General features: G+C 69.8%; 49 protein-coding genes (1 of these 49 cut by a window edge). 22 read left to right on the top strand and 27 right to left on the bottom strand.

Features of this window, described 5'->3' with window-relative positions; translation table 11 throughout:
* Positions 1-184: 184 nt before the first annotated feature.
* The 3 genes from KIK09_RS51915 to sucC all read right to left on the bottom strand — a co-directional run bounded on the left by KIK09_RS51915 (position 185) and on the right by sucC (position 4,480).
* Complete coding sequence (locus KIK09_RS51915; protein ID WP_214327012.1) at positions 185-1,807, bottom strand: cell division protein PerM; 1,623 nt, start codon at positions 1,805-1,807, stop codon at positions 185-187.
* A gap of 613 nt (positions 1,808-2,420) precedes the next feature.
* Positions 2,421-3,296, bottom strand: a complete 876-nt coding sequence (gene sucD, locus KIK09_RS51910) for a succinate--CoA ligase subunit alpha (protein WP_214327011.1) — start codon at positions 3,294-3,296, stop codon at positions 2,421-2,423.
* A gap of 5 nt (positions 3,297-3,301) precedes the next feature.
* Positions 3,302-4,480 carry an ADP-forming succinate--CoA ligase subunit beta gene (sucC, locus tag KIK09_RS51905; protein ID WP_214327010.1) on the bottom strand — a complete coding sequence of 393 codons (1,179 nt, stop codon included), beginning with the start codon at positions 4,478-4,480 and terminating at the stop codon, positions 3,302-3,304.
* 199 nt (positions 4,481-4,679) lie between these two features.
* Between sucC and KIK09_RS51900 the strand changes: the two genes are divergently transcribed.
* Both KIK09_RS51900 and KIK09_RS51895 read left to right on the top strand, forming a co-directional pair.
* On the top strand, positions 4,680-5,588 hold the full coding sequence (locus KIK09_RS51900) for a hypothetical protein (protein ID WP_214327009.1): 909 nt from the start codon (positions 4,680-4,682) through the stop codon (positions 5,586-5,588).
* A 151-nt stretch (positions 5,589-5,739) separates the two neighbouring features.
* A complete protein-coding gene (locus KIK09_RS51895; protein WP_214327008.1) occupies positions 5,740-6,615 on the top strand; it encodes a hypothetical protein in 876 nt (291 codons plus the stop codon).
* Here KIK09_RS51895 and KIK09_RS51890 read toward each other — a convergent pair.
* From KIK09_RS51890 to KIK09_RS51880, 3 genes are read right to left on the bottom strand one after another with little or no spacing between them, the layout of a single operon-like run.
* Positions 6,612-6,962, bottom strand: coding sequence for a VOC family protein (locus KIK09_RS51890; protein ID WP_214327007.1), 351 nt, complete (start codon positions 6,960-6,962; stop codon positions 6,612-6,614). The two genes, KIK09_RS51895 and KIK09_RS51890, sit on opposite strands and share 4 nt — an antisense overlap.
* Positions 6,959-7,210 carry a zinc ribbon domain-containing protein gene (locus tag KIK09_RS51885; RefSeq protein WP_214327006.1) on the bottom strand — a complete coding sequence of 84 codons (252 nt, stop codon included), beginning with the start codon at positions 7,208-7,210 and terminating at the stop codon, positions 6,959-6,961. The genes KIK09_RS51890 and KIK09_RS51885 overlap by 4 nt, the downstream gene beginning before the upstream one ends.
* Positions 7,211-7,212: 2 nt before the next feature.
* On the bottom strand, positions 7,213-7,644 hold the full coding sequence (locus KIK09_RS51880; protein ID WP_214327005.1) for a MarR family winged helix-turn-helix transcriptional regulator: 432 nt from the start codon (positions 7,642-7,644) through the stop codon (positions 7,213-7,215).
* 319 nt (positions 7,645-7,963) lie between these two features.
* Here KIK09_RS51880 and KIK09_RS59775 point away from each other — a divergent pair, with 319 nt between their 5' ends.
* The gene (locus KIK09_RS59775; RefSeq protein ID WP_275956583.1) at positions 7,964-8,086 is read left to right on the top strand and encodes a hypothetical protein; all 123 of its coding nucleotides are present in this window, start codon (positions 7,964-7,966) and stop codon (positions 8,084-8,086) included.
* On the opposite strand, the gene galE is transcribed toward KIK09_RS59775, so the two are convergent.
* A complete protein-coding gene (galE, locus tag KIK09_RS51875; RefSeq protein ID WP_214327004.1) occupies positions 8,079-9,059 on the bottom strand; it encodes a UDP-glucose 4-epimerase GalE in 981 nt (326 codons plus the stop codon). The genes KIK09_RS59775 and galE overlap by 8 nt on opposite strands.
* Before the next feature lie 83 nt (positions 9,060-9,142).
* On the opposite strand from galE, the gene KIK09_RS51870 reads away from it, so the two are divergent.
* From KIK09_RS51870 to KIK09_RS51855, 4 genes are all read left to right on the top strand, one after another.
* Positions 9,143-9,601, top strand: a complete 459-nt coding sequence (locus KIK09_RS51870; RefSeq protein ID WP_214327003.1) for a nuclear transport factor 2 family protein — start codon at positions 9,143-9,145, stop codon at positions 9,599-9,601.
* 92 nt (positions 9,602-9,693) lie between these two features.
* Positions 9,694-10,659: a L,D-transpeptidase gene (locus KIK09_RS51865; protein ID WP_214327002.1), complete on the top strand. Its 966-nt coding sequence runs from the start codon at positions 9,694-9,696 to the stop codon at positions 10,657-10,659.
* A gap of 664 nt (positions 10,660-11,323) precedes the next feature.
* Positions 11,324-11,539: a type II toxin-antitoxin system VapB family antitoxin gene (locus KIK09_RS51860; protein WP_214327001.1), complete on the top strand. Its 216-nt coding sequence runs from the start codon at positions 11,324-11,326 to the stop codon at positions 11,537-11,539.
* Entirely contained in the window at positions 11,521-11,949 is a 429-nt protein-coding gene (locus KIK09_RS51855; RefSeq protein ID WP_214327000.1) for a PIN domain nuclease, read from the top strand. The genes KIK09_RS51860 and KIK09_RS51855 overlap by 19 nt, the downstream gene beginning before the upstream one ends.
* 289 nt (positions 11,950-12,238) lie before the next feature.
* Here the strand turns inward: KIK09_RS51855 and KIK09_RS51850 are convergent, their stop codons facing one another.
* On the bottom strand, positions 12,239-12,958 hold the full coding sequence (locus KIK09_RS51850) for a PIG-L deacetylase family protein (protein WP_214326999.1): 720 nt from the start codon (positions 12,956-12,958) through the stop codon (positions 12,239-12,241).
* A 218-nt stretch (positions 12,959-13,176) separates the two neighbouring features.
* Between KIK09_RS51850 and pcrA the strand changes: the two genes are divergently transcribed.
* Positions 13,177-15,426, top strand: a complete 2,250-nt coding sequence (gene pcrA, locus KIK09_RS51845; RefSeq protein ID WP_504740308.1) for a DNA helicase PcrA — start codon at positions 13,177-13,179, stop codon at positions 15,424-15,426.
* Between the two features lie 328 nt (positions 15,427-15,754).
* On the opposite strand, the gene KIK09_RS51840 is transcribed toward pcrA, so the two are convergent.
* Genes KIK09_RS51840 through KIK09_RS51830 form a run of 3 tightly spaced genes read right to left on the bottom strand, consistent with a single transcriptional unit; the run spans position 15,755 to position 18,222 of the window.
* Positions 15,755-16,435 carry a CPBP family intramembrane glutamic endopeptidase gene (locus KIK09_RS51840; protein ID WP_308164804.1) on the bottom strand — a complete coding sequence of 227 codons (681 nt, stop codon included), beginning with the start codon at positions 16,433-16,435 and terminating at the stop codon, positions 15,755-15,757.
* 9 nt (positions 16,436-16,444) lie between these two features.
* The gene (locus KIK09_RS51835; RefSeq protein WP_214326998.1) at positions 16,445-16,702 is read right to left on the bottom strand and encodes a WhiB family transcriptional regulator; all 258 of its coding nucleotides are present in this window, start codon (positions 16,700-16,702) and stop codon (positions 16,445-16,447) included.
* 56 nt (positions 16,703-16,758) lie between these two features.
* Positions 16,759-18,222: a glutamate-cysteine ligase family protein gene (locus tag KIK09_RS51830; RefSeq protein WP_214326997.1), complete on the bottom strand. Its 1,464-nt coding sequence runs from the start codon at positions 18,220-18,222 to the stop codon at positions 16,759-16,761.
* A gap of 114 nt (positions 18,223-18,336) precedes the next feature.
* Here KIK09_RS51830 and KIK09_RS51825 point away from each other — a divergent pair, with 114 nt between their 5' ends.
* Positions 18,337-20,346, top strand: a complete 2,010-nt coding sequence (locus tag KIK09_RS51825; RefSeq protein ID WP_214326996.1) for an alpha/beta hydrolase-fold protein — start codon at positions 18,337-18,339, stop codon at positions 20,344-20,346.
* On the opposite strand, the gene KIK09_RS51820 is transcribed toward KIK09_RS51825, so the two are convergent.
* Both KIK09_RS51820 and KIK09_RS51815 read right to left on the bottom strand, forming a co-directional pair.
* Positions 20,347-20,979, bottom strand: coding sequence for a response regulator (locus tag KIK09_RS51820; protein WP_214326995.1), 633 nt, complete (start codon positions 20,977-20,979; stop codon positions 20,347-20,349).
* Complete coding sequence (locus tag KIK09_RS51815; RefSeq protein WP_214326994.1) at positions 20,976-22,190, bottom strand: PspC domain-containing protein; 1,215 nt, start codon at positions 22,188-22,190, stop codon at positions 20,976-20,978. The genes KIK09_RS51820 and KIK09_RS51815 overlap by 4 nt, the downstream gene beginning before the upstream one ends.
* A gap of 112 nt (positions 22,191-22,302) precedes the next feature.
* Between KIK09_RS51815 and KIK09_RS51810 the strand changes: the two genes are divergently transcribed.
* The 8 genes from KIK09_RS51810 (at position 22,303) to KIK09_RS51775 (ending at position 32,577) form a co-directional block, all read left to right on the top strand.
* Positions 22,303-24,048 carry a PspC domain-containing protein gene (locus KIK09_RS51810; RefSeq protein ID WP_214326993.1) on the top strand — a complete coding sequence of 582 codons (1,746 nt, stop codon included), beginning with the start codon at positions 22,303-22,305 and terminating at the stop codon, positions 24,046-24,048.
* Positions 24,038-24,241, top strand: coding sequence for a hypothetical protein (locus KIK09_RS51805; RefSeq protein ID WP_214326992.1), 204 nt, complete (start codon positions 24,038-24,040; stop codon positions 24,239-24,241). The genes KIK09_RS51810 and KIK09_RS51805 overlap by 11 nt, the downstream gene beginning before the upstream one ends.
* Before the next feature lie 70 nt (positions 24,242-24,311).
* Positions 24,312-24,794, top strand: coding sequence for a (2Fe-2S)-binding protein (locus tag KIK09_RS51800; protein WP_214326991.1), 483 nt, complete (start codon positions 24,312-24,314; stop codon positions 24,792-24,794).
* Positions 24,791-27,121: a xanthine dehydrogenase family protein molybdopterin-binding subunit gene (locus tag KIK09_RS51795; RefSeq protein ID WP_214326990.1), complete on the top strand. Its 2,331-nt coding sequence runs from the start codon at positions 24,791-24,793 to the stop codon at positions 27,119-27,121. Before KIK09_RS51800 ends, KIK09_RS51795 begins: the two co-directional genes overlap by 4 nt.
* Positions 27,118-27,972: an FAD binding domain-containing protein gene (locus KIK09_RS51790; RefSeq protein WP_214326989.1), complete on the top strand. Its 855-nt coding sequence runs from the start codon at positions 27,118-27,120 to the stop codon at positions 27,970-27,972. Before KIK09_RS51795 ends, KIK09_RS51790 begins: the two co-directional genes overlap by 4 nt.
* Positions 27,973-28,051: 79 nt before the next feature.
* Positions 28,052-28,750, top strand: coding sequence for an SRPBCC family protein (locus tag KIK09_RS51785; protein WP_214326988.1), 699 nt, complete (start codon positions 28,052-28,054; stop codon positions 28,748-28,750).
* A 93-nt stretch (positions 28,751-28,843) separates the two neighbouring features.
* A complete protein-coding gene (locus KIK09_RS51780) occupies positions 28,844-31,516 on the top strand; it encodes a bifunctional glycosyltransferase/CDP-glycerol:glycerophosphate glycerophosphotransferase (protein ID WP_214326987.1) in 2,673 nt (890 codons plus the stop codon).
* The gene (locus tag KIK09_RS51775) at positions 31,513-32,577 is read left to right on the top strand and encodes a glycosyltransferase (RefSeq protein ID WP_214326986.1); all 1,065 of its coding nucleotides are present in this window, start codon (positions 31,513-31,515) and stop codon (positions 32,575-32,577) included. The genes KIK09_RS51780 and KIK09_RS51775 overlap by 4 nt, the downstream gene beginning before the upstream one ends.
* A 33-nt stretch (positions 32,578-32,610) precedes the next feature.
* Here KIK09_RS51775 and KIK09_RS51770 read toward each other — a convergent pair whose 3' ends face one another.
* The 7 genes from KIK09_RS51770 to KIK09_RS51740 all read right to left on the bottom strand — a co-directional run bounded on the left by KIK09_RS51770 (position 32,611) and on the right by KIK09_RS51740 (position 41,220).
* Positions 32,611-33,654, bottom strand: coding sequence for a sulfotransferase family protein (locus KIK09_RS51770; protein ID WP_214326985.1), 1,044 nt, complete (start codon positions 33,652-33,654; stop codon positions 32,611-32,613).
* A 13-nt stretch (positions 33,655-33,667) separates the two neighbouring features.
* Positions 33,668-34,435 (bottom strand): CDP-alcohol phosphatidyltransferase family protein, encoded by a 768-nt coding sequence (locus tag KIK09_RS51765; protein ID WP_308164803.1) that lies wholly within the window; start codon positions 34,433-34,435, stop codon positions 33,668-33,670.
* Positions 34,436-34,460: 25 nt separating this feature from the next.
* The gene (locus KIK09_RS51760) at positions 34,461-35,504 is read right to left on the bottom strand and encodes a sulfotransferase family protein (RefSeq protein WP_214326983.1); all 1,044 of its coding nucleotides are present in this window, start codon (positions 35,502-35,504) and stop codon (positions 34,461-34,463) included.
* A gap of 118 nt (positions 35,505-35,622) precedes the next feature.
* Positions 35,623-36,765: a phosphonoacetaldehyde reductase gene (locus tag KIK09_RS51755; protein ID WP_214326982.1), complete on the bottom strand. Its 1,143-nt coding sequence runs from the start codon at positions 36,763-36,765 to the stop codon at positions 35,623-35,625.
* Positions 36,762-37,883, bottom strand: coding sequence for a phosphonopyruvate decarboxylase (gene aepY / locus KIK09_RS51750; protein WP_214326981.1), 1,122 nt, complete (start codon positions 37,881-37,883; stop codon positions 36,762-36,764). Before aepY ends, KIK09_RS51755 begins: the two co-directional genes overlap by 4 nt.
* 2 nt (positions 37,884-37,885) lie before the next feature.
* Complete coding sequence (aepX, locus tag KIK09_RS51745) at positions 37,886-39,160, bottom strand: phosphoenolpyruvate mutase (RefSeq protein ID WP_214326980.1); 1,275 nt, start codon at positions 39,158-39,160, stop codon at positions 37,886-37,888.
* A gap of 50 nt (positions 39,161-39,210) precedes the next feature.
* Positions 39,211-41,220, bottom strand: coding sequence for a tetratricopeptide repeat protein (locus KIK09_RS51740; RefSeq protein WP_214326979.1), 2,010 nt, complete (start codon positions 41,218-41,220; stop codon positions 39,211-39,213).
* A 340-nt stretch (positions 41,221-41,560) separates the two neighbouring features.
* On the opposite strand from KIK09_RS51740, the gene KIK09_RS51735 reads away from it, so the two are divergent.
* Positions 41,561-43,504, top strand: coding sequence for a tetratricopeptide repeat protein (locus KIK09_RS51735; protein ID WP_214326978.1), 1,944 nt, complete (start codon positions 41,561-41,563; stop codon positions 43,502-43,504).
* Positions 43,505-43,552: 48 nt separating this feature from the next.
* Here KIK09_RS51735 and KIK09_RS51730 read toward each other — a convergent pair whose 3' ends face one another.
* Complete coding sequence (locus KIK09_RS51730) at positions 43,553-46,960, bottom strand: CDP-glycerol glycerophosphotransferase family protein (protein WP_214326977.1); 3,408 nt, start codon at positions 46,958-46,960, stop codon at positions 43,553-43,555.
* Positions 46,961-47,016: 56 nt separating this feature from the next.
* Between KIK09_RS51730 and KIK09_RS51725 the strand changes: the two genes are divergently transcribed.
* Positions 47,017-47,673, top strand: a complete 657-nt coding sequence (locus KIK09_RS51725) for a polysaccharide deacetylase family protein (protein WP_214326976.1) — start codon at positions 47,017-47,019, stop codon at positions 47,671-47,673.
* Between the two features lie 99 nt (positions 47,674-47,772).
* Positions 47,773-49,161, top strand: a complete 1,389-nt coding sequence (locus KIK09_RS51720; protein ID WP_214326975.1) for a hypothetical protein — start codon at positions 47,773-47,775, stop codon at positions 49,159-49,161.
* On the opposite strand, the gene KIK09_RS51715 is transcribed toward KIK09_RS51720, so the two are convergent.
* Positions 49,143-49,568: a winged helix-turn-helix transcriptional regulator gene (locus KIK09_RS51715; RefSeq protein WP_250575177.1), complete on the bottom strand. Its 426-nt coding sequence runs from the start codon at positions 49,566-49,568 to the stop codon at positions 49,143-49,145. The genes KIK09_RS51720 and KIK09_RS51715 overlap by 19 nt on opposite strands.
* Positions 49,569-49,647: 79 nt before the next feature.
* On the opposite strand from KIK09_RS51715, the gene KIK09_RS51710 reads away from it, so the two are divergent.
* On the top strand, positions 49,648-51,027 hold the full coding sequence (locus KIK09_RS51710) for an MFS transporter (protein WP_214326974.1): 1,380 nt from the start codon (positions 49,648-49,650) through the stop codon (positions 51,025-51,027).
* A gap of 49 nt (positions 51,028-51,076) precedes the next feature.
* Here KIK09_RS51710 and guaA read toward each other — a convergent pair whose 3' ends face one another.
* The 5 genes from guaA to KIK09_RS51685 all read right to left on the bottom strand — a co-directional run bounded on the left by guaA (position 51,077) and on the right by KIK09_RS51685 (position 57,384).
* A complete protein-coding gene (gene guaA, locus KIK09_RS51705; protein ID WP_372455815.1) occupies positions 51,077-52,624 on the bottom strand; it encodes a glutamine-hydrolyzing GMP synthase in 1,548 nt (515 codons plus the stop codon).
* A 52-nt stretch (positions 52,625-52,676) separates the two neighbouring features.
* The gene (locus KIK09_RS51700) at positions 52,677-53,504 is read right to left on the bottom strand and encodes an SDR family NAD(P)-dependent oxidoreductase (RefSeq protein ID WP_214326972.1); all 828 of its coding nucleotides are present in this window, start codon (positions 53,502-53,504) and stop codon (positions 52,677-52,679) included.
* Positions 53,505-53,550: 46 nt separating this feature from the next.
* Positions 53,551-55,044: a DUF885 family protein gene (locus tag KIK09_RS51695; RefSeq protein ID WP_214326971.1), complete on the bottom strand. Its 1,494-nt coding sequence runs from the start codon at positions 55,042-55,044 to the stop codon at positions 53,551-53,553.
* 10 nt (positions 55,045-55,054) lie between these two features.
* Positions 55,055-56,290, bottom strand: a complete 1,236-nt coding sequence (locus tag KIK09_RS51690; RefSeq protein WP_214326970.1) for an MFS transporter — start codon at positions 56,288-56,290, stop codon at positions 55,055-55,057.
* Between the two features lie 98 nt (positions 56,291-56,388).
* Entirely contained in the window at positions 56,389-57,384 is a 996-nt protein-coding gene (locus KIK09_RS51685) for a LacI family DNA-binding transcriptional regulator (protein ID WP_214326969.1), read from the bottom strand.
* A gap of 43 nt (positions 57,385-57,427) precedes the next feature.
* Between KIK09_RS51685 and KIK09_RS51680 the strand changes: the two genes are divergently transcribed.
* On the top strand, positions 57,428-57,671 hold the 5' portion of the coding sequence (locus KIK09_RS51680; RefSeq protein ID WP_214326968.1) for an alpha/beta fold hydrolase. The gene runs 455 nt beyond the window's last position; the window shows 244 of its 699 coding nt (coding positions 1-244); the start codon lies at positions 57,428-57,430; the stop codon falls past the right edge of the window.

The following is a 57,671-nucleotide window of genomic DNA, read 5'->3' as shown; positions in this document are numbered from 1 at the left end:
CTCGACTCGCCGGGAGCGCCGGGCGCGGGTCCTCGGCCGCAGTACGGCGGGCGGCCGGTGGCGGTGGCTTGCCGTACAAGAGGAGCGTTGTACCAGAAGCCCGCGGTACAAGGAGCCCGCCGTACAAGAAGCCCGCGGTACGAGAAGAGCGCCCTGCAAGAAGAGCGCGGGCGAGAGGCGAGGGCTAGTCGCGGTCGCGGTCCCAGGCGTACGGGTCGACGTAGATGACGTGGCCGCCGCGGTCGTCGGATTCGTCGACGATGTCCTTGCGTGGTTCGCGGGGCTCCGGCCGGGTTTCCGGGTCGGTGTCGAGGGAGGCGGCCGAGGCGTGCTCGTCCTGCCAGTCGTCGCGGATGACCGGGATGGGCTGGGTGTCGGCTTCGGTGGCGTCCATCCAGTGGCCGGGCAGCGGCTTGGCGTCCGATTCGGCCAGGCCCACCTTGCTGGCGGCACGCGCGATGGCCGCCCCGGCGGCGCGGACCGGAGCGGCGGCCTTGTCGAGCGGGGCGCGGGCGCGGCGGTTGAGGAGCAGCAGGTTGGTGACCCCGGCGGAGATGCCGGCGGCGACGCCCACCTCGAGCGCCACCGACACGGCCACCTCCCAGGGCGACGGGCCGATGGCGGCCAGGCGTCCGGCGCCGATCGGGCCGCCGGACAGCGCGGCGAGCACCCCGCTCGCCAGGCCGGTGGTCACCCCGGTGACCAGGCCCCACAGGGGCGCGGCCTCGTAGGACGGCGACGGCGAGATCCGCGCCACCATGACGCCCGCCACGGCCCCGGCCAGGAACGGCAGCGCGATGACGGCCATCACCCAGCCGGGCACGGAGCCGCTGTCGGGCAGCGCCCCCAGCATCGGCAGGCTCGGTACGGTGCCGAGCTGCACCCCGGTGGGCGCGACCAACGTCCCCGAGCCGACGGCGAACCCGGGTCCCGCGATGTACGCCGATCCCCACACGACCGCGTTGAGCAGGTAGAGCACCTGGATCAGCAGAAGCAGCAGCCCGCCCACGAACCCGGGCGACAGCACGCTGGTCAGGTCCCTGACCTGGCCGAAGTTCACCACGAGCGCCGCGAGCACCAGCAGCAGCCCCGTGGCGAGCAGGATCGCGGTCGCCACCGCGGTGCCGACGGTCACGGCGCGCACCCGCTCGGGCAGCAGGCGCAGCATCGCCCCCCACGGCCCGATCGTGCGCGCGGTCGCCAGCGCGCCGGCCAGGAACGCCAGCACGAAATGGCTCAGCAGCGCCTCGCCGATGAACGGCTGGGTGATCTCGTTGCGCGCCACGAGCGCGATCAGCCCGGCCAGCAGCGCGTACGGCGCCGCCAGCGACACCCCCGCCTGCACCACGAGCACCAACTGGGCGCGCCGCCTGGCGCTGGCCTTCTCGCGCGGGCTGTTCTTGGGCAGCCTGGCGGGCAGCCGCAACCGCAGGTCGGCGTCGCGCGCCATCCACCGGCCCGCGCGGTAGAGCAGGACGGCCGGCAGCACGGTCAGCCCGAGCGGCAGCAGCCCGACGCGCCCGCCGGGGATCGCGAAGCCCGCGTGGTGGGCGGCCAGCCACACCTGCGCCGCCGTCCTGAACACCCCGGGAAGCCCGGAGCCGAGCGTGCCCTTGGGCGCGGCGATCCACCCGACCAGGGTGAGCGTGGTCAGCGCGGCCAGCCCGACGCCCAGCGTCGCCGCCGCGGCGAGCATGCCGGACACCGGGAGCGGACGCCTGGACTCGTCGTCGTCTCCTGTGACCCCGGGGATCTTGCTGAGGACCGACTTGGGGGCCGTCCGCAGCTGGTCGAGAAGCGCCGTCACAGGTTTGATTTTCTCAACTTTTCCTTCTCTTGAAGCCTTGCCGCGCCGCACGGGGCCATATCTCCATGAAATCGGCTGCTTTTCTGTTGTACGGCAAGCCCCCGAACCCGTCTGCTGTACGGCAAGCCCCCGCATCCGTCCGTTGTACGGCAAGCCCCCGCAACCGTCCGTTGTACGGCAAGCCCTACAACCGTCTGTTGTACGGCAAGCCCCCGAACCCGGCCGCCCGCCGCACTCCGGCTGAGGACCCGCGTCCGGCGCTTCCGGCGAGTCGATGACGCTTGCTCGCCGTCACGGCGCTCCGTGATGCGGGCACCACGGTCCCCCCTGCTCGCCGTACAGGCGCCGGACAACCGCCGTACCTCTCCTCGCCGACCCCGGCGCGGGAAACCGCCGTGGGTTGCCCCCTGCACCAGGAAGGCGCCGTGGGTTCGAAACCGTCCAGGCGGGTTCCGTGCGTCGTAGCGGCGGCCGGCCACGCATCGCCGGAGGAGCGTCCCCCTGGACAGAGCCCGGCCGAAGTGCGGCGGGTGGCGGTGGGGCGGCCTGCCGTACGGGCCAGGCAATGGGAAAGCCCCGCGCGGCGAGCTTGCGCGGGGCTTTGCCGGGAGATTCAGCGGGACTGCATGATCTCGCGCATGAGGCGGGCGGTCTCGGAGGGGGTCTTGCCGACGCGGACGCCGACCTTCTCCAGGGCCTCCTTCTTGGCCTGGGCGGTGCCGGCCGAGCCGGAGACGATGGCGCCGGCGTGGCCCATCGTCTTGCCCTCGGGGGCGGTGAAGCCCGCGACGTAGGCGACGACCGGCTTGGTGACGTGCTGCTCGATGTAGGCGGCGGCACGCTCCTCGGCGTCGCCGCCGATCTCGCCGATCATGACGATCGCGTCGGTGCCCGGGTCCTCCTGGAAGGCCTGCAGGGCGTCGATGTGCGTGGTGCCGATGACCGGGTCGCCGCCGATGCCGACCGCGGTGGAGAAGCCGAAGTCGCGCAGCTCGTACATGAGCTGGTAGGTCAGCGTGCCGGACTTGGACACCAGGCCGATGCGACCGGCGGTGGTGATGTCGGCGGGGATGATGCCGGCGTTGGAGGCGCCGGGCGAGGCGATGCCCGGGCAGTTCGGGCCGATGATGCGGGTCTTGTTGCCCTTGGCGACGGCGTAGGCCCAGAACTCGGTCGAGTCGTGGACCGGAATGCCCTCGGTGATGACGACGCAGAGCGGGATCTCGGCGTCGACGGCCTCCTTGACCGCGTCCTTGGTGAAGGCCGGGGGCACGAAGACGACCGACACGTCGGCGCCGGTCTGCTCCATGGCCTCCTTGACCGTGCCGAACACGGGCAGGTCGAGGTGGGTGGTGCCGGCCTTGCGGGCGTTGACGCCGCCCACGACCCGGGCGCCGGAGGCGAGCATGCGCTTGGCGTGCTTGGTGCCCTCGCTACCGGTCATGCCCTGGACGATGATCTTGCTGTTTTCCGTGAGCCAGATAGCCATGTCGTTCACACCCCAGCCGCGAGCTCGGCGGCGCGCTTGGCCGCTTCGTCCATCGTGTCTACCAGCTCAACGCGCGGGAGCTTGGCGTCCTGCAGGATCTGCCGCCCGAGGAGCGCGTTGTTGCCGTCGAGGCGGACCACCAGCGGGTGGGTCACCGCCTCGCCGCGGCCCTGCAGCAGTTCGAAGGCGGAGACGATGCCGTTGGCGACCGCGTCGCAGGAGGTGATGCCGCCGAAGACGTTCACGAAGATCGACTTCACCGACGGGTCGGAGAGGATGATCTCCAGGCCGGCGGCCATGACCTCGGCGCTGGCGCCGCCGCCGATGTCCAGGAAGTTGGCGGGGGACGGCTTGCCGGGGAAGGCCTCGCCGGCGTAGGCGACCACGTCGAGGGTCGACATGACCAGGCCGGCGCCGTTGCCGATGATGCCGACGTTGCCGTCGAGCTTGACGTAGTTGAGGTCCTTCTCCTTGGCCTTGGCCTCGAGCGGGTCCTCGGCCGCCTTGTCCTCGAACTTGGCGTGGTCACTCTGACGGAACGTGGCGTTGTCGTCGAGGGTGACCTTGCCGTCGAGCGCCTTCACCTGGCCGTCGGCCGACAGGATCATCGGGTTGACCTCGACCAGCGTGGCGTCCTCGTCGACGAAGCAGTGCCAGAGCTTCTCGACGAGCTCGGCGGCGCCGTCGAGCGCCTTCTCCGGCAGGCCGCCGGCCTGCGCGATCTCGCGGGCCTTGGCGCGGTCGACACCCGTCAGCGCGGAGACGGGCACCTTCGCGACCTTCTCGGGGGCGCTGTGCGCGACCTCTTCGATGTCCATGCCGCCCGCGGCGGAGCAGATCGCGAGGAAGGTACGGTTCGCGCGGTCAAGCAGGAAGGAGAAGTAGTACTCCTCCGCGATCGCGCTGGCCTCCTCCACGAGCACCTTGTGGACCGTGTGGCCCTTGATGTCCATACCCAGGATCGCGGTGGCCTTCTGCACGGCGTCGGCGGCGTCGTCGGCCACCTTCACGCCTCCGGCCTTGCCGCGGCCACCGGTCTTCACCTGGGCCTTGACGACGACACGGCCGGTCAGCTGCTCGGCCGCCGCGCGCACTGCCTCCACGTTGTCGGCGACGATGCCACGTGGCACCGGGATGCCGTAGTCCGCGAAGAGCTCCTTCGCCTGATGTTCGAACAGGTCCACGAGGGTCCGTCCTTGTTGTGTTCGACTGATGTTCGACGGCCCGGGCCACTATCCCGTGCGTGCCGGGCGTTTCCGCCAGTGAAGCCTAGCCCCATGCACGACCTGCCCAGGTCACCGGGTCGCAGATGTGCCGTGATGTGACGGTGATCTCACTAGTGCACCATCTCACGAGACGTCATAAAGAAGGGCATTCACACAAATGAGGCGATGGATCGCCGCCGGTGTGGCGGCCTCCGCGATGGCGGCCGCCCTGGCCGCTCCCGCGATGGCCGAAGCCAAGCCGGCGAACCCGGTCGACGCACTGAAGAAACAGTTCGTCGCCGGGCACGGGGTGAAGATCAGCGAGAAGACGCGGACCTGGATCGGGCGCGAGGAGTACGTGGGGGCCGTCCGCGAAGGCCGCATCGGGTTCGACGCCAAGGGCGTCGCGGCCGTGGAGAACACCCGGACTCCGGTGATGACTCCCGCGCTGCGCAAGGACCTGGAGAAGGTCGGAAAGACCAACGAGGACACGGCCGACGCGGTCGACATGCTGACCGAGCGGCTCTACATGATCGGCTCGGGGAACAAGCTCTACGTCAACGGCGGCCTGTTCTCCACGCTGCTGCCGGACGACAAGACCTGGGTCAGCGTTTCGGGCGTGCCGCCGTACAGCGCGGTCGCCGGGGATCAGCTGATCGACGTCTTCGAGCCCGCCACGCTGAAGACGCTGCTGGCGACGGCCAAGCGCAAGGGTGACCAGTACCGCGGCACGATCACGTTCGCGGACCTGTACAAGGTCTCCCCGATGTTCCGCAACCAGACGCTCATGAAGCCCAAGGGCAAGCTGTCCAAGGTGGTCGTCTCCTGGCGCATCACACTGGACTCGAACAAGCTCGTCAAGCGGGTGGCCTCGTCGTGGACGATGCCCGTGACCAAGAAGCTGTCGATGTCCGTCAGCTCCGAGACGCGTTACACCGACTGGGGCACGGACGTCGCCATCACGGCGCCGGATCCGAGTGAGGTCGTGGACTTCAAGGCCCTGACCAAGAAGAACTATCGGCCCCCCACGGTGGATCACAACATCGTGATCGTCCCGCCGGACGACGAGGGCAAGGTCGACCAGTAATACACAAGGTGGGGTCCGTTTTATGTCCCACGGGCCCCACCTGCACAAAATATTCACACTTATTGTGATAAATGATTCTCGACCCGAGACGCTGTCGTGATCTTGGGTTGGCAAGATCCCCTCGCTCGCATACAAATCGAGGGAATACCACATGAAGAAAATCCTCGCCGGCCTGGCGTTAGCCACGGCCGCAACCGCCATCGCCGCCACCCCCGCGCAGGCGGCGACCAAGGACCCTGTTGCCGCGGTGAAGCAACAGTTCGTCCCTGGCAAGGGCGTCACGTTCGTCGACCGCGGCATGGTGGTCCAGGGCGAGCGGCGCGGAATTCTCGTCCGGCGCAACGGCAGCTACGGGTTCGGTAAGTCCGGTGTGAACGCGTCGGACATCACCAGCAAGTACAACCTGCCCGCCGACCTGTTCGGCGACGACGAGGAGGCCAAGGCTCTGGCCACGCCTGAGCACGTGGTCACGGTCGGGCGCAAGTCCTACGTCTCGGGCAGCTTCTGGGGCCTCATGGTTCCTGAGGACAAGTCGTGGCTCAAGCTCCCTGTCTCCCTGCCCGGTGGCGCCTTCGCCCCCTTCGGCCAGGTGCTGAACGTCACGGAGCCCACCACGCTCAAGACCCTGCTCAAGGGCGCGAAGGCGACCGGCGGCGGGTACTCGGGCTCGATCTCGTTCGCCGACCTCAGGAAGGTCTCGCCCTACGCGCGGTCCGCCTTCGAGCTGCAGAAGCAGAACGCCAAGCAGCTCAAGTCCGTGATCACCTGGAAGCTGGCGGTGGACGCCAAGGGCTTGCCGACCAGGCTCGTCTCCTCCTACCCCGCCACCGCCCTGTTCACGGGCGGTGGCTTCGGCAAGACGCAGTTCAGCGTCGACACCCGCTTCACCGGCTGGGGCGGCAAGGTCGTCATCCAGGCTCCGCCGGCCGACCAGGTCGCCACCAAGCCCAAGGACGCCAACGGCGACGACTCGAAGGCTCCTGAGGCGCCGCAGATCCTCGGCGACGTCGGCAAGATCTTCGGCTAGAACCGCCTGGCCAGGTCTGGGCGCTTGGTGTAGTCGGTCAGGCCGATGATGTTTCCCCATGGGTCGGAGAGTTCGACCGTCCAGCCCGTGAAGATCTCGAACGGCTCGCCGCCGAGTCCGGCGGCGGCCGTTCGAGCGTCGGGGACCTCCAGCCAGACGCGGGTCGTGCCGGGCCGGACGTCCTGGACGCGGAGGAGGAGGCCGGGCCTCTCGTCCCCGATCGCGTAGAGGGCGAGCTCGTCCGTCGAGAACTTCTCCGGGAGCCCGAGCAGCCCGCCGTAGAACTGTTTGGCCCGCACGAGATCCCCGACGCCGATCAGCACGTTGTCGATCCCGAGGATCCTCACAGCGCCAGCTTCGGATGGTCGCGCCAGGCGGGCATCCCACGCATGTAGGCCCGCGTCGCCTCCTCGGCCTCGGCGCGGGGCTGGCCTGTGCGCTGGGTCTGCCACTGGACCATGCGCTCGAAGCGCTCGTCGAAGTCCTGCAGCGAGCCGTCGGGCTTGCTGCACAGGCGGCACCAGGTGCTGTCGGGATGGCCGGGCGCGTGGTCCTCGGCCGTGTCCATGGGCATTCCGCAGCTCTCGCAGTTCACCGCTACTCCTCCCTGAGCAGGGCGCGCAGCCCGGTCACGAGCCCCTCGCGCTCCTGCGGCGTCATCCGCTGTACGGCCAGCGTCAGCAGATCCCCCTCCAGCACCCGGGGCGATGCCGCGGCGGCAGCCGTACTCCCCTCTTCGGTGACCCAGACGAACACGCGTCGCCGGTCACGCTCGTCCCTGATCCTGGCCACGAGGCCGCGCTCTTCGACGCGGTTGACCAGCTCGGTCGTGGCGGCCTTGGACAGTTGCAGGTGCTCGGCCAGCTCGCCGAGCGTCAGCGGGCCGGCGGCCCGTAGGTGACTGAGGACGGCGTACATGCGGGTGGTCAGCCCTGAGCCGCCGGGCACCGGGCGCTTGGTCGCCTTGAAGCGCCGGTAGACCGCCGGGTAGAGCCGCCCTACCGCCTCTGCTGCCTCAGCCGCGTCCATGATTCTCTTCGTATACGAACATTTCGCATACGAACAATACTGCGGGCCCAGCCACGCCGCAACCTCCTCGCCTCGCCCTCCAGGACATCGATGACCGCTCGCCGTAGCGCCCGACCACCCCGAAGGCTCGGCGAGCACGTCGCGCCCTCGACCAGCCCGACCACGGTCCTGCGACGGTCCCGTGTGTCGGACTCACGCACGATCAGACCCGCCCGGTCCTGCCGAGCAAAGGACCATGGCCACCGCCGACATGCCCGCCAGACGGCCGGGGTTCGCCCGTCCGGTACGCCAGAGGATCTCCGTGCAGCGATGGTCGGTCATGTTGACCCGCGGTGGAGGACTCGGTGCGCGCGACGAGGCGGCGACCGAGTCGGGGCTCGCGGCGGTGAAGGGCTCGCTCAACGCGCTGCCCGCGGTCAAGGACCGCCTCTTCGCTACGTGAGGCGCGAGTCCCTGATCGAGGCCCACTGGAGCGAGTGGCCGATGCCCTGCTCGACGGTGAAGCCCGCCTCCCAGCCCAGCAGGCGCTTGGCCCGGTCGCTGCGGGTGTAGGCGCCCGCCGCGTCGCCCGGCCTGCGCTGGGTCTCCACGACCTCGATCGGCCGGTCGGCGACCCGGTTGAAGGCGTCGACCAGCTCCCGCACGGTGGTCCCCTCGCCGGTGCCGAGGTTGATCACCGCGGTGCCGCCCAGGTCGTCGAAGCGTTCGAGCGCGGCCACGTGCGCCAGGGCCAGGTCCCAGACGTGGATGTAGTCGCGGATCCCCGACCCGTCGCGGGTGGGGTAGTCGGTGCCCGTGATCTGGAAGGGCGTGCCGTACTCGTGTGCCTCGATCATCTTGCCCAGCGCGTGGCTGGGCCGGCGCAGCTGGAGCCCGGTGCGCATCTGCGGGTCGGCGCCGACCGGGTTGAAGTAGCGCAGCGAAAGGATCTTGATCGGCTGGGTGGCCGAGATGTCCGCGAACATGCCCTCGCAGACCGCCTTGGTCCTGGCGTAGGGGCTCTGCGGGTCGAGCGGGGAGTCCTCGTCGACGGTGAAGTCGTCGCCGGTCTGGTAGATCGAGGCGGACGAGCTGAAGATCATCCGTCGGCAGCCGTTGCGGAGGAGGTGGTCGGTGAACTCCAGGCTCTTGGTGACGTTGGCCCGGTAGTAGCCGACCGGATCGGCCACGGAATCCGGGACCACGATCAGCGCGGCACAGTGCACGACCGCCCCGATATCCGGATTTTCCCGAAATATCGTGTCGATGAGGGTGCCGTCGGAGATGTCGCCCCGGTAGAAGCGCCTCCCCTCGGCGAACTCCTCACGCCCCGTCACCAGGCTGTCCAGGATCACGGGCTCGATGCCCGCGTCCATGCACGCCGACGCGACCGTGCTCCCGATGTAACCGGCCCCACCCGAGATCAGCACACGCATTCCGCCAGCCTATAAGCCTGATTTAACGATGGTTGCGCGATGACGCGTTGTTCCTGGTCCGCCCGAGCTGGAACCTCGTGGTCATGGACGTCAATCAGCATCTGCTCGACCGCGTGGAGATCGTCGACGCGCTCTACCGTTTCGGCCTCGGTCAGGACCTGCGCGACAGGGATCTGTTCGCCTCGGCCTTCGCCGAGGACGCCGAACTGGACTTCGGCCCCGCCTCCGCCAAGTGGGGCGCGCCGAGCCCCGTCATGGTCGGCCGCGACACGATCGTGGACACGATCCTCACCTTGTTCGAAGGCCGCGTCGACACGACGCACCAGGTCACGAACCCGCGCGTGCGCATCGACGGCGACACCGCCACGCTCACCGCGCTCGTCGAGGCCCAGCACCTGCTCAGCGCCGACCACGGCACGTTCGCGCTGCTGAAGAACTTCTACGACGTGGACCTGCTCAGGGACGGCGACCGCTGGGTCATGCGGCGCGTGCGCATCGACAACGCCTGGTACACCGGCGATCCCAAGGCGATCTTCGGTTAGTTGCGAGATCGTTACTCGGCGGCTTCGACGGTTGGCGCGTTCCCGTTGTCTGTATTAGGGAAGCGTGACCTCATAAGCCCCAGGAGTACCCCTTGATCCCCCTCCCCCGGACGCTGGCCGGGGTGGCCCTGGCCATGGCCACCCTCGCCGCCTGCTCGACCGCGGCGCCCACGGCCCCCGTGCGGATCGCCCAGGCGGCCGCGGTCCACCGCGTCGCCGCCGACCCCACGCCGACGCCCACGCCCACGGCCTCCGCGACCGGCAAGCCGAAGCTCGACATCGCCGACATCACTCCCATGGGCGCGGACGAGGAGAAGGTCGGGATCGGCTTCCCGATCATCGTCACGTTCGACCGCGACGTGAAGGACAGGGACGCCGCCGTCGCCGCGCTCGAGGTCGTGCCGGAGAAGGCGGTCGAGGGCGCCTGGCGCTGGATCACCCCGCGCAAGGTCGTCTACCGCACCAAGACGTACTGGCGCCCGCACCAGAAGGTGCAGTTCACCGCGCACCTCAGCCAGATCCCCGGCAACGCCGCCGCCAAGGACCAGAGCCGCACGTTCGCCGTCGGCACGGCCAACATCATCAACGTCAACACCCACACCCACCTGGCCAAGGCCTACCGCGACGGCAAGCTCGCCAAGACCATCCCGATCAGCGCGGGCCGCGGCGGCATGATCAAGAACGGCGTGGACGTCTACCTCACCACCACAGGCGTCCACCTGGCCATGGGCAAGAAGCGGGTCGAGACCATGACCTCGGCCTGGATGGGCGTCACGGACCCCAAGGACCCCCGGTACTACAAGGAGGAGATCCCCTGGGCGGTCCGCATCTCCGACAGCGGCGAGTACTTCCACCAGAGCGCCGGCTACTACCAGTACCTCGGCCACTCCAACCAGAGCCACGGCTGCGTCCGCGCCACCCCCGCCGGGGCCAAGTGGTACTACGGCATCGCACAGCGCGGTGACGTCGTCAAGATCACCGGCACGAAGCGCAAGCTCGACTGGCGCAACGGCTGGGGCTTCTGGCAGCTCTCCTGGTCCCAGTGGAAGAACAGCTGACGCGACATTCCCCTGATGACCGGCCTTCTGCGGGTAGGGCCACGCGCTTTCCCTGACTACAGACCTCCTGTGCGTTCGGCTACGCGTTTTTCCTGACTACAGGCTTCCTGTGAGTACGGCGGGCCACCGCTACCCCCACCCGCCGTACTCCGGCCGGGCTCTGTCCAGGGAGACGCTCCTCCGGTGATGCATGGCTGGTCGCCGTTACGCCCCTTCGCAACCCGCCTCCCCCGGCCTGTGGTTCCCGCCGCACAAGGCGCCGCCCCCACCGCGCCACATCCCACCGCCCCGGCGCCTGAAACCCCTCGGAACCCGGAAGCGCGCCGAACCCCCCGAAAGCCGGAAGCGGGACAAACCCCACGGAACCTGGAAGCGGGACAAACCCCCAGGAACCGAGGAGCGCGCGGAACCGCCGGAAGCGCCGGGCGCGGGTCCTGAGCCGGAGTGCGGCGGCGGCCGGTGGGAGCGGCTCGCCGTACATGAGTACTTCTGATCGTGAAGATCCTTCAACCCGGAGTGACGATCCTCCACCTCGGCCGTGAACGCGCCGTGCGGGGGCTCTTGACGTCGTTCTACGGTCTCGCCTGCGTCTTCTCAAGGCGTATATCAAGATCACGAAAGTTGATATACTCTGGAGGTACGGAGGTGGTGTGCCATGCGTACAGTGATCGACATCGACAAGGAGCTCCTCGAGGCCGTGCAGCAGAAACTGGGCACGACGACGATGAAGGAAACGGTGCACACAGCCCTGCAGGCGATCCTCGACAGGGAGGACGAAAGGGCGGGCGCGATCGAGGCGTTCGAGTTCTGGCGGACGGAGGGCAGCCCGGATCTGCTGGATCCGGAGATCATGAATCGGGCGTGGCCGCGACCGGCGTGATGTACCTCCTCGACAAGAGCGCGCTGGCGCGCATCCGCACCAGCGACACCGTGGCCAGGGCACTCCACCCGCTCTTCGTCGCGCAGGTCATCGCCACCTGCCCGGTGATCGATCTCGAGGTGTGCTACAGCGCCCGCGACTTCCCTCACTACCAGCGCATCGTCCGTGCGCAGCGGCAGTGCATCCAACTGCCCGTGGACGACCAGGTGCTGGAGCGGGCGACCGCGGTGCAGTGCGAGCTCGTCAAAGGGAGCCAGCATCGGGGCGTCAGCCCGGCGGATCTGCTGATCGCGGCGTGTGCGGAAGTGCATGGAGCCACGGTGCTGCACTACGACCGGGACTTCGACGTCATCTCCGAGGTCACGGGGCAGCCGTCGCTGTGGGTCGTGCCACCGGGATCCGTGCCCTAGCCATACGAATCCGTGATGTACGGCGGGTCAGACCGACCGTGGTGCCCGCATACCGGGGCGTGTCCCGGGTGGCGGGTCCAGGGCTGTGGTGCCCGGGTAACGAGGCGTCGAAGGCGGCGGGCCAGGGGACCGTGGTGCCGGGAGAACGTAGCGGCGTGACGGCGGGTGAGTGGCATCGACTCGCCGGAAGCGCCGGGCGTGGGTTCTCGGCCGGAGTACGGCGGGCGGCTGGGAGCGGTGGCTCGCCGTACTGGATCAACGCCCGCCGTACTCGATCAAAGGGAGAGGGTCACGCGGTGGGGACGATCTGGAAGCCCTCGGCGTAGTGGCCCTCGGGGAAGCCGGCGCGTTCGGCCCAGGAGGCGAAGCGGGTCTTGACGAAGTCGGTGAACCCCTCCACGTGGGCGACCTGGCTGACGTGCGACTGCAGGGCCGCGAGCTTGCGGTCGATGACGTCGGTGATGTCGATCCAGTGGTTGGGGGTCATGCCGCCCGTGAGCCAGACCTCGCGCACGGTCCAGGCGTCCAGGCCCTCGTCCTTGACGAGTTCGGGGAAGGCGTAGGGGTTCCTGGCGTCGGGGTAGACGGCGTCCAGCGTGGCCCCGCCGACGGCGCGATGGTCGGGGTGGCTGGGGGCGACGAACTGGTAGTTGCGGTCGGGGTGGTGGGTGATGACCACGTCGGGGCGTACCTGGCGGATCACGCGGGCGATGTCGCGTCGCAGGTCGAGTGTGGACTCCACGCGGCCGTCGGGGTAGCCGAGGAAGCGGAGGTCCGTCACGCCCACGGCCTTGGCCGCCGCCGTCTGCTCGACGCGGCGCAACTCGGCCATGCCCGAGTTGTCCAGGGTGCGCTCGTTGCCGCCCGCGTCACCGTCCGTGACCACCAGGTAGGTGACCTCGACGCCCCTGTCGACGAACTGTGCCACTGATCCCGCGGCCCCGAAGTCCACGTCGTCAGGGTGGGCGGTCACAGTGAGCACCCTGTTGATCTCGTTGTCGGCGAGCATGCTTTTCTCCTCCAGTGCTTCTCCTCTGGGAGAACCGGCGCACAGAGCATCCCATTCCACCACATTTCCCGCCCGCGTGATCTTGTGCGTCGAGGGCCGCCGGACATGAGGCGCCAAGGGCCCTGGGACGTGGGGAAACGGCCCGCCGTACGGCAGGAAAGTACTCCGGGAGGGAAGACAGGGCCGCGATTGTCGGTGGGGCGGCTTAACCTAGGTGCGTGCCGACCCAAGTCTCGATCGACCACCCCTTGCTCGACGGCCTCAACCCGCAGCAGCGCGAGGCCGTGATCCATCACGGCAGCCCGCTGCTGATCGTGGCGGGGGCGGGTTCAGGGAAGACGCGGGTGCTCACCCATCGCATCGCCTACCTGCTGGCCGAGCGGAAGGTCCATCCGGGCGAGATCCTGGCGATCACCTTCACCAACAAGGCCGCCAAGGAGATGAAGGAGCGCATCGACCGCCTGGTCGGGGCGCGCTCGAAGGCGATGTGGGTGATGACGTTCCACAGCGCCTGCATGCGCATCCTGCGCAGGGAGGCCAAGCGGCTCGGCTTCCCCTCCAGCTTCTCGATCTACGACCAGGCCGACTCGCAGCGCCTGATGGCGATGGTCTGCAGGGAGATGGATCTCGATCCCAAGCGCTACCCGCCCAGGTCCTTCTCCGCCCAGGTCAGCAACTTCAAGAACGAGCTGGTCGACTACGAGACGGCGCTCGACAAGGCGGGCTCCCACCTGGAGAAGGTGCTCGCCGAGGCGTACAAGGCCTACCAGCTGAAGCTGACCGAGGCCGGCGCGATGGACTTCGACGACATCATCATGAACACGGTGGTGCTCTTCCAGCTCTTCCCCGAGGTGGCCGAGCACTACCGGATGCGCTTCCGCCACGTGCTCGTCGACGAGTACCAGGACACCAACCACGCGCAGTACATCCTGATCAGGGAGCTGGTCGGCCATCCTGACCTGCGCACCGTCGACGGCGAGCTGGTCCGCTCCGGGTCCGACATGTCCGAGCTGTGCGTCGTGGGTGACGCCGACCAGTCGATCTACGCCTTCCGCGGCGCGACGATCCGCAACATCCTGGAGTTCGAGCGCGACTACCCCGACGCCCGCACGATCCTGCTCGAGCAGAACTACCGCTCGACGCAGAACATCCTCAACGCCGCCAACGCCGTCATCTCCCGCAACGAGGGCCGCAAACCCAAGAACCTCTGGTCCGACCAGGGCGAGGGCCCCAAGATCGTGGGCTACGTGGCCGACAACGAGCACGACGAGGCGGTCTTCGTCGCCCAGGAGGTCGACAGGCTCAGCGACGAGGAGGACGTCAAGCCAGGCGACGTGGCCGTCTTCTACCGCACCAACGCCGCCTCCCGCGTCTTCGAGGAGATCTTCATCCGCACCGGCCTGCCGTACAAGGTGGTCGGGGGCGTGCGCTTCTACGAGCGCAAGGAGGTCAAGGACCTGCTTGCCTACCTGCGCGTGCTGGCCAACCCGGCCGACGTGGTGTCCATGCGGCGCATACTCAACGTGCCCAAGCGCGGCATCGGCGACCGCGCGGAGGCGATGGTCGAGGCGCTGTCCTCGCGCGAGGGCATCACCTTCTGGGACGCGCTGCGCAGGGCCGACGAGGCGTACGGCATGGCCACGCGCTCGCTGAACGCCGTGCGGGAGTTCGTGGCGCTGATCGAGGAGCTGATCGCCAAGGCGGAGGGCATGCCACCGTCCGCGCTGGCCGAGGAGATCCTGGTCGCCACCGGCTACCGGGCCGAGCTCGAGGCCTCGGAAGACCCGCAGGACGAGTCCAGGCTGGAAAACCTCAACGAGCTGATCTCGGTGGCCGCCGAGTTCGAGGAGGCCAACCCTGAGGGGACTCTGGTGGAGTTCCTCGAGCAGGTCTCGCTGGTGGCCGACGCCGACCAGATCCCCGACGCCGACGGCGGCCAGGGCGTGGTCACGCTGATGACGCTGCACACGGCCAAGGGGCTGGAGTTCCCCGTGGTCTTCCTGACGGCGATGGAGGACGGCGTCTTCCCGCACATCAGGTCGCTCGGCGAGCCGAAGGAGCTGGAGGAGGAGCGCCGCCTGGCCTACGTGGGCATCACCCGCGCGCAGAAGCGCCTGTACATCACGCGGGCGGCCGTACGCAGCTCGTGGGGGGCGCCCTCGTTCAACCCCGCCTCCCGCTTCGTGAGCGAGGTGCCGGCCAAGCTGATCGACTGGCGCACTGACCCGGAGAAGTCCGCCTGGTCGGCCGCCACCCGGCGCGAGCCGGCGCAGGCTCCGGCCCCCAAGAAGGGCGGCCGTACGGTGCCCACGCTGACCCCCGGCGACCGCGTCTCGCACGACGCCTTCGGCCTCGGGACGGTCGTCACGGTGGACGGCGTCGGCGACAAGACCAAGGTCAAGATCGACTTCGGCTCGGGCGGCGAGAAGACGCTCCTCCTCGCCTACGCGCCCCTGGAGAAGCTCTAAGCGACCCCCCCGTTCCCGCCGTACGCCCGCAGGGTTACGCCATGGCTGCCAAGGAGCCCACCCAGACAGGTCCCAAGCCCCCGGGTCTCGGCGTTTCCACGGTCGGGGTTTCGGGGGTTTCAGGCGCCGAGGCGGCGGGATGTGGGGCGATGGAGGTCGGCGCCCTGTGCGGCGGGGAGCCGCAGCCGGGGTGCCACGAGTACGTAGGGGCGTGACGGCGGGCACGCGACACCGACTCGCCAGAAGCGCCGGGCTGGGGCCGGCAACCGAAGTGCGGCGGGCGGCGGATGGGGCGGCTTGCCGTACAAGAAGTCCCTACAAGAACGGGTCAAGAGTCGGGGGCAAGGCGCGCAAACAGGTAGCCGAGGGAGTTGGTCGAGATGTGGAGGAGGGTGGGGGCGAGGAGGCCGGCTCGGCGGCGGAGTTCGCAGAACAGGACGCCCGCGACGGCCGTGGAGACGACGCTGCCCGCCACGACGCGGGCCGTGTCGAGGTGGCTGGGGGATTCGCCGGCCGTGAGGGCGCCGAGGGCGGGGTTGGCGCGGGCCATGTCGATGGCGGGCAGGATGTGCCAGAGCCCGAAGAGGGCCGACGAGACGGCGGTGGCGGTGGCCGTGCCACGGGTGCGGCGGAGCATGCCGTACAGCGCTCCGCGGAAGCCCACCTCCTCAAGCAGCACCGTGCCGACGGGGACCTGCAGCAGGGCCTCCTCCAGGGCGCGGGCGCGCGACAGGGAGAGCGCGCGCTCGTCGTGGAAGAGCGGGCGGGTGCGCGGGAGGGCGATGCCCGCGGTGTAGCCGGCGGCCACGGCGGCGGCCAGCGCTCCCCCGGCGACGGCGCCGCGCCGGCCGTGCTCGAAGCCCAGCTCCTGCCACGACACCCCGGTACGGCGTGCCATCGCCACCAGCGCTGCCGTCGCCACGGCGGAGGTCAGCGGCGCCAGCCGGGGCGCGACCCGATTGTTCATCACGTTGGCCGCGGCCAGCACGGCGAGCGAACGCAGGAGCACCCCTGCAGGCTATGCGGTGGCCTGGGTGCGCCACCCCGCGGGGAAGCGGGTGCGGCGGCGTTCCTCGGGGGTGAGGCCGCCCCAGATGCCTTCGGACTCCCCCGCCCGCAGGGCGTAGGAGCGGCATTGTTCGAGCACCTGGCAGGAGGCGCAGATCGCCTTGGCCCGCTCCTCCTGCGCCGGCGTGGGCGCGAGCGGAAAGAACAGTTCGGGATCGCTGGACCTGCAGGCGCCCTGCCGCAGCCAGCTGATCTCTCCCAGTGGCATGAACCACACGCTAGACGCGTAACGGCCCCCCGCGCATCATCCTCTCGGCTGACATGTCAGTTGTCCCAGGTATGTACGGGCTCGTTGGTGTGCATCCGCTCGATGTAGTCGAGCGTCATGGCGCGCAGCGCCTCGTGCCTGTCGCCGCCCTGCGCGTGCACGCGGTCCGTCTGCCAGGTCGCCCCGGTGCGCCCGGTGAGGCAGCGGCCCTCGATGACGCCGAGCAGGCGGTCGGCGACGGCGGTGTCGACACCCCACAGGCTGAGCCCTTCCGCGGCGAGGGGCAGCAGGCGGCGCAGCACGAGCTCGGCCGCGGGCACCTCGCCCACGCCCGGCCAGTAGAGGCGGGCGTCGAGCCCGTTCCTGGCGGCGTTGTTGAGGTTGTCCTCGGCGGCCGCGAACGACATCCGGCTCCAGATGGGTCGCTCGGCGTTGGGCAGGACGCGCATGAGCCCGTAGTAGAAGGCGGCGTTGGCCGCGATGTCGAGCACGGTCGGCCCGGCGGGCAGCACCCGGTTCTCCACGCGCAGGTGCGGCGTGCCGTTCACGACCGCGTAGACGGGCCGGTTCCAGCGGTAGACGGTGCCGTTGTGCAGGGTCAGCTCGGGCAGTTCTGGGATGCGGCCCTCGTTGAGCAGGGCCCGCGGGTCCTCGTCCTCGGTCAGCGGCAGCAGCGCGGGGAAGTAGCGGACATTCTCCTCGAAGAGGTCGAAGACGCTGGTGATCCAGCGTTCGCCGAACCACACGCGCGGGCGGACGCCCTGCTCCTTGAGCTCAAGCGGCCGCGTGTCGGTGGCCTGCTCGAAGAGCGAGATCCTGGTCTCGCGGTGCAGTTCCTTGCCGAACAGGTAGGGCGAGTTGGCCGCCAGCGCCACCTGCGGTCCGGCGATGGCCTGGGCGGCGTTCCAGTGCGCGGCGAACGCCTCGGGGCTGACCTGCAGGTGCAGCTGGACGCTCGTGCAGGCGGCCTCCGGGGTGATGCTGTCGGCGTGTGTGTCGAGGCGTTCGACGCCCTCGATGCACAGGTGCAGGTCCTCTCCCCTGGCGGCGAAGATCTGCTCGTTGAGCAGCCGGTAGCGCGGGTTGGCCGAGAGCGTGCCCTCGTGGACGTCGTCCTCGCGCAGTGTCGGCAGGATGCCGACGAGCATCAGGTGGCCGCCCTGGGACCGGGCGCGCGACTCGGCGTGATTGAGCCGGGCGCGCACGTCGTCCTCCAGCCGGAGGGCGCCGTCGCCGCGCAGGTCCTGCGGCTGGACGTTGATCTCGATGTTGAACTGGCCCAGCTCGGTCGCCCAGTCGGGCTCCTCGATCGCGGCGAGCACCTCGGCGTTGCGCATGGCGGCCTCGCCGCGCTCGTCGACGATGTTGAGCTCGATCTCCAGCCCGGCCAGCGGCGTGTCGAAGTCGAAGCGGGACTCGCGGAGCATCTGGGCGAAGACGTCCAGACATTGCCGCACCTTCTCGCGGTACTTGCGGCGATCGTCCCTGCTGAACACGACGGCTGGCACGTCCCTGCCCATACCTCGAAATGTCGCACGAGAAAGCGACCAAGGACAGCCCTTGACGCAGCCGTATACCTGATCCCAAAATCGGCGCGATGTCCGTATTACTGTAAACGTTTACAGGAGTGCCTCATGCGGTCGTGGACTGGCGTGCTCGCCATACTCTTCCTGCTGCTGTTCGCCCTGCCCGGCCAGGCGACGGTCACCAGGAAGGGCACCCTCACCACCGCGCAGGCCCCCTCGCAGGCGCTCGGCGAGCCGATCCGCTACAACCTCTACCTCCCGTACGGCTACGCCGACGGCGACGCCCGCTACCCGGTCCTCTACCTGCTCCACGGCCGTGGCGACTCGATGGAGGCGTGGACCAGGGTCAAGGACACGCTGGACGGGATGATCGCGACCAAGCAGATCCCGCCGCTGATCGCGGTCATGCCGGACGCCCCGTGGAGCGAGCGCGGCAACTGGTACGTGGACTCCGCCTACACGACGGGCCGCCCGGTCGAGACCGCCCTCACCCGCGACCTCGTCCAGCACGTGGACGCCACCTACCGCACCGCGCCGATCAGGAACGCCCGCCTGGTGGGCGGCTACTCGATGGGCGGCGCCGGGGCCCTGCGGTACGCGCTGGCGCACCAGGACCTGTTCTCCGCCGCGATCGTGCTCAGCCCCGCGGTCTACACGCCGCTGCCGCCCGCCGACTCCTCCACCCGCGACTACGGCGCCTTCGGCCAGGGCGACAGCAAGTTCTCCGACGAGGTCTACCAGCGGCTGAACTACCCGAACCTGCTCAAGCAGCTCAACCCCGACCTCCCTGTGAGCCTGTTCGTGGCCGTGGGCGACGACGAGTACGCCAACCCCGACCCCGCCGACGCCCACCACGATCTGGACTTCGAGTCCGCCACGCTCTACAACGCGGCCAGGCGCGTGCCCGGTGTCGCGGCCCAGCTGCGGATCCTGGAAGGCGGGCACGACTGGTCGGTGTGGAGCCCGGCGTTCGAGCAGGCCATGACCGCGCTCGGCCCGACGCTCAGCACGGTGCCGCCCACCGGGCTCGGCAGCACGAAGTACCCGGCCACCTGGGCCGGCGGGGTGACCGCCACGGGCGTGGCGGGGATTGCCGCGAACGGGTCCGTCAACGGCCAGCCGTACCACGGGAAGCTGGACGCGGTCGTGGTCGCCCAGAACTGGACCGCCCAGCTCGGCACCCCGTCGGACGAGCGGCTCTACGGCGTGGCCGCCCTGCCCGACGGCGGAGTGCTGGCCGCCGGATACACCAAGGGCGACCTGGACGGCAAGCACCCGGGCAACACCACGGACGACGCGTTCGTGGCCAACCTCGACGCCAACGGCACGACCCGCTGGATCACCCAGTTCGGAACCCAGGGCACGGCCGACCGCGTCTACGGCCTGGCGGCGGCCCCGGACGGCGGCGCCTACGTGACCGGCTACACCAAGGGCGCCCTCGACGGGACGAACGCCGGCGACAAGGACGCCATCCTGGCCAGGCTGGACGCCAACGGCGCACTCGTGTGGACGCGTCAGCTCGGCGGCACCGGCGAGGACAAGGTGTACGGCGTGGCGGTGAGCGACACCGGCGTGTACGTGGCCGGCACCGCGTCGGCGGCGCTGCCGGGCACGACGGCGCTGGGCGGGCTCGACGGCTGGGTCGCCGCCTACGACCAGGACGGCGCCAGGCGCTGGGTGACGGCGGTCGGCGGCGACGCGGACGACCGGCTGAGCAGCGTCGCGGTCACCTCGGCTGGGCAGGTCGTGGTCACCGGCGCGAGCGGCGGCGACCTGATCGCCAGGGCCTTCACCGCGCAGGGCAGGCAGGCCTGGACCGCCACGGTCGCCACCCCCGCCGCCGACGAGGGCGCGGCGGTGGCGCCGCTGCCCAGCGGCGAGGTGGAGATCGTCGGGTACACGCGCGGCAGGATCGGCGTGGCGGCCGGCGGGGCCGACATCCTGACGGTGCGGCTCGACCGCCGGGGCAGGCAGCTGGGCGCGGCACAACTCGGCTCGGCCCGCGACGACGGCGTGGACCCGTTCGGCGAGCCAAACCTTTACGCGGCCGCGGACCCGGCGGGGAAGGTCACGATCTCCGGCATCACCGACGGCGGCGTGTTCGTGACGACCCCGTGATCACACCAGGCGGCGGGCGGTGGCCCAGCGCGACAGCTCGTGCCTGTTGGACAGCTGCAGCTTGCGCAGCACCGACGACACGTGGGTCTCGACCGTCTTGACGGAGATGAACAGCTCCTTGGCGATCTCCTTGTAGGCGTAGCCGCGGGCGATCAGCCGCAGCACCTCCCGCTCACGCTGCGTCAGCGAGTCGAGCTCAGGGTCGATCGACGGCGCCTCGGAGGAGGCGAAGGCGTCGAGCACGAACCCGGCCAGCCGCGGCGAGAAGACGGCGTCGCCGTCGGCGACCCGCCGGATCGCGTCGGTCAGCTCCTTGCCGCTGATGTTCTTGGTGACGTAGCCGCGCGCGCCACCCCTGATCACGCCGATCACGTCCTCGGCGGCGTCGGAGACCGACAGCGCCAGGAAGCGCACCTGGGAGCCGCTGCCCAGGACGCGGCGCAGCACCTCCTGGCCGCCGCCGCCCGGCATGTGCACGTCGAGCAGGACCACGTCGGGCTGCAGCTCCGTGATCGCCTTCACCGCGGACTCGACGTCCTCAGCCTCCCCGATGACCTGGATCGACTCGCCGAGCTCCGCGCGCACCCCGGAGCGGAACAGCCGGTGATCGTCGACGATCAGAACCCGCGTCATTGCTTCTCCACCTTCATCGTCAACATCACCTCCGTGCCCTCGCCGGGCTCGGTGCGGACCCTGGCCGTGCCGCCGTGACGTTCCATCCTTCCGATGATGGACTCTCGGATGCCCATCCTGTCCAGCGGCACCGCTTCCAGATCGAAGCCCTTGCCCCGGTCCTTCACGAAGATAGTGGCCTCCTGGCCTTCCACCTCCGCGTAGACGGAGATGGACGGACTTTCAGAGTATTTGGCGGCGTTGACCATGGCCTGCCTGGCGGCCTTGAGCATGGCGCCCAGCTTGCCCTGCGGGTCGAGCTCCAGGTCGCCCACGCAGACGACCTCGATGGGCACGCCGTGCGCGTCCTCCTCCTCGGCGGCGATCCTGCGCACGGCCGCCGCGAGCGTGGCGTCGGCGTCCTGGGCGGGCTGGTAGAGCCAGTTGCGCAGGTCGCGCTCCTGGGCGCGGGCCAGCCTGGTGACCTCGCGCGGGTCGTGGGCGACGCGCTGGATCAGCGTGAGCGTGTGCAGCACCGAGTCGTGCACCATCGCCGCGACCTCGGCCCGCTCCTCCTGCCTGATGCGCTCGCGCCGCTCGTACTGCAGTTCCTTCCACAGCCCCGCAAGCCACGGCGTGGCGATCACCGCGAGGCCGCCGACCACCACCACGGTGAACAGCAGCCCGGGGCGGGCCTTCAACAGCTCGCCCTGCGTGGCCAGGAAGCCGACGGCGCCGATCACCACGAGCAGCACGCCGGCCAAGGTCCTGATGCGGTTCTTGCGGATGCTCTTGGTGGCCCCGCTCACCCAGCTCTTGCGCCGTTCAGGGTCGGCCTGCTGCCACAGGATCAGCGCGCCGATCCCGCCCACGGCGAACGGCAGCATGCCGATCCCGCCCTGCGAGGCGCCGGTCAGCCAGCCGAAGGCGGCCAGCGCCACGCCGATCGCGCTGAAGGCCGCCAGCTGGCTCCAGTCGCGGCCAGGGGCTTGGTTTCCTTCGTACGGCTGCCGCGGCGTGATCATCCAGAGCACCGCGTAGGCCACGATGCCGACCCCGTCCACGACGCTGAGCAGCACGAACGTCAGCCGGACCACGACGGGGTCCAACTTGAGCTGCGCCGCGAGCCCCTGGGCCACGCCGCCGAGAAGGCGGCCCTCCATGGGGCGCATCATGCGGCGGTAGGGCGGCGCGTCGGCGCCGGGCTCCGCGAGTGTGTTCTGGTCAGCCATAGCACTCACATCGTCACATGTCCGCGATGACCAGGACATCAGGGAACAACCCCCGGGTCGGGTCAGGGACCTCCCGGATGCGACCCGTCGCGGGGTGGGACACGATGGTGCCATGACCGAAGCACCACCGAAACCACGCAGCACGCTGTGCCGCAGCAGCGAGGGCAGGTTCCTCATGGGAGTCTGCGCCGGCCTGGGCCGGCACACGGGCATCGACCCCGTGGTGTTCCGCGTGGGCTTCGCGGTCCTGCTTTTCGGATCGGGCATCGGCCTGTTCCTCTACATAGCCGCGTTCCTGCTGATGAAGGAGCCCCGGGGCGGGCCCGGCATCGTCGAGCAGTGGACAAGGCGCGACTTCGACGCCGACACCGTGATGGCGCTGCTGACCGCGGTGCTGGCGTTCGGGCTCGCGATCAACCTGGCCACGGTGTGGCTGGGCACGGGCACGCTGGTGGTGGGGCTGCTCCTGGTGGTCTCGCTGCTCGCCGCCCACACCAACGGGGTCGACCTGCTGGCGCTGGCCCGGTCGATGCCGGAGCGGCTGAGCCGCCGGCAGAGCGCCGAGCCCGCGCCGGCGCCGCCCGCGCCGCCGACTCCCTCCTTCGCCCCGCCGTCAGGACCCGTCATGCCCGCACCCGCGCCCGGTGAGCGGATGACGGACGCCGTCAGGTCCCAGCGCCTGGCCCAGGCCGCCGAGGCCATCGAGCGGGCCAAGGCCGCCAGGGCCGCGGAGGTCGAGCGCACCCTGCGCGGCGAATCCCCCCAGGGCCCCGCCACGCCCGACCAGTGGCCCGCCGCGGAGGCCCGCTCCACCGAGACACTGCCCGTCACGGAGCAGATCCCCGTGGAACAGGCGGAGCACGCCGCGTTCGCGGAAGGCGCCGCGTTCGCGGAGACCCCGGACCGGGCCGAGGACACAAGGCGGGCGGAGCACGCGGAAGACGTGCCGCGCGCCGAAGGCGTCGAGCACGCGGAAGATCGGCAGGCCGGGGACGTGCCCGTCGAGGACGTGCCGCGGACGCGGGTGGACGAGCCACTGCCGAGGACGCGGGTCAACAAGACCCCGCCGCCGCTCTACGCCGCGCAGGCCCCGTCCGACAGGAGCACGGGCCTGCCCTACGGCGAGCCCTTCTCGCCGCACGGCCCCTACCAGCCGCTGGACCCGCGCAAGCGGGCCGGATACACCTCGCCCTACGACCCGGCCCTGTACGGCAGGCCGGTCCCGCCGCCGCCCAAGCCGCGGCGCGCCAGGTCGTTCATCGGGGCGATCACATTCTTGTTGGCCATCATCGTGGGAGGGATCGTCGTGGCGGTCCAAGCCAAGTCGGCCTCGGGCGTTCACCCGACCCTCGTCGGCGGCGCGGTGCTCATCACCATCGGCGCGGGACTCCTGGTCGCCGCGTGGTGGGGCAGGGGCGCGGGCCTGGTCGCGCTGGGCACCACGGTCGCGCTGGTCATCGCGATCGGACTGATGTTCGGCGGGTTGCCGAGAACGATGGGCGAGTCGATGTGGACGCCGCGGAGCGTGGCGGAGACGAGCAAGCTCTTCGACGTCGGAGTGGGTGACGGCAGGCTGGACCTGACGGAGCTCGCGGTGAGTCCCGGCGCGCTGGCCACCGTCAACGCGTCGGTGTCGATCGGCGAGCTCACCGTGATCGTCCCGCCCGACATGCGGGTGGAGGTGCACGCCTCCAACCGGGTCGGCGACATCAAGGTGGACCAGTCGCTGCGCGGCGGCGTGAAGGTGAAGTTCGACAAGACGCTCGAGCCCGAGACGACGCCGAAGGGCGCGGTCTCCACGATCGTGCTGAACCTCAAGGGCGGGGTCGGCGACATGGAGGTGCGTCGTGGCGCGTGATCTCGACAGGCCGCGCCGGGTCCACCGCACCGACTGGATGGCGTTGCTGAGCGGAACTCTCTTCGTCGTGCTCGGCATCCTGATAGTGACGCGCTCGATCACGGATCCGCTGGTCCTGGTCTCGTTGGTGGTGGTCGGGTTGGGATTCTCGGGGCTGGTCGCGATCGTGGCGCGAGTGATTCGGGGTAAGTAGCCCTTGACCGGGCTAAACACCGGCGTAGCTTGGCACTTGTCCGCATTTCCCCTGCTCTGAGGGAGGACGTATGCCCCGGATCGCCGTCACCGTCGACGGAGTCAAGTACGAGGAGGACGTTGAGCCGCGGCTCCTCCTCGTCCACCTGCTGAGAGAGCGCCTGGGTAAGACCGGCACTCCTGTCGGTTGCGACACCAGCAACTGCGGCGCCTGCACCGTGATGCTCGACGGCAAGAGCGTCAAGAGCTGCTCGGTGCTGGCCGTACAGGCTGACGGCAGCGACGTCGTCACCATCGAAGGCCTGGGCGTCAACGGGTCGATGCACCCGATGCAGAAGGCTTTCCACGAGGAACACGCCCTGCAGTGCGGCTACTGCACGCCGGGCATGGTCATGGCCTCGATCGACCTGCTCCGTGAGAACCCCGACCCGTCCGAGGAAGCCATCAGGGAGGGGCTCGAGGGCAATCTCTGCAGGTGCACCGGATACTGCAACATCGTCCGCGCGGTGCGGCGGGGCGCGCAGGAAATGAGCCAGGCGGTGAAGACCTCATGACCACGGACATCGGACCCGAGGTCGGCAGGGCCAGGAAACGCAAGGAGGACGCCAGGCTGCTGACCGGGCGTACGCAGTGGACGGACAACCTGCAGCTGCCGGGGATGCTGCACGTGATGTTCCTGCGCAGCCCGATGGCGCACGCCAGGATCACCAGGGTCGACGTCTCAGGCGCGCGCGAGCTGCCGGGCGTGGTGGCGGCCTTCAGCGGACAGGATTTCGCCGGCGAGCAGGGCAGCCTGCCGTGCGCCTGGCCCGTCAGCGAGGACGTGGTCATTCCCGAGCACCTGCCGATGGCGACCTCGGAGGTGCGCTACGTCGGCGAGGCCGTGGCCTGCGTGGTGGCCACCGACCGGTACCGCGCGGCGGACGCGCTCGAGGCGATCGAGGTCGACTACGAGCCGCTGCCGCCCGTCCTGGACATGAACGACGCGCTCACCGAGAGCAGCCCGAAGGTCCACGAGGCGGGCAACCAGGCGTTCACCGCCAAGATCACCTCGGGTGACATCGACGCCGCCTTCAGGGACGCGCCGGTCGTCGTGGACAGGACCTACATCCAGCAGCGTCTCATCCCGACCGCGATGGAGCCGCGAGCGGTCCTCGCCTCGACCGACGGCGACTCCTTCACGGTCTGGTCGTCGACGCAGATCCCGCACGTGCTGCGGGTCATGCTGGCGGTCGTGACCGGCATCCCCGAGCACAAGATCCGCGTCATCGCTCCGGACGTCGGGGGCGGGTTCGGCTCGAAGCTGCAGGTCACCGCGGAGGAAGTGCTCTGCCTGCTGCTGACCAGGAAGCTGGGCAGGCCGATCAAGTGGACGGAGTCGCGCTCCGAGGGCAACCTGACCGTGCACCACGGCCGCGACCAGATCCAGCACATCAGGCTGGCCGCCGAGGCCGACGGGCGCGTCCGCGGCCTGCAGGTGGAGCTGCTGGCCGACATGGGCGCCTACCTGATGCTGGTCACGCCGGGCGTGCCGCTGCTGGGCGCGCAGATGTTCAACGCGATCTACAAAATGGACGCCTACGAGTTCTCCTGCACGGGCGTGTTCACCACGAAGATGCCGACCGACGCCTACCGGGGCGCGGGCAGGCCGGAGGCCACGTTCGCCATCGAGCGGATCATGGACGAGCTGGCCGCCGAGCTCAAGCTCGACCCGCTCGAGGTCAGGCGGCGCAACTGGATCAAGCACGAGGAGTTCCCTTACACCACGATCTCCGGTCTCACCTACGACTCGGGCAACTACGAGGCGGCCACGGACCGGGCGATGGCGCTGTTCGGCTACGACAAGCTGCGGGCCGAGCAGGCCGACAGGCGTGACAGGGGCGACCCCGTCCAGCTGGGCATCGGCGTCAGCACCTTCACCGAGATGTGCGGGCTGGCCCCGTCCAGGTGGCTGGGCATGGCCAACTACGGCGCCGGCGGCTGGGAGCACGGCTCGGTGCGCATGCTGCCCACCGGCAAGGTCGAGGTCATCACCGGCACCTCGCCGCACGGGCAGGGCCACGTGACGGCCTGGAGCCAGATCACGGCCGACGCGCTCGGCGTGCCGTTCGATGACGTGACCGTGCTGCACGGCGACACGGCGATCGCGCACAAGGGCATGGACACCTACGGCTCGCGCTCGCTGGTGATCGGCGGCATCGCCGTGCTCAAGGCCTGCGAGAAGGTCAAGGACAAGGCGCGCAAGCTGGCCGCGCACATGCTCGAGTGCTCGCCGGACGACCTGGAGTTCGAGGCGGGCGCGTTCAAGGTGCGGGGCACCGAGTCGCAGAAGACCATCCAGGAGCTGGCCTACGCGGCCTTCACCGCGCACGACCTGCCCGACGGGGCGGAGGCGCGGCTGGACTCCGACGCCACGTTCGACCCGGAGAACTACTCCTTCCCGCACGGGACGCACCTGTGCGCGATCGAGGTGGACACCGAGACGGGCATGGCGAAGATCCGCTCGTACGTGGCGGTCGACGACATCGGCAAGGTGGTCAACCCGCTGATCGTCGAGGGCCAGGTGCACGGCGGCATCGCCCAGGGCATCGCGCAGGCGCTGTTCGAGGAGGCCGTCTACGACGCCGAGGGCAACCTGCTCACCACGACGATGGCCGACTACCTGGTGCCGTCGGCGGCGGACCTGCCGACCTTCACCACCGACAGGACGGAGACGCCCGCCACCAGCAATCCGCTGGGCGTCAAGGGCGTCGGCGAGGCCGGCACGATCGCCTCGACCCCGGCCGTCGTGAACGCCATCGTGGACGCCCTGCGGCCGCGCGGCATCCACGACATCCAGATGCCCTGCACGCCCGAGAGGATCTGGAGGGCCCTCCAATGATTCCCGCACAGTTCGACTATCTGCGCCCCGGCTCGCTGGGCGAGGCCTGCCAGGCGCTGGCCGCCGACGAGGACGCCAAGGTCCTGGCGGGCGGCCAGTCGCTGCTGCCGCTGCTGCGCCTGCGCCTGGCCTATCCCTCGACGCTGGTCGACGTGGGCCGCCTGCCCGAGCTGTCGGGCGTGCACGACCGCGGCGACCACGTCTTCATCGGGGCGATGACCACCCACGACGAGGTGCTGCACTCCGGCGTGGTCAACGCCGGCTGCCCGCTGGTGGCGCTGGCCGCCGCCACGGTCGCGGACCCCGCCGTACGGCACCGCGGCACGTTCGGCGGCTCCCTGGCCCACGCGGACCCGGCGGGCGACCTGCCCGCGGTGGTCCTGGCGCTGGACGGGGTGCTCGTGGCCAGGTCGGCGGAGGGCGAGCGGGAGATCCCCGCGGCCGACTTCTTCGTCGACTACCTGGAGACCTCGTTGCGGCCCGGCGAGGTCCTGGTCGGCGTGAAGATCCCCAAGCTCGGCCCTGGCTGGGGATACCACTACGAGAAGTTCCACAGAACCGCGCAGGCTTGGGCCATCGTCGGGGTGGCCGCCGCCGTCAAGCGCTCCGACGGCGCGATCCAGGAGGCCAGGATCGCGCTGACCAACATGGGCCCGGCCCCGGTGCGCGCCCGCGCGGTGGAGACGGCCCTGCAGGGTGCGGAGCTGGGTGACCAGCTCCGGCAGGCGTGCGAGGAGGCGGCCGCCGACACCTCGCCGCCGTCCGACCTGCACGCGCAGCCCGACTACCGCAGGCACCTGGCCAAGGTGCTGACGCATCGCGCGATCCGCACCGCCGCCGGGGCTCCCTGACGGTCCCAGGGGGCGCCCCTTCCAGGGCGCCCCCGTGCCGACGTAGTGTCGCAATCAGTGCGGGAGAAGGAGCGGATCGATGGCGATGCGGTTCGAGCACGAGTTCACGGTTCCCGTCCCGATCGAGCAGGCCTGGGCGGTGTTGCTCGATGTCGAAAGGGTGGCGCCGTGCCTGCCGGGGGCCACGCTCGACACCTTCGAGGGCGAAGAGTTCACCGGCAGGATGAAGGTCAAGGTGGGTCCGATCACGGTGACGTACCGGGGTACGGCCGCCTTCGAGGACGTCGACAAGGACGCCCACACGCTCACGATCAAGGCGTCGGGCAAGGAGGCCCGCGGCTCCGGCACCGCCGCCGCCACGGTCAAGGCCACGCTGACGCCGGCCGCGGACTCCGAGACCGCGGTCATGGTCGAAACGGAGTTCAACGTCACGGGTAGACCAGCGCAGTTCGGCCGCGGTGTGATGGCCGAGGTGGGCTCGAAGCTGATCGACAGGTTCGCGGCCAACCTCGCCGACCTGCTCACCGAGCCGGCTCCCGAGCCGCAGGCCGTACCCGAGGAGCGGGAGGAACGCGCCGAGGAGCGGCATCTGGCCGCGGTACCCGACGAGGACGCCCGGCCGTCCGGTACGCTGCGGACCTCGCGCACGCCCGACGAGGAGGCGCTGGACCTGCTGGAGATCGCGGGTGCGCCGCTGCTGAAGCGGCTGGCGCCGATCGCCGGAGCGATTGCGATGGTCCTTCTCGTAGCGTGGTTGATTCGTCGCATTCTGCGGTGATTTTCAGCAAAAAGACCATCAAGTCCGGACACTTCGCCCTAACCACGGGGAATGCCTCAACCCAAGTCGGTTCGACTTCTCGGGGGAGATGGCATGCCGGACTGCACCGTTGTCGTGATCACCTACAACGACGCCGAACGCCTTCCCAGGGCCGTGAGATCGGTGCTGAACCAGTCGCTGCGTGATCTCGAGGTGGTCATCGCCGACGACTCGAGCACCGACGACACCCCGCGCGTGGCCGCCGAGCTGGTGCGCTCCGACCCCCGGGTGCGGTACCTGCGGCGCAGGTCCAACTCCGGCGGGTGCGGCGCGCCCCGCAACGACGGCCTCGACGCGGCGGTCTCGCCGTACGTCATGTTCCTCGACAGCGACGACGAGCTGCCCAGGCACGCCTGCAAGAGCCTGGTGGAGGAGATCAGGCGGACCGGGGCGCAGTTCGTGTCAGGGCAGATCTCGCGGCTGTACGAGCCCAGCGGGCGGCAGGAGCGCTACTACCCGTCGCTGTTCGCGCGGCGGCGGGTCGTGGACGGGATCAGGTTCGAGCCGGAGCTGTTCCTGGACGGTTTCAGCACCAACAAGCTCTACGACGTGGCCTTCCTGCGCGAGCACGTGCTGCGCTTCCCCGAGGACCTGCACTACGAGGACCACGTCTTCGCCGCCGAGCTGTACGCGGTCGCGCGCCGCTTCGCGATCGTGCCATGGGTGGTCTACCTCTGGCACCGCGCCCCCGGCGACTCCTCGATCTCGCTGAGCATCAAACAGATGGACAACGTACGGCACCGCGTCGCGGCGGCCCGCCTGAGCGACAAGATCCTCACCGACCACGGCATGGCCGACCTGGTGCCCGCGCGCCAGGACCGCTTCCTGCGCCAGGACCTGCGCGTCTACCTCAACCCGCTGCCGCGCCGCGAGCGGGTGTGGGCCAAGGAGTTCGCCGCGGTCGTCAGGCCCTACCTGAAGGAGATCCCGCAGGAGGTCTACGACCGGGCCGAGCCGATGGTGCGTGTGTGCTGCCGGCTGATCATCGAGGACCGCGTCGACGATCTGCTGGTGGCGGCCCGCTCGCTGTCGGGCTCCAAGGCCCCGCCGCGCGCCGCGCTGCAGCAGGACGGGCGCACCTACTGGGGCACCACGCTGGAGCCCGCCATGGACATCACCGCGCTGCGCCTGGCCGAGCTGCCCTTCAGCGCCGCCAGGCTGCGGCACGAGGTGAACGAGATCACCTCGGACGGCACCGGCGTCACGATGATCGTGCACACCTACGACCCGTTCGGCGCGCTGCCGCTGGCGTGGAAGGCGTTCCTGGAGCTGGGCGACCAGCGGATCCCGATCGAGCCGAAGCCGTCCGGCGACGGCGGGTACGTCAGCGAGATCACCTTCACCCCCGACGCCAAGGGCGAGCCGCGCATCGCCTTCACCCGGCCCTCCGACGGGCACACCACCACCGACCGGCTGCTCGTCGACCCGAACATGAAGCCGGTCGAGCTACCCGGCTGCACGTTCACGCCCGAGGGCAACGCGGCGTTCCTGCGGGTGCGCGCGCCCGAGGCCGCGCCGAGCCTGGCGCATCGGGTCAGGCGCGCGGTGCTGCGCAGGGTCAGCACGCCTGCGATGAAGCTGCGGGCCTACAAGCTGCTGATCAAGCTGGTCCCGCGGCGCAAGGACCTGGCGCTGTTCGAGTCCGACTGCGGCAAGGGCTGCACCGGCAGCCCGCGCGCCATCTACGAGGAACTGCGCCGCCAGGACCTGCCCATCGAGGTGGTCTGGTCGGTGGCCAAGCACCGCGCCAACTTCCCCGGCGACGTCCCGCTGGTGCGCCGCGGCAGCTGGCGCTACCTCTGGACGATGGCCAGGGCCGGGTTCTGGGTCGACAGCCACGGCTTCCCGCTGGACTACCCCAAGCCGCGCGGCACCCGCTACCTGCAGACCTGGCACGGGCAGGGCATCAAGTCGATCGGCTTCGACGCGCCGGACCTGCGGGCGGACTTCGACCGGCCGCGCGAGCAGTGGCGGGCCGCCGTCGCCCGCTGGGACGCGCTCGTCTCGCCGAGCGCCGAGTTCTCCCGCGTCTTCGTGCCCAACCTGGGCCACACCGGCGCCGTCATCCGGTACGGCACGCCCCGGTGCGACGCGCTGATCAGGGGCGCCCTCCCCGACGGCGTCCGGGAGCGGCTGGAGATCCCGCCCGGCCACAAGGTCCTCCTCTACGCCCCCACATACCGCGATGGGGCGAAAAATACTGGTAAATCGGTACGGGTAGATCTGGACCTGCTGGCCGAGGAGCTGGCGGGCGAGTGGGTGCTGATCCTTCGCACGCACCCGGTGGAGCGCTTCCGCGTGCCGGAACAGGTCCGCCACTTCGTCCGCCCCGCGGGCGCCTACCCCGAGATCAACGATCTCATCCTGGTGTCGGACGCGCTGCTGACGGACTACTCCTCCGTGATGTGCGACTACGCGGTCACCGGCAAGCCGATGCTGTTCTTCGTCGACGACTGGGACGACTACCGGCTCGGCGAGCGCGGCGTCTACCACGACCTGCCCTCCGTCGCCCCGGGCCCGTGCCTGACCACGACCGAGGACCTGGTCGCCTGCCTGCGCGACCTGCCGGCCGTCCATCGAAGGCACGCCGGCAGATACGCCGCCTTCCGCCGGCTGTGGTGCGCCGAGGAGCGCGGCAACGCCTCGGCGCGGATCGTGCGGGACTTCTTCACCGTGCCGGTGGCCGTGCCGGCCCCCGACCGCTCACTGCTGTGGGGTGCCCGATGAGCGTGGTCTTCGCGTGCATGGACGCCGACACGCTCGGCGGCATCCAGCAGGTCACCCACACGCTGGCACAGGGACTGGCGGGTCGCGGGCACGACGTGCACGTGGTCGGGCTGCACAGGGCGGCGACCCCGTTCCGCTACGTCGACGAGCCGCGCTACCGGCACCACGTGATCAGCAGATCCCCGATGGGCTCGCAGGGCGGGGTGGCCCGCCGCCTCGCCGACCGGAGGCTGGCCAGGCTGCTCGGCCCGATGGAGCCCGGCTTCGCGGTGCTGACCTCGCCGGGCGTGGTGACCAGGCTGGCACCGGTGCTGCCGGGGTCGCTGCGCCCGATCGGGCAGTACCACGGCTCCTACGAGCACGCCCGCGGCTGCTGGCACCTCGGCTCGATCAAGAAGCACTACCTGGAGCTCGAGCAGGCCGTCTTCCTCAGCGACGACGACGCCTGGCAGTTCGCCGAGCAGGCGCTGCTGCCCAACACCAGGGCGCTGCCGAACCCGCTGGCCGGCTGGCCCGCGCAGGTGTCGCCGCTGTCGACGCCGCGGGTCCTGGGCGTCGGCCGGCTGCACGGCGTCAAGCGGTTCGACCGGCTGATCAGCGCCTTCGCCAGGACCGGCGCGCCCCGCCCGTGGGAGCTGCACCTGATCGGCGACGGGCCCGAGCTGGAACGGCTGCGCGGGCACGCGTTCCGCGAGGGGGTCGACGACCGGGTGGTCTTCCGCGGCCGCGTGCCCGCCACCCAGATGCCGGCCGAGTACCTGAGCGCGGCGGTGCTGGCGATCAGCAGCGAGCACGAGGGGCTGCCCATCGTGCTGCTCGAGGCGGCCGCGCACGGGGTGCCCGCGGTGGCCTTCGACGTGTCGGGCGGGATCCGCTCCGTCGGTCCGCGGCTGATCCCGCCGGGCGACGTGGACGCCTTCGCGCTGGAGCTGGCGCTGCTGATGGACTCCATGCGGGAGCGGCGGCGCCTGGGCGCCGCCGCTCGGGAAACGGCCGAGGCCTTCCGTCTCGAGCTCGTGCTGGACCGCTGGGAGTCCCTGTTCGATCACGTCATGCGCTGAGCCCGGACGCCCCCGCGGCCCGGCTCGACCGCCTCACGCGCTGAGCCGCTCCAGCGAGGCCGTGCGCTGGCGCGGCACGCCCGCCAGCGCCTGCTGGCCCGAGGTGAGCCTGGCGGCCAGCGGGCCCGGCTCGCGCAGCCGCTCGACGCGGTCTCGCATGGCCTTGCGCACCTGGCCGGCCCTGCGCTTGTGCGCGGTGCGCTGGTAGGTGACCAGGTGGTCCATGCGGACCCGCGGAGCACCGGTGAGCTCGTAGCCCAGCGACCGGAGCCGGTCGCCGAGCACGTGCTCGCAGAGCGCGATCTCCCACTCCTCAAGCCGGGACGCCCAGCTGCCCACGCGGGAACGGGTGACGTCGCCGTGGGTGTTGCGGTGCCAGACCTTGCGCGCGGGCAGCGCCACACCGGCCGCCTGGCGCGGTGAGATCATCGCCGGCTCGAACTCCTCCTCCAGGAAGTGGCAGAGCCTGGCCAGCTCCGTCGCCGGGTCGGCAGTGAGCTCCTCGTAGCGCAGCTCATAGTAGGTGCCGTCCGGCATCGACTCGCGCAGCCTGACCCCGGCGTCGATCGACTCGGCCCAGGTGGCGACCGCGTGGTAGGAGTCCAGCGAGTACCAGGGCATCTCCTTCAGCGAGGCCACGCAGTCGCGGCCGTCCCTGATCAGGTGGACGAACTGGGCGTCGGGGAAGAGCCGGAGCAGCATGTCGACCTGCTTGACGTAGCTGGGACGCTTGTCGCCCCAGCGCGGCGCGCAGAACCGGTCGGCGTACATGCGGAACGCGGTGCCGATCACCGAGCCCAGGGTGCCGGGGCCCTGGACGGCCTGCCGTACGAACTCCTGCTTGTCGATCTTGAGCTCGCGGAACTTGGTGCTCATGTCGGTGGCGATCCAACGGGCCAGCGCCTCGCGCGCGGCCGGCTCGCGCAGGTCGCCGAAGGATCGCCGCCGCTCGTAGGCGGGCACCAGGAACCTCGTCTCCGGCGGCACCGCCATGCGCGGGTGCGAGTGCAGCATGAGCTGCAGCATCGTGGTCCCTGAGCGCGGGCAGCCGATGACGAACACTGGCCGGTCAGACATTCCATCCCCCGAATCAGACGAGAACGTGCTCGCGGTGCTTCTGGACGAGCGCGCTGTGCCTGCGCGTGAAGACCCAGAGCCGGTAGATCACGTAGATCTCGTTGGCGAGCAGCAGGACGCTGGCCACGGTCGAGACCGGCACCAGCGCGGGCACGCCGATCAGCGGCGCGACGACGAACACCGAGGCGTGGAACTCGATCCCGCTGAACAGGTGCGCCCGCACCCGGTGCCGGGCCAGGTACCTGTTGAGCCGCTTCATGAAGCTCGACCGCGACGCCCCCGGCGACCGCGGCGCGGGCACCATGTCGCCCACGGCCGCCTTGGCCTCCCTGATCACCTCGCGCACGCGCTTCATCTGCGGCGCGTTCACATAGCGGAACAGATCCATGACGGCTATCGCCGAGCCGACCACGATGTAGGTGATGTCGCCCGTGGCCACGTACTGGCCGTAGGCCAGGCCCGCGGCGCAGAACACCACCCGGATCCGGTCGCCCATGTAGTCCAGCCAGAGGCCGAAGGGCGTCCCCGTGCCCTTCAGCCTGGCGATCTTCCCGTCCACGCAGTCGATCATGAAGCTCAGGTAGAACAGGAGCGCCCCCGCGGCAAGCTCCTGTACTGCCAGGCAGGCCGCGCTCGCGAGACCGAGCGCCAGCGAGATCACCGTGAGCGCGTTGGGCGTCAACCGGGTCCGGTTGGCCACCACGAGCGCGACCGGACAGGCGATCGGATCGACCAGGTAGACCGTCCACCACGCGTCGCGGGTCTTCCGCGTCTCGTGCACGTCAGCCAGCGTGTACCGGGTCACCTCAGCCCACCCACACCTCGGCGGACTTGCCGCGCAGCGGCGAAAGCCCGGCGGCGGCCCGCTGACCGTCGGTCAGCAGTGCGGGCACGGGACCCGGCTCGCGCAGCCGGTTGAGCCGGTCGTTCATGAGCTTGCTGCGCCGGTTCTTCGAGCGCTTGCGCAGCGTGGCGCGGAAGGCGGCCAGGTGCTGCGCGGCCGCCTGGGGCGCGCCGGTGAGCTCGTAGCCGCGATCCTTGAGCCGGTCACCGAGGGCGCTCTCGCACAGCGAGATCTCCCAAGGCTGCAGCCTGGTGGTCCAGGTGCCCACGCGGGACCGGGTGACCTCGCCGTGGGTGTTGGTGTGCCACACCTTGTGCTTGGGGACCGCGACCTTCGCCGCCTCCTCCGGTGAGACCGAGGCCGGGTCGAAGTCCTCGCCGAGGAAGTGGCACAGCTTCTTCATCTCGGTCGCCGGGTCGTCGGTCAGGTGCTCGTAGTACAGCTCGTAGTAGGTGTCCGCGGACAGCGACCTGCGCAGTTCCGCACCGGCGTCCATGGCCTCGGCCCAGGCGGAGACGGCGTGGAAGGTGTCCAGGTTGTACCAGGGCATCTCCTTCAGCGAGGCCACACAGTCGCGGCCGTCCCTGATCAGGTGGATGAACTGGGCGTCGGGAAACAGCCTGCGCAGGATGTGCGTCTTGCGTACGTAGCTGGGACGCTTGTCGCCCCAGCGGCTCTTGTCGAACCGGTCGGCGTACATCCGGAACGCGGTCCCGATCACGGATCCGAGAGAGGCAGGGCTCTGCGTGGCCTGCCGTACGAACTCGGCGCGGTCGAGGCCAAGCTCCCTGAACTTGGTGGTCTTGTCGTCGGCGATCCACTCGGCGAGCGACTCGCGGTTGCGCGGGTCGCGCATGTCCCCGAACCTGCGGCGCTTGTAGTAGGCCGGTTCGAGGAACCTGGTCTCCGGCGCCACCGCGATCCGCGGGTGCGAGTGCAGCATGAGCTGCAGCATCGTGGTACCGGAACGCGGACAGCCGATGACGAACAAGGGCCGATCGTTCATGTGGTTCTACCCCCGTGGCTGGTGCCTAGAAATTAAGAATGGCCACCCTGGGTGCTTCAGCGACCACTGTCTGCTACCCCTAGAGCATGTCCATGCCGCTTCTTGACCCAGCTGTGTGTTAGAAGGCGCGGCGCATGAGGTCCGTGAGTTCCTCAGTGGTGAACCGGACCGGATTGTTGCCCATTCGCTGCGCGTTTACCGCCGAGGCGATTCGCCCCAGTTGGTCGGGTGTCTCGACGCCGATCTCGGCCAGCCGCATCGGCAGTCCGAGCCGGCCGCCCAGCTCCGTCCAGCGCCGTCCGGCCTGGACGGGGCTGGTGGCCCCGAGCGCGTCGAGAATCGCGGACAGTGCCGCGGTGTGCGTGCCCATCGTCACTCCCGGCTGGAGACGCCCCTCGTCCGCCTCGCCGTGGGTGCCGATGAACGCGCCGAGCGTGAGGGCCACCGCGTGCCCGTGGCTCACGTCGTATCTCTTGGTGATCGCATAGGACAGGGCATGGGCCGCCGTGGTCTTGGAGATGTCGATGGCCCGGCCCGCCAGATGGCTGCCGACGGTCATGGCCCGCGCGGATCCCGCCGCGGGCGCGCGGACGAAGTCCTCGATGGCGGGCATGAGCACCCGCAGTGCCCGCCGGGCGTAGCGGCGGCTCTCATCGGTGGCGCCGGCCGCCCACAGGCTCTCGACGGCCTGCGCGACCGCGTCGAGCCCCGAGGCGGCCCGCTGGTAGGCGGTGCCGCTCAGGGTGAGGTCCGGGTCGAGCAGCACGGCGTCGGGGCGCATGGCCTGGCCGCCCACCGAGTACTTCTCCGAGCCGAGGTAGACGACCGCGAAGTGCGTCGCCTCGCTGCCCGAACCACTGGTGGTGGGCGCGAGCACGAGCCGGCAGTCCCGCACGGGCGCCGGCAGGCCCGCGCGGATGGCGTGGGCGAGCTTGTCGCCGTCCGTGACGCCGGGGAAGGCGCACAGCAGCTTGGCCATGTCCAGCGTGGACCCGCCCCCGACGCCCACGATGACGTCGGGGTCCAGGTCGGCCGCGATGGCCAGCCCCTCGACCAGGTCCGCCGCGTCGGTGTTGGGGCGGAACCCGCTCCACCTGCGGACCTGGGCGACCTGGGTGAGCGTGGCGAGCACGCCGACGGCGCCGGACGCCTCGAAGGAGCCCGCGCCGCACACCAGCAGGACCCGCCGCCCACCCCACGACCGCACGAGCTCGGGGAGCCGATGGATGGCTCCGGAGCCGTAGCGGACGGCGCCGCTCACCCCCGCCCACCTCGCAGGGCGGCCATGAACGCCTGCTTGTTCTGCTCGGGGGTCCTGGTCGGCCTGCCCAGATCGGGCCGGTTGCCCGGCCGGACCCGCAGCTCGAGCAGCGCCGGGCCGCCCGACTCGCGCAGGCCGGAGACCAGGTCCGGTATCTCCTCCACGTCGTCGGTGGACACGGCCTGCCGGTATCCCAGCGCCATGGCCGCGGCCACCACGTCGACCCTGCCGATCGAGGTCGGCTGGCCGCCGACGCTGTCGTGGACCCCGTTGTTGAACACCACGTGGAAGTAGTGGCCCGGCGCCTGGTCGGCGATCACCGCGAGGCTGCCCAGGTGCATCAGCAGCGCCCCGTCCCCGTCGAAGCACCACACCTCGCGCTCGGGGGCGCTCATGGCCACTCCCAGGGCGATCGAGGAGGCGTGCCCCATGCCGCCCACGGTCAGGAAGTCCTGGCCGTGGCCGCCCTGCCGCTCGCGGTACTCGAACAGCTCCCGGCTGAGCATGCCCGTGGTGGACACGATGGCCGCCTCGCGGCCGACCGCCGCGGCCAGCGCCGTCAGGGCCTCCTCGCGGGAGGCGAGCGTGCCGCGGTCCTGGGTGGCCGGCCGTACGGCCTTGGTGAAGGTGTCCTTCTCCACCAGCAGGACGTACGGGCCGTCGCAGGCCAGCGCCTCCTTGAGGATCTGGGAGGCCTCGGCGGGGTCCTTGGGCAGTACGGCCCACGGCACCTGGATGGAGTCGAGCAGGCCTGCCATGACCCTGCCCTGCTTGACGTGCTGGGGCTCGTCCTTGACACCGGGCTGACCGCGCCAGCCGACCAGGACGACCATGGGGACGCGGTACACGTCGGGGTCGGCCAGTGACAGCAGCGGGTTGACCAGGTTGCCGAAGCCGGAGTTCTGCAGGTAGACCAGCGCCGGGGTGGCCGTGCGCAGGTGGTGGCCGATCGCGATGCCCACCGCGGCGCCCTCGTTGGCAGCGATCACGTGCTGCCCGCGGCCGACCTCACGGTCGAGCGTCGTGCACAGCTCCTTGAGCAGGCTGTCGGGCACGCCGGTGAACAGGGACACGCCCTGCTCGCGGCAGGTCTGGACGAACCAGGAGGGATCGAGCATCGTCAGTTCTCCGGAATGATCGACAGGGTCTCCTTGACCGAGGCGAGCAGCGGCTCGGCTTCCAGCGCCCTGCCATGCTCCAGGATGGTGTGGGCGACCTTGGTCATCTGCGGGTAGGCGCCGCGGAGCAGGTGGTTGGCGTAGATGACCATGTTGACGCCGTGGTCGACCAGCTCGGCCTCGGTGACCTGCGGATAGCTGGTCGGCACGACCACGAGCGGCACCCGCTTGGGCAGCTTGTCGAAGAAGCGGCAGAACTCGAAGATCTCGTCCGGCTCGCTGTTGCGGCTGTGGATCATGATGCCGTCGGCGCCGGCGTCGATGTAGGTCTCCGCCCGCATCACCGCGTCGTCCATGCCCTTGTCGAGGATGAGGCTCTCGATGCGGGCGATCACCATGAAGTCGTCGGTGATCTGCGCCTGCTTGCCGATCCTGATCCGCTGTGCGAAGTCGGCCGGCTCGGACTGCGTCTGGACCACGTCGGTGCCGAAGAGCGAGTTGCGCTTCAGCCCCTCCTTGTCCTCGATGATGACCGCGGAGACGCCGAGCCGCTCAAGCGAGCGGACAGTGAAGCCGAAGTGCTCCGGCTTGCCGCCGGTGTCGCCGTCGAAGACCAGCGGCTTGGTGGTCACCTCGAACAGCTCGTTGACGGTCTGCAGCCTGGAGGAGATGTCCACCGCCTCGATGTCCGGCTTGCCACGGAAGGTGGAGTCGGTCAGCGAGGAGGACCACATGCCGTCGAACTCGCGCATCCCGCCGTCGGCGGCCACGCTCGCGTGCTCGACGATCAGCCCGCTGAGCCCGCTGTGCACCTCCAGGATGCGCACCAGGTCCTTGCTGTCCAGCAGCCTGCGCAGCCGCGACAGCCGCACGTCGGGGGTGGTGCCGATCTGCTTGATCGATCCGTGCAGCTGGGTGGAGGAGATGCCCTGGGTGTAGGGGACCTCGATCAGCCGGCCGCCCCAGCTCGCCAGCGCGTCGATGACCCGCCGGCGGGTCTCCTTCTGTACGCCGCTGCGCCAGTCGTCGCCGTGGACGACGAAGTCGGGCCTGAGCGCCTGGAGGTTGGGCACGTAGTCGAGCGTCTCCTGGGCCACCACGCGGGTCACGCCCTTGAGGTTCTCGACGACGGCGCGGCGCTGGTCGTAGGTCATGTGCGGCAGGCGCTTGTAGCTGGCGATCGCCGCGTCGGTGAGCAGGCCGACGGTGACCTCGCCGAGCTCGGCCGCCTTCTGCAAAATGTTGATGTGTCCCGGATGGATGAGGTCCGCGCTCATCCCGACGTATACCGTCGTTTCTTGCTCCATATTTCCCCCCAGATTGATGGTCAGTCGTTGACGAAGCCGGTTTCCGCGGGCTGCTGAATTCCCACGAAACGGCCGGCTCCGGGGAATTCCCGGGCCACCGCCTCAGCCTCTCGCGCGAATTCGGCCAGTTCCGCCGGACGTAGCCAGGAACGGCGCATGTACTTCACGTCCTCCGGCTTTCTGTAGTAGCGGAATCCGGGCTGCGGGGTGCGCCACGTCTCCCCGTAGTTCTCCACCAGGAACGCCTCCACGTCGTTCGGCACGTAAACCTGGTGACCCAGGAATTCCGTTTGCCGTACCGGCTCGAAATCCGCCCGTGTCAGCCGGTGCCTGATGAACCCCCAGGCCGACCCGTCGCGGAACCAGATCGGGTTCACGTCGAGCCAGATGCCGTGCATCCGGACCTTGAAGAGCCGGCCGCCCGCGGCGGTGCCGATGTCGCAGCCGGCGCGCAGCAGCGTGAGGGCGTCCCGTCGCAGCTCGGCCTTGAGCCGTGCCGGTTTCCTGGAGTTGGCCAGGTAGGCGACGTCGAAGTCGTCGTCGCCCGCGATGAACGCGCCGTCGCGATGGCAGCCGAGCAGCGTGCCGTACAGCAGGAAGAGCTGCTTGCCGAGCAGTTCCTCCAGCATGTCGCGCAGCTCGCCGTAGGCCTTGACGTAGACCAGCTGGCGGTCGTTGAGCTCGGCTTCAGGAAGGGCGAGTGTGCCCTTCTTGTTCAGGCGCCTGCCCTCGGCCAGCAGCCCGTCGAGCCGTCCCGCGCCACCGGGGTTGGTCAGGACGAGCGCGCGGGCGCCGCCCCCGGCCACCAGATGGCGGCCTCCGGCGAGCATGGTCAGCGAGGCCGACTCCGGGAAGTCCGCCAGCGCGGAGTGCGTGATCTCGTAGGAGAAGCCCGGCCGCCAGTTGCGTGTGTTGACCTCGATCTTCCTGACCCGCGTGCCGTCGACGTGGAGTTCCACCTCGTCGCCGGTGTCGGGGAGCAGGAAGCCGTGCAGGCGCAGCCCGGTGGCGGTGACGAGGGCCTCGAAGTAGCCGGCAGGTGCCGCCTGGGTGGTCTCGCCCCCTGGCGTGACCGAGCGCAGCAGTCTCGGGTCGTCGCCGGCCTCGGAAACGTACCGTTCCCTGAAGCGCCAGTCGGACTCGACGGTGTTGCGCCAGGCCCGCTTCACGGTGGCCAGCTCGTCCAGTGCCTGCCGGTAGGCGCGGGCCGCCTCCCCGTTCTGGCCGAAGCGTTCGTACAGGCGGCCGAGCCGGTAGGAGATGCGCGGGCTGCCCGCCTTCTCCTGCGCCGCCGCCTCGAGCGCGGCGACCGCCTCCGCGAACAGGCCCGGATCGGCCTGCGTGGCTACCGTCTCGACCCCCAGCCCCGACGCTTGTGCGGCGATCGCCTCCACGTGCAACCCCTGGTCGGGCCGGATGACGGCCGCGGGCGAGGTGACACAGCGGAACGGCACGCGGTACCGCAGGACCAGGGAGCGGGCCAGCTGAAGGAGGACCTCGCTGTCCGGGTCCTGGATCCGGCGTAGTGTCTCGGCCGCCGACTGCCAGTCGCCCACCTTGTCGTAGGCGTCGGCCAGCCGGCGCACCAGCCTGGGGTCGTCCCCGAAGGCCGCCTGCCCGCGCAGGTAGACGGCTATCGCGGCGAACGGGTCGTCGCCGGACTCGAGCACCTGCCCCAGCGCCAGATGCAGCCGCGGGCTGGTGGGCTTGAGCGAGATGAGCGCCTCGTAGCACTCGACGGCCTCGGCCCACTTGGCCTGCCGTACCCGCAGTTTGGCCAGCCTGGTCAGCCACGGATAGCTGTCCGGCCGCAGGGCGACGGCCGCCGCGTAGGCGGACTCCGCCTCGGGCAGCCGCCCCTGACGCAGCAGGATCCGGCCGAGCCTGAGGTGGCACGCGGCGTCCTCGGGCCGCAGGAGTGTCGCCCTGCGGTAGAAGAGCTCCGCCTCCTGGTAGCGCCCGCGCTGTTCGGCCAGGCGGCCGAGCCGCATGCGCAGCGCGGCCTCGTCGGCTCCGAATCCCGCCCGCACACGGCATATCCACCCATACCCATGCCGCCGGACGAGAGGACCGAGGCCCCGTCCGATATCGCGGCGAATCCGGCCGATGCGAAATCGCGGCAACGCGTCCCCCTCCCGATCGATTGCCACGTAAACGTAGGAGTGGTCGACTCGACCGGCCATTGACTCGACCGGAGCTTTACCAATGATCACCCGCCAGTTGTCTGGGCGATATCCACTCATAAGCCGACCAGTCCAGCTATTTTCCCTTCGTTCTTGACGGCAATAATCGCGGCAAATCCAAGAGCCCACCAAGGGATGTGGTTAGTGTTTGCCCAAGTCAGAACTGCCGAATCCGAGGGTGAACCTAGTGAAAGTCCTCAATCCCAAAGCGCTTGTCAACACCATTTCCAAACGCGGCCGGCGAACGCGCCGCGCGCTGACCGCACGGCGACGCGCGACGGAGGCCAGGCGCAACCCCGAGGACGCACGGCGATGGGCCAAACTCGGGCGGGCGCTCGAACGGAGGAAGGACTGGCAGGCCGCCGGTGAGGCCTACTCCGCCGCGCTGCGGCTCCGTCCCGACTCGGCCGTCTACCACGGCAAGTTGGCGCGGGTCGCCAAGGTCCAGGGCGCCTGGCAGGACGTCATCGCCCACCTCCGCCGCGCCCTGGAGCTCCAACCGGGCAAGTACGTGTGGGTGCGCGCCCTGGGCCGCTGCCTCGCACAGGGCGGCGAACTGGCCGAGGCGATCGACATCCACGATCTCGACCGGCTCGAGGTCTCCCTGGCACGGGCCAAGGATCGGACGCGCGTACTCAAGGTGATCGCCAAGGTGGCCGAGTCACTGGGCCAGTGGCAGCGTGCCTCCGAGGCGCTCCAGGAGATGATCGACGGGGCGCCGCACGAGCACGAATGGCGCTACCGGCTGGCGCACAGCCTCGAAAGGCTCTACTCGGTACCGTTCACCTTCGGCGCCGACGGAGTGGTGAGCGTCAACCACGCGCCCGAGGCCGCCTTCGACCGGGCTGTCACGCACTTCTCTTACCTGGTCGAGCACCACCCTCGGCGGGTGCACGCCGTACACCGGCTGGGCGGGCTGCACGAGGCGCACGGCGACCTGGAGGCGGCGGCGGAGGCCTATCGGCTGGCCGTGCAACGCCTTGAGGAGATCGACGCCACCTGGACCCACATGGCGCTGCAGAACTGGCGCTTCCGCCTCGCCTACGTGACCCGCCAGTCCGACGACGTCCGGATCGGGCGAACGGTCACTCCCGACCTGGATACGGTCGCCCCGCCCACGACGACGCGCGGCGGCTTCTTCGAGGCACACATCACCGCCACGGGCCTGCGCATCTCCGGCTACCTGGCCCCGGGGACCAGGGAGAGCGTCGCCATCCACGTCGGCGGTCGCGTGCTCAAGCGGATCACCGTCGACGCCGGGCCCTGGCTGCCCACCTTCTCCTACGAGCTCACCCATGACGTGATGGGCCAGTTCGACGAGCGGACCGAGCTGGAGCTGACCGTGGAGGGGCGGCACCTTGTCACCACCGCCAACGCCACCACCGTGCGAGTTCACGTGCCGGGCGGCAACGGCAAGCTGCCCGAACTCCTGGCGGAGGGGCGGGTGCCGACCAAGTGGGGCGGCTGGCCGCCCAGCGAGAGCGAGCAGGTGGCGCGCCTGCTCGTCTACGTCCGCGCCAAGGAGATCCTTGAGCGACACTTCGGCAAGCACCTGTTCCTGTTCTACGGCACGCTGCTCGGCCACCACCGCGACCAGGGCTTCATCCCCGGGGACGACGACTTCGACTGCGCCTACCTCGCCGACTCGACCCGCCCGAAGGATCTGAAGGTCGAGTTGCAGGAGACCTCGCTGCGGCTGATGGAGCTCGGGCTCGACATCTGCTTCGCCGGCAACGGCCGCATGATCAAGGTGGGGCTCAACGGGATGTGGATCGATGTCATCCCCGTGTGGTTCCACCGCGGCAGGGCCTGGTCATTCGACGCCCACGAGCTGCGGAAAGAGGACTTCGAGCCCGTGGTGCCCGCGACCTTCATGGACCGCGAGGTCTACGTGCCCCGCGACACGGAGGCGTTCCTGGTGGACAACTACGGGCCGGGCTGGCGGACACCCAGGTCAGACTTCCGCTACTACCAGGACAAGAACGACAGGAAGCTGCTGGCCACGACCTGGCTGACGCCGAGCGAGGTGAGGGAGTTCGCCGAGCGGGCCGAGCGGGTGCGTGCGGGCAGCCCGTCCGCGGGCCGGTTCGCGGGTCTGGAGCTCCCTGGCGGCGAGCCGGGATTCCGCTAGCACACACGACTTCGGCCTGTCCGCCCATGTGACGGACAGGCCTGGAAGTCACTTGGCGAAAAGGCGGGCCGCGAGCCTCGCGGTGGCCTGGCCGTCGTCCTTTCCGAACGCGGCGTAGCGGGCGCTGTACTCGAGCTTGACCGCGTCGAGGTCCGAAAGCGCGTCGACGATCTCTTCCGTGGTCCGCAGCACGGGACCCGGCGGGTCGAAGTCGCGCTCCTCATCGAGGTCGTAGGCGTAGAACAGCACCGGGCGCGCGGTGTTGAGGAAGGTCGCGGCGACCGACGAGTAGTCGGTGACGAGCACGTCCGCCGCGGCGAGCAGCCGGTTGACGTCCGGGTAGTTCGCGACGTCGACGACGAAGTCGTCGTTCATCCCGAGCAGGTCGTCTATGGCCTCAGGATGCCGCCGCACCAGGAGCACGTACTCCTCGCGCAGGGCGTCGGTGAACTTGGCGGGTTCCAGACGCAGGGCGAACCTGTACCGACCCGAGCCGTAATGCTCGTAGGGCCTGCGGGTCGGCGCGTAGAGCAGGATGTGCTTGCCCGCGGGGATGTTCAGCTCCCGCCGGACGGCCGCGGCGATCTCCGCCAGGTCCCCGTTGACCAGCAGGTCGCTTTCCGGGCGGCCGATCGTGGGGTCGTCCCCGGTGTGCGTCACCGTCTGGCCCTTGCGACGGACGAACCAGTCCGGCAGATCGACATCGGTCACGATGTGGCGGCTCGTGGCCAGGGCCTCGTACCACCCCCGGCTCATCAGCTCGACGCTGCGGACCCCCTCGGGCAGGGGGGCCTGCCCGTCGCTGGTCACCCAGACGTGCTCGACCGCGTGCTCGCCCGCCGAGAGCAGCTCGTACAGTGCCCGTGGCGCGCCGGAGTACTTCTTCCCGCCGAAGCTGCTGTAGAGGATCGCCTCGCGCAGCGGCCGATCCCGAAGGCGGGGATAGCGAACCTCTCGCAGGATGCGCTGGTTGAACGCGCCCCGCTCGTCGTCGCCGAGGCGGGGCAGGACCTGAAGCACCAACCGGTCCAGGCTCAGGGCGGCGACGTGGAAGCCGTCCCTCGCGCCCAGCTCGGCCAGAGCCTCGCCGGCATGGGGGAAGTCCACATCGCCGTAGTCTCGGGTCCGCAGGACGAAGCGCCACGTCCCCGGCCGGAGCGGGAGCACGGTCCCGGCCACCGGAACACGCGTCGGATCGAGCCGAGCGCTCCAGGTGCCGTCGGGCCCGGCCTCGATCGGCACGAGCCGCTCTTCCCGCCGCCTGTTGTGCCGGACCACCAGCCCGTACGGTCGCCCGCCCGAACCCGAGATCTCCAGGGTCCCGCCGGCTCCCCAGCGGACGCGTTCCATAGTCGGCAGAGCCGGGCGAAGCGTGGCCGTCGCCTTTCCGCTGTGATCGACGGCGATGTCCAGCCGCTGACCGTCAGCGAACAGGCTGACCGTTCCCATCCGAAAATCTGCCGGGAGGCTACGGTCCGCCTGACCGGGGAGGACGACGTTGAAGTACAGGCGATTCTGAGCGGCGGACACCGGAGCCGGCGTCGCGGGCCCCACCTCTGCCAGCACCTGGGACATCGGCAGCCGAGCCGTGAAAGTGGCGAAGCCCTTCGGACCGCGCGCGGTCGCCAGCGGCACGGACACCTCGGCCACCTGGGATATCCTGCGCAACTGCAGTCGAGCGCCATCGGTCGGCTTTCCGCGCAGGAGTCCGGACAGGACCACGTCTCCGCCGTCGGCCCGGCAGCCGGTCAACATCGCCTCGGTCTTCTTGACCCGCAGGATGAGGGCGCCGTCCTCGATGATCGGAATGATCCGGACGTCGGCGTCCACGTCGATGGGACGCAGGTCTCGCGCGATCAGGATCGAACCGGCAGCGAGCGGGCCCTTGCACAGCCCGCGTGGGGTCATCGCCGTCATGGTCAACCGCCAGATGCCGTAGAGCCAGCGACCGTTCTTCTTCAGCATCCCGAGGTCGAGCCGGGCGTCGTATCCGGCGTAGCCGGCACTCCACTCCGCATGCTCGGGCTGCGACGCCGCTGCCTGCGGGCTGGGGGTGGCCTGGAACGGCACGCGGTGCTTCGTGCCGGACTTGTCGTGGGTCGCCCAGATGGCGCGGTTCGCGGCCGTGAGCCGACCTTCGGCGGGCAGTCCGGCCAGGTGGCCGAACCCGATGATCCGCACCTGGTCGCCGTCGAGCTCCACACTGCTCACGGCGCCGTGCACGTCGCCCTGCTCGCCGGGAGGCCGGAAATGTGCGCGCAGAATCGACGGCCTGCCCCTGTCAGGAGCGGGGGGTACCGCCGCCTGAAGGTCTTCCATCAGCCCTGACAGATCACCCCGCTTGGTGAGCAGGATCCGCTGACGCAGCTCCGGCGGAAGGCCGTCGATCACCTCCTCAGGAGCACGCTCCAGGTAGTCGGCGGCCCTGTCCATGAACTGTCCACGCACCTCCGGCGAGGTCGCGGCCAGATACCTGTACATGATGACGAACTTGTGGCCGATGTCCTCGGCGTAGAAAAGGCCGAGCAGGTCCGGCCGTTCCCGGCTCAGGAAGTCGATCGAGAGGAGTGAGGTCTCGATCCGGTCGGTGAAGAAATGCGCCTCCGTGTTCTGCTGACTGATGGACCGCCCGGTACCCACCTCGCGCATCCGCCAGTAACAGGTCGGAATCCTGACCACGTCCACGGAATGGGCGAGCGCATGCGCCCGGACGCTTACCGGACCGTCTTCGAACGTGAGCCCGTCCGGAAACTCCAGACCTGCCGCATCCCAGAAGCGGCGCCGATAGAATTTGTTCCCGGCGAGAAAGTCGCGCATGAGCGCGGGGGTTTTCTCCACGGTCGTGCTGAGGATGCTCTTCGCGTGTGAATCGCTCTGCATGGGCACGTCGAAAGTGCCCCTGCTGTCGAGTCGGACGACCCGGCCCGACAGGAAATCCGAGCCGGTCTGCTCCAGCGTTCGAATCACGGATCTGAATGCGTAGTGCGGGCTGATGTCATCGGAGTCGAAAAACGTCAGGTAATCGCCCGTCGCGTGACGGATCCCGACGTTGCGCGCCTTGCTCAGGCCACCGTTCTCCTGGCTTATCAGGAGAAAACGCTCATCCCTGGCGGCGAACTCCTTCGCGATCAGGGCGCTGCCGTCTGTCGACCCGTCGTCGACCATGACCACTTCGAGGTTGGTGTGGGTCTGCGAGGCCAGGGACTCGAGCGCCACCCGCAAATAGCGCTCAACATTGTAAATCGGAACAATTGCCGACACTAGCGGCATACGCTTGTCCGTGACTTCCATAGAGAAGCATGTTAGCCAGCTTGATGACTCCATGACTAAGCAACACTCGATGCGTTTACCTTGGCCTGGACAATCACCCACCTTCCCACCATCCGTGGCCTCCGTAAGAATACCGACAAAGCTTTGCGATACCTGGAGAACGGAGCAACCAGACTTGCTGCCCACCCCGCCGTACTGTGACCAGTGTGTTGATAAAGAACTTGCTAGCGATTTCGCTGGCGATGAGCACACAAGTCGCATTCGCGGCCGTCCCCGCCCCGGCCTCGGCTGCCGTCAACTGCCGCCACATCAAGTGCCTGGCGCTCACCTTCGACGACGGGCCCGGGCCTTATACCAGCAAGCTGCTCGACATCCTCAAGAAGCGGGACGTAAAAGCCACCTTCTTTCTCGAGGGCCAGCATGTCGTGACATATGCGGATGTCGCCCGGCGGGAGCATTCCGAGGGCCACGCGATCGGGAACCACTCCTACACGCACCCTCACCTGCCGACCCTGTCCGACGCGAAGATCATCGAAGAGCTGATGACCACGCAGGACGCCATCGAGAAGGCCATCGGGATACGCCCGAAGCTCTACCGCCCGCCGTACGGGGACACCGACAAGCGGGTGCTGGGCCTGGCCGGTCAGCAAGGCCTGGCGGAGATCCTGTGGTCGCGCTCCTCGCAGGACTGGAAGACGCGCGACGCCACGAAGATCATCCGCGAGGTGATGCGGGACGCCAAGCGCAACGGCGTGATCCTGATGCACGACGTGTATCCGGAGACGATCGAGGCCATGCCGTACATCCTCAGGATGCTCCATCGGCGCGGCTTCCACCTGGTCACGCTGCCGGCCTTGTTCGGCGACAGGCAGCCACAGGCCGGCACGAGCTACCCGTAGGTCGGGTAGCGTGTCCCGAGCCGTCTAGGCCGGGATTTGGGAGCCATGGACAACGAACCCACGGAAAGTGCCAGTAAAACTCCAAAGATCGCGACATTCGTGGCGATTCAGGTTGTGTTACTGCTGTGGTGGGCGGCTCTCTATCCCGGACTGTTCAGCCGTGACTCCGTTCTCTATCTGAGCCACACCGTGGCCGGCCCGTGGATCAGCGACCACTCCGTGCTCTACGACTCGCTGCTGTGGCTCAGCTTCAGGTTCACGGGTGACATCGCGCTGGTCACGCTGCTGCAGACCACGGCCATGGCCGCGGCGATCACGGTGCTCGCCGAGGCGCTCAAGGCGATGGGCGCGCCCAAACGCTGGACGACAGGGCTGGCGGTGCTGCTGCCCTTTCTGCCTCCCGTGGGCGCCTTCTCGGTCGCGCTGTGGAAGGACGTGCCGTTCTCCATCTGCGCCCTGCTCATCGCCGCGGTGTGCGCGCGGATCGCGGCCGACAGGAGCGTGACCCGCCTGCGGCTGGTCGCGCTCGGGCTGCTGTTCACCGCTCTCGGCCTGTTCAGGGCCAACGGGTTCCTGGTCGTGATCCTCGCGGTGATCGTCCTGCTCGTGGTGCTCAAGGAGCAGCGGATACTGCTGGCGGTTGTCGGTGTGGCCGCGTCCGCGATCCCGCTGATGCTCAACAACCTGGTCTTCCCGCACGTCGGGATCGCGGCTCCGACGAAGACGTACGTCTACCACACCGCCTTCGGCGACATCGCCGTGGCCTTCGCCGAGCACCCCGAGCTGTTCGACGACCGGGACACGACCCTGCTGGCCAGCGTGGCGCCGCTGAACAGGTGGACCAAGGGCGGCACCTGCTACACAATCAATCCGCTGATCTGGCGTGCCAACTTCAGCTGGCAGCAGGCCGACGCGCACGCGGGCGAGCTGCTCGACCTGTGGCGGCGGCTGCTGATCAAGGACCCGGGCGAGGTCATCAAGGCCAGGCTCTGCCGCGGCTCCATCGCCTGGAAGCTGGCCGAGGACGAGTCGGCCATGGGCGGCGACACCTACCGCTTCTCCCTCCTGCCCAACGCCGACACCTATGTCGGCCCCGGCAAGGTCACCGACTTCCCCGGCCGCGCCGTCGTCTACTCGCTGCGGCCGCTGTCCGACAACCTGCACCAGGTGGTCCGCTCCTGGCTCGACCTGTGGCTGGTCAAGAGCGTCGACTGGCTGGCCTGGCGGGGCGCGCTGTGGTCCTACCTGTCCTACCTCGCCGTGGCGCTGGCCGCGTGGTCGCTGCGCAACCGCTACGTGGTCGGGGTGGCGGCCATCGTCGCCGGGCAGCAGCTGGCGATCCTGGCCAACATCTCCGCTCAGGACTACCGCTACATGGCCTCACCGATCTTCATCGGCTTCCTGCTGCTGCCGCTGCTCGTCTCCGGCGCGTGGCGGCTCGGTACGGCACGCCGTACCGAACTCGAACCTCAGACGGCGGCCTCCTGACGGGCGTCGTAGGCCTGGCGTGACCTGGCCACGCAGGCGCTGTGCTTGCGCGACCAGTTGGTCAGCGTGAGCATCGCCTCGTACAGCTCCAGGGCCATGGGGGTGGCCTGGTATTCGACCTTGGGCGGCACCGTGGGGTAGACCGTCCGCTCGAGCAGGCCGTCACGCTCCAGATTGCGCAGGGTCAGCGTGAGCATGCGGCGGCTGACGCCCTCGATGGTGCGCTCCAGCTCGGTGAAACGGACCGGCCGGCGGGCGGTGATCACGATGATCTGGATCGCCCACTTGCCCGAGATCTTGTCCAGGATCTCCCGCGGTGGGATCGGGCAGAAGCCCTGCTCGATCGCCATTTCCGCGTCGTCGATGGTCCTGAGCTGCTCTGGTACATGCGTGTGACTCTGGGACATGAAAGTGCCTTCTTCCGTCTGGCGATGATAGTCACACATCATGGCCACTGTTACAAGTAGTGCCCCAAGGGAGTTGGCCATGAAGAACAAATGGGCCGCGCTGGCGTTGCTCGCGGCTACCCAGTTCGTCCTGATCCTTGACCTGATGATCGTGAGCATCGCGATGCCGCCGATGGCCAGGGAACTGCATCTGACGCAGAGCGACCTGTCCTGGATGAGCTCGGCCTATTCGCTGGTGTTCGGCGGGTTGCTGCTGCTGGGTGGCCGCCTTTCCGACTACGTGGGGCGGCGGCGGATCTTCATGATCGGGATGCTGCTGTTCGCCGTGGCCTCGCTGGCCGGCGGACTGGCCGCCTCCGGCGGCGCGCTGGTGGCCGCCAGGGCGGCGCAGGGACTGGGCGGGGCGCTGGTGGCCCCCGCGGCGCTGTCGCTGGTGATGACCATCTTCAAGGACGACCCCGCGCTGCCCAAGGCGATGGGCATCTGGGGCGCGGTCGGCGCCGTGGGCGCCTCGGTGGGCGTCGTGGCGGGCGGGCTGCTCACCGACGGTTTCGGCTGGCGGTCGGTGTTCTTCGTGAACGTGCCGATCGGCGTGGTGGCCGCGGCGCTGGCGCTGGTGCTGCTGCCCGCGGCGCGGGGCGAGCGGGCCTCGGGCGGCTTCGACCTGCTCGGCGCGATCACCTCGACCGGCGGGCTGGCGCTGCTGATCTACGCCGTGGTCGACGCCGACTGGCCGCTGGTGGGCGGCGCGGTCGTGCTGCTCGGCGCCTTCCTGCTCATCGAGCGCCGCTCGGCCGGCCCGCTGATGCCGCTGCGCATCTTCCGCAACCGGCAGCTGCGGGCGGGCAACCTGCTGATGTTCCTGATCGCGGGGGCCATGCAGCCGGTGGCGTTCATCCTGACGCTCTACACCCAGGTCGTGCTGGGCTACGACGCCACCGAGTCCGGGCTGTCGCTGGTGCCCATTTCCGTGGCGATCGCCCTGACCGCCTCCACGGTCGGCGGCCGCGCTCTGGCCAGGTACGGCGTGCGGCCCACGATCGTGGCCGGCCTCGTCTTCATCCTCGCCGGGCTCCTGTTCTACCTGCGCCTGGACACCGGCAGCAGCTTCGTCACCCACCTGCTGGCGCCCGAGCTGCTCACCGGCGTCGGCTTCGGCCTGCTGGTGGCCGCCGTCACGGTCGCCGCCACCTCGGCCGTCTCCCCCGCCGAGTCAGGACTGGCCTCGGGCCTGTTCAACGTCACGCAGCAGGTGGGCATCTCGATCGGCATCGCCGCCCAGATCGCCCTGGCCACCGCGGTGGCGGGCGGGACCTCCCCCGAGGCGCTGGTCTCCGGCTACCACGTCTCCTACCTGGTGGCGATCGGGATCATCGGCCTGGCCCTGGTCACCGCCCTCACCCAGCTCCCCCGCAGGACCCCGGCCGCCGTCCCCGCCGAGGAGGCGCAGGCCGCCTGAGAAACGCGAAAGCGCGCCCCGGAAACCGGGGCGCGCTTTCGCGTTCGGGCTACTCCCACTCGATGGTGCCCGGAGGCTTGCTGGTGATGTCGAGCACCACCCGGTTGACCTCGCGGACCTCGTTGGTGATGCGCGTCGAGATGCGCGACAGCACGTCGTACGGCACGCGCGCCCAGTCGGCCGTCATGGCGTCCTCCGAGGTGACCGGGCGCAGCACCACCGGGTGACCGTAGGTGCGCCCGTCGCCCTGGACGCCCACCGAGCGGACGTCGGCCAGCAGCACCACCGGGCACTGCCAGATGTCGCGGTCGAGGCCGGCCCTGGACAGCTCCTCGCGGGCGATGGCGTCGGCCTCGCGCAGCAGGTCGAGCCGCTCCTTGGTGACCGAGCCGACGATGCGGATGCCCAGGCCGGGGCCGGGGAACGGCTGGCGCCAGACCATGGCGGGCGGCAGGCCGAGCTCCTCGCCCGCGCGCCGCACCTCGTCCTTGAACAGCGTGCGCAGCGGCTCGACGAGGGAGAACTGCAGGTCTTCCGGCAGGCCGCCGACGTTGTGGTGCGACTTGATGTTGGCGGTGCCCGTGCCCCCGCCCGACTCCACCACGTCGGGGTAGAGCGTGCCCTGGACCAGGAAGTCGACCGGGCCGTCGGCCATGATGGCGCGCTGCTCGTCCTCGAAGACGCGGATGAACTCGCGGCCGATGATCTTCCGCTTCTCCTCGGGCTCGGTCACGCCGTCAAGCGCCTTCAGGAAGCGGTCGGCGGCGTCCACCACGCGCAGCTTGACGCCGGTGGCGGCCACGAAGTCGCGCTCGACCTGCTCGGCCTCGCCCTTGCGCAGCAGCCCGTGGTCGACGAACACACAGGTCAGCCGGTCGCCGATGGCGCGCTGGACGATCGCGGCGGCCACCGCGGAGTCGACGCCGCCCGACAGCGCGCAGATGGCGCGGCCGTCGCCGACCTGGCGGCGCACCGCCTCCACCGAGTCCTCGACGATGTTGAGCATCGTCCAGGTCGGGCGGCAGCCCGCGGCGTCAAGGAAGTGCTTCATCACCGCCAGGCCGTGCTCGGAGTGCAGCACCTCGGGGTGGAACTGCACGCCGTACAGCCCGCGGCCGGGGTGTTCGAAGGCGGCGACCGGCGTCTCGTCCGTCGAGGCGGTCACGGTGAAGCCCTCAGGGGCTCCGGAGACGCTGTCGCCGTGGGACATCCAGACGCGCTGCGTGGCGGGCAGCCCGGCGAACAGCACGCCCTCACGGGCGACGTCGAGCGTGGTGCCGCCGTACTCGGCGACGCCGGTGCGCGAGACGCGGCCGCCCAGCGACTGGGCCATGGCCTGGAAGCCGTAGCAGATGCCGAACGTGGGCACGCCGGTCTCGAACAGGCCGGCGGGCACGGCGGGCGCCCCTTCGGCGTAGACCGAAGAGGGGCCACCGGACAGGATGATGGCCTTGGGCTTCTTGGCGACGATCTCCTCGACCGGCATCGTCGAGGGGACGATCTCGGAGTAGACGTGGCACTCGCGCACCCGCCTGGCGATGAGCTGCGCGTACTGCGCGCCGAAGTCGACCACAAGGACCGTGTCGAACTCTGACACCGAGAGAACCCCCAAAGGTGAATGCGGTGTTCTCAGTGTATCGGGCCTGCGGTTATTCGTAATCGGGCAGTGGTGGCAGCCCGCCGGAGAGCAGGACCTCGACCTGATGGCGCAGCCCACCGGCGTATTCGGGGTGCGTGAGCACCAGGAACCGCTCCTCGTGCACGGCCTGGACGACCAGGTCGGCCACGCGCGCCGGGTCGATGCCCTTGGTCAGCGCGGAGTCGATGATGTCAAGCGATTCCAGGTCGTCCCTGGTGCGGGCCACGGTAAGGTCGGCCGGCCGTACGCGCTCGGAGCGGTTGATGCGGGTGCGCACCGCGCCGGGACACAGCGCGGTGACCCGCAGCTTCGAGCCGGTGAGCGCCAGGTCCTGGGCCAGCGACAGCGACGCGGCGAAGGCCGCGAACTTGCTGACCGTGTAGCCGGCCATGTACGGCGCCGCGAACAGGCCGGCCACCGACACCGTGTTGACGATGTGTCCCTCGGTGTCCTGCTCGATCATGCGCGGCACGAAGTGGTGGATGCCGTGCAGGACGCCCCACAGGTTGACGCCGAGCGTCCAGGTGAAGTCCTCGGGCGTGCGGGTCCACATGTGGCCGCCCTGGAAGACGCCGGCGTTGTTGCACAGCACGTGCACGGCGCCGAGCTCACCGAAGGCCCGGTTGGCCAGGTGCTGGACGGCCATGCCGTCCGAGACGTCGGTGATCTGGGTGAGCACCTTCGGACCCGCCATGGACGCCGTCTCGGCGAGCCCGCCGGGGTCGACGTCCGCGAGCATCAGCGCCATGCCCTCCTGGGCGAAGCGGAGGGCGAGCGCCCGGCCGATGCCGCTCGCCGCTCCCGTGACAACCGCGACCTTGCCGGAGAGTTCCCGCACCGCCGACCTCCCTAGCGCTCGCTCGGCAGGAGCCCTACCGACGACGCTACAGGACGCTGTCGAGCAGGCCCAGAGGCGGCGAACCGAGATCGAACATCGCCTTGTGGAAGCGCTGCAGCGTGAAGCCCGAGCCCCAGGCGGCCTTGGCCTTCTCGCGCAGGTCGAGGATGACCAGCTTGCCCCAGGTGTAGCGGCCGTAGGTCGGGTCGAAGGTGGCGCGGCGCGCCTCCGACAGCGCGGCGGGACCCGCCAGGTGCGTGTCGGCCTCGAAGCGCCTGGCGCCGTCGGCCACCGTCATCTGCCCGGTGTGCACGCCGATGGCGCAGGCAAGGCGGGTGACGCGGATGAGCGCCTCCACCCAGACGCCGATCTCGAAGCGCGGGTCGTCGGCCTTGAAGCCCTCCTCCACGCACAGTTCCTCGGCGTAGTGCGCCCAGCCCTCGACGAAGGCCATCGACTGCAGCAGCCTGCGCACGTCCGTGGAGGCGCGGCGCAACGCGCGGCCGTGCGAGAAGTGGCCGGGCGCCACCTCGTGCACGTTGATGCCGGGAAGCGTGGTGTCGCTGAAGACCTCCAGCCACTCCTCCTGCTCGCGCTCGGGCCAGGAGGGGTCGGGCGGGGTGATGTGGTACCAGGACGGGCCGTCGGGCTCGCCCGGCGCGTTCCACGACATCATCGCCATCGCCCAGCGCCGCGACTCCGGCGCCAGGCCGACCAGGCACTCGCCGTCGTGGTAGGGCACCAGGTCCTTCTCGCGGGTGAACGCGATGGCCTCGGCGGTGCCGCGCCTGGCCGCCTCGATGACGCCGTCGGCGTCGGGGTGCTGCTTGACCAGCTCGCGCACCACGTCCAGCGGCGGGCGGTCCTTCTCGCCGAGCTTGGCGCAGCTCTCGGCGAGCCTGGCCATCAGCCGGTCGCGTTCGGCGTCGGCGCGCCCGGCCAGCTCGCCCAGGTCGACCTCGGTGCCCTCGGTCGTGCTCATCAGCCGGGCCAGGGCCTCGCCGCCGAGCGCGGCGTCCGGCTCGCCGACCGCGGCCGCCCGCTCCACGTGCGCGACCAGCAGGCCGTGCGCCTCCAGCGCCGCCTCGTCGGTGACGCCCGCGGACAGGCCCTTCACCGCGCCGATCAGCGCCTCGGCCACCGGGGCGCTGACCTGGTCGAGCGAGGCGATCGCGCCCCTGACGGCTTCCGGCCAGAGCGCGGTGTGGGCGGCCTTGGCCGCCTGCCGCTCCTCCTCGGGGCCGTAGTCACGGTCGTAGCAGGCCAGGTCGAGGTTGGACAGGTGCACCAGGGGGTTCTTGCGGTGCAGTTCGAGCTCGCCGTACTGGGTGCGCAGCCCCTGCTCGAACACCTGCTGGTGGGCCGCGTCGTAGGGGTCGGCCGGCGGTGCGCCCTCGCCCAGTCGTGCCAGGCCGGAGCGCACCCCCTCGGGCGACAGGTCCTGGATCTTTCCGTCGTACTCGTGCCTGCCGCCCGTCTCCCGCGCCTCCGCCACGGTCAGGTCCGTGATCGCGCGCAGTCTGGGGTCGAGTTCCGTCATGGGGCCGACGCTAGCGCACGCCCTTGATCTTGAGGACTCCCGTGGCGCCGACCAGGCAGACGACGATGCCCACCACGAACAGCGTCGGGTAACCGCCGACCGTGACCACGAAGGCGGCGATCGAGGGCGCCAGGATCTGCGGTCCCGCGTTGGCGATGTTGATCACTCCCATGTCCTTGCCCACGTCCGCGGCGTCGGGCAGCACCTTGGTCACCAGCGCCATGTCGACCGCCAGGTAGATCCCGAAGGCGACGCCGTGCAGCACGTTGTAGATGACCATGCCCTGGAAGGTCGGCATGATCAGCGGGATGCCCAGGAACAGGGCCGACAGCAGCCCCGCGATCAGGGCGAAGAGCCGGAACCTGCCGATCCGGTCCGACAGCGGGCCGATCACCAGCACGGCCAGCAGCGTGGCCACCTGCCCGATGAGCATGAGCAGGCCCAACTTGGGGATGACCTCGGCTTTCGGGATCTTGATGTAGTCCTCGAGCAGGAAGAGGTTGAAGGTGAAGATGATGAAATAGCCCAGCATCACGCCGAAGCGGGACACGAAGGCCCACCGGAAGTCGCCGCTGCGCAACGGCCTGACGAAGGCCGCGAGGAACTCCCCCAGCCGGAACGGCTGCGGCGCGGGCAGGTCGACCGAGGAACGGTCGGGGCTGGCGAAGACGATCAGCGCCGCCGCCACCAGCAGCACGGCGATCACCACGTAGTAGGCGCCGCCGTTGGCCAGCCCGGGGAACGCGATGAACATCAGCGAGGCTGCGATCGTCGCCACCGGCGTGCCGAGCCCGCTCAGCGCGGAGAACGTGCCGTAGCGCTCGGCCGGGACCCGGTCGGGCAGGATCGCGGTGGTCGCGGCCTGGTAGCCGTTCATGATGGTCTGCACGCCTGCCCAGCTGATCCCCAGCATGAGCACGGATCCCGCGCCTGCTTGGGCGAGCAGTGCCAGCGCGCCGATCAGGACGCAACCGAGGATCCACGGGGAACGGCGGCCGAAGCGCGAGCGGGTCCTGTCGCTGAGCTGGCCGAAGATCGGGTTGGCGATCGTGGCCATGAGCGGGCCGATGGAGTTGGCCAGCCCGAGGGCGGTGACGTCGTTCACGCCGGTGATCCGTTGCACGTGGACGGGGAGGACGAACGCGCCGACCCCCATCCACAGGAACATGACCGCCATGTTGGCGAGGGGGAGCGTCAGGTACAGCGGCCTCAGCCGATACCCGCCGGCGACCTGAACTTGGGTCATAGATCGGCCCTTTCCAGATGCGGTGATACGTATCACCGACGATTGCTCTGGACTGTAGGTCGGGCGGAAGCCACTGACAAGGGACCGCGTCCAAGTTGTTACGCGCTGTCCCTGACCACCAGCCGTGGGTTCATCAAGGTCATGACCGTCCCGGGGACCGACTCGCGCTCGCCCTTCACCATCCCGTCGATGATCGCCACCATCTCGGCGGGGGTGGCGGAGGCGTCGAAGTGGACGGTCGTCAGCCGCGGCCGCATCAGCCTGGCCAGCGGCAGGTCATCGGCGCCGACCACGGCCACGTCCTCGGGCACGCGGACCCCGGCGTCCTGCAGCGCGCTGATCAGCAGCATCGCGTACTCGTCGTTGTAGGCGAAGATCCCGTCGGGCAGGTCGGACCCGGCGGCGATCCTGCCCGCCTCCTCCTCGGAGAAGGCCAGGTCGATGCGCCGGGCGGCGGGGAAGACCGCGCGCACGCCGCTCAACCGGCGCTCGCCCATCCGGTCGATGCCCGGCTCCTTCGGCACGATCGCCGCCAGCCGCGTGCATCCGCGTTCCACCAGGTGGCGGGCGGCGCAGGCGCCGGTCGCCTCGTGCGGCATCACCACCGCGGGCACCAGCGGCGAGGCCTCGTCGGAGAAGGCGATCACGGTCCTGGTGCCGGAGGAGCGCAGCAGGTCGACCGACTTGCGGGTGAGCCGGCCCGCCTCGACGATGACCGCCGCGGGGCGTAGCGCCAGCCAGGACTTGGCCGCGGCCACGCCGGTCAGGCGGCGCTCGCCGTACTGGACGAGGGTGTAGCCGCGGGAGCGGAACTCCTCCTCCATGTCGTCGAGCATGGCCTGGACGAGCGGGCCGATCCTGGCCTCGGCCAGCGGGAGCAGCACGATGCCGCTGCGGCCGGTGCGCAGCGTGCGGGCGCTGGCGTCCGGCACGTAGCCCAGGCGGGCGGCGGCGTCGCGGACGCGCTGCCTGGTCTCCTCGCTGACGCGGGCGTGCGGGTTGTCGTTGAGCACGTAGGAGACCGTCGCCTGCGACACGCCCGCGGCCCTGGCCACGTCGACGCTGGTTACCGGCCTGCTACTTGTCTCGTTCATCGGCTGGATGCTATCAACTGCTTATACGTATAAGGAGATCGACATGAAGCTGCACACCCGCGAGTGGGGTGACGGGGACCGGGTGGCCGTGCTGATCCACGGCATCATCGCCGACTCCCGGTGCTGGTGGCGGGTCGGGCCCGCGCTCGCCGACCGCGGCTACCGGGTCGTCGCCGTCGACCTGCCCGGGCACGGCCAGAGCCCGCGGGCGGACATGTACACGCCCGACCTGCTCGCCTCGTCGGTCCTGGAGTCCGTGCCCGCCAACCCCGCGCTCGCGATCGGGC

This window comes from Nonomuraea sediminis (genome assembly GCF_018531495.1).
In the GTDB taxonomy this organism is placed as follows: Bacteria; Actinomycetota; Actinomycetes; order Streptosporangiales; family Streptosporangiaceae; genus Nonomuraea; species Nonomuraea sediminis.
The sequence above is the reverse complement of the archived record's forward strand: the minus strand, read 5'-3'. Positions and strand labels throughout refer to the sequence as shown.

What these genes read in the sequence shown, in the direction of transcription:
- sucD (WP_214327011.1), bottom strand. Translation starts at nt 3,296, where the DNA reads ATGGCTATCTGGCTCACGGAAAACAGCAAGATCATCGTCCAGGGCATG.
- KIK09_RS51900 (WP_214327009.1), top strand. Translation starts at nt 4,680, where the DNA reads ATGAGGCGATGGATCGCCGCCGGTGTGGCGGCCTCCGCGATGGCGGCC.
- KIK09_RS51895 (WP_214327008.1), top strand. Translation starts at nt 5,740, where the DNA reads ATGAAGAAAATCCTCGCCGGCCTGGCGTTAGCCACGGCCGCAACCGCC.
- KIK09_RS51880 (WP_214327005.1), bottom strand. Translation starts at nt 7,644, where the DNA reads ATGGACGCGGCTGAGGCAGCAGAGGCGGTAGGGCGGCTCTACCCGGCG.
- KIK09_RS59775 (WP_275956583.1), top strand. Translation starts at nt 7,964, where the DNA reads ATGTTGACCCGCGGTGGAGGACTCGGTGCGCGCGACGAGGCGGCGACC.
- galE (WP_214327004.1), bottom strand. Translation starts at nt 9,059, where the DNA reads ATGCGTGTGCTGATCTCGGGTGGGGCCGGTTACATCGGGAGCACGGTC.
- KIK09_RS51870 (WP_214327003.1), top strand. Translation starts at nt 9,143, where the DNA reads ATGGACGTCAATCAGCATCTGCTCGACCGCGTGGAGATCGTCGACGCG.
- KIK09_RS51850 (WP_214326999.1), bottom strand. Translation starts at nt 12,958, where the DNA reads ATGCTCGCCGACAACGAGATCAACAGGGTGCTCACTGTGACCGCCCAC.
- KIK09_RS51835 (WP_214326998.1), bottom strand. Translation starts at nt 16,702, where the DNA reads ATGCCACTGGGAGAGATCAGCTGGCTGCGGCAGGGCGCCTGCAGGTCC.
- KIK09_RS51830 (WP_214326997.1), bottom strand. Translation starts at nt 18,222, where the DNA reads ATGGGCAGGGACGTGCCAGCCGTCGTGTTCAGCAGGGACGATCGCCGC.
- KIK09_RS51825 (WP_214326996.1), top strand. Translation starts at nt 18,337, where the DNA reads ATGCGGTCGTGGACTGGCGTGCTCGCCATACTCTTCCTGCTGCTGTTC.
- KIK09_RS51820 (WP_214326995.1), bottom strand. Translation starts at nt 20,979, where the DNA reads ATGACGCGGGTTCTGATCGTCGACGATCACCGGCTGTTCCGCTCCGGG.
- KIK09_RS51815 (WP_214326994.1), bottom strand. Translation starts at nt 22,190, where the DNA reads ATGGCTGACCAGAACACACTCGCGGAGCCCGGCGCCGACGCGCCGCCC.
- KIK09_RS51810 (WP_214326993.1), top strand. Translation starts at nt 22,303, where the DNA reads ATGACCGAAGCACCACCGAAACCACGCAGCACGCTGTGCCGCAGCAGC.
- KIK09_RS51800 (WP_214326991.1), top strand. Translation starts at nt 24,312, where the DNA reads ATGCCCCGGATCGCCGTCACCGTCGACGGAGTCAAGTACGAGGAGGAC.
- KIK09_RS51795 (WP_214326990.1), top strand. Translation starts at nt 24,791, where the DNA reads ATGACCACGGACATCGGACCCGAGGTCGGCAGGGCCAGGAAACGCAAG.
- KIK09_RS51790 (WP_214326989.1), top strand. Translation starts at nt 27,118, where the DNA reads ATGATTCCCGCACAGTTCGACTATCTGCGCCCCGGCTCGCTGGGCGAG.
- KIK09_RS51785 (WP_214326988.1), top strand. Translation starts at nt 28,052, where the DNA reads ATGGCGATGCGGTTCGAGCACGAGTTCACGGTTCCCGTCCCGATCGAG.
- KIK09_RS51780 (WP_214326987.1), top strand. Translation starts at nt 28,844, where the DNA reads ATGCCGGACTGCACCGTTGTCGTGATCACCTACAACGACGCCGAACGC.
- KIK09_RS51775 (WP_214326986.1), top strand. Translation starts at nt 31,513, where the DNA reads ATGAGCGTGGTCTTCGCGTGCATGGACGCCGACACGCTCGGCGGCATC.
- KIK09_RS51770 (WP_214326985.1), bottom strand. Translation starts at nt 33,654, where the DNA reads ATGTCTGACCGGCCAGTGTTCGTCATCGGCTGCCCGCGCTCAGGGACC.
- KIK09_RS51760 (WP_214326983.1), bottom strand. Translation starts at nt 35,504, where the DNA reads ATGAACGATCGGCCCTTGTTCGTCATCGGCTGTCCGCGTTCCGGTACC.
- aepY (WP_214326981.1), bottom strand. Translation starts at nt 37,883, where the DNA reads ATGCTCGATCCCTCCTGGTTCGTCCAGACCTGCCGCGAGCAGGGCGTG.
- aepX (WP_214326980.1), bottom strand. Translation starts at nt 39,160, where the DNA reads ATGAGCGCGGACCTCATCCATCCGGGACACATCAACATTTTGCAGAAG.
- KIK09_RS51725 (WP_214326976.1), top strand. Translation starts at nt 47,017, where the DNA reads ATGAGCACACAAGTCGCATTCGCGGCCGTCCCCGCCCCGGCCTCGGCT.
- KIK09_RS51715 (WP_250575177.1), bottom strand. Translation starts at nt 49,568, where the DNA reads ATGTCCCAGAGTCACACGCATGTACCAGAGCAGCTCAGGACCATCGAC.
- KIK09_RS51710 (WP_214326974.1), top strand. Translation starts at nt 49,648, where the DNA reads ATGAAGAACAAATGGGCCGCGCTGGCGTTGCTCGCGGCTACCCAGTTC.
- KIK09_RS51695 (WP_214326971.1), bottom strand. Translation starts at nt 55,044, where the DNA reads ATGACGGAACTCGACCCCAGACTGCGCGCGATCACGGACCTGACCGTG.
- KIK09_RS51690 (WP_214326970.1), bottom strand. Translation starts at nt 56,290, where the DNA reads ATGACCCAAGTTCAGGTCGCCGGCGGGTATCGGCTGAGGCCGCTGTAC.
- KIK09_RS51685 (WP_214326969.1), bottom strand. Translation starts at nt 57,384, where the DNA reads ATGAACGAGACAAGTAGCAGGCCGGTAACCAGCGTCGACGTGGCCAGG.